The sequence below is a fragment of the Cupriavidus sp. 2TAF22 genome (assembly GCF_052115045.1).
In the GTDB taxonomy this organism is placed as follows: domain Bacteria; phylum Pseudomonadota; class Gammaproteobacteria; order Burkholderiales; family Burkholderiaceae; genus Cupriavidus.
Map to the genome: position 1 here is coordinate 112,953 of NZ_JBFRFX010000011.1, position 56,216 is coordinate 169,168.

At 67.9% G+C, this 56,216-nt stretch carries 49 protein-coding genes and 1 pseudogene (2 of these 50 cut by a window edge); 25 read left to right on the forward strand and 25 right to left on the reverse strand.

From position 1 onward, the window contains the following. Both AB4Z48_RS15210 and AB4Z48_RS15215 read right to left on the reverse strand, forming a co-directional pair. Positions 1 to 2,161 carry the 5' portion of a maltotransferase domain-containing protein gene (locus AB4Z48_RS15210; RefSeq protein ID WP_441615274.1) on the reverse strand. 1,145 nt of this gene lie to the left of the window's left edge, so 2,161 of the gene's 3,306 nt are visible here — the first part of the coding sequence; it begins with the start codon at positions 2,159 to 2,161; its stop codon lies beyond the left edge, outside the window. Between the two features lie 709 nt (positions 2,162 to 2,870). Then, positions 2,871 to 3,908 (reverse strand): sigma-54 interaction domain-containing protein, encoded by a 1,038-nt coding sequence (locus tag AB4Z48_RS15215; protein WP_441615275.1) that lies wholly within the window; start codon positions 3,906 to 3,908, stop codon positions 2,871 to 2,873. Positions 3,909 to 4,226: 318 nt separating this feature from the next. Here AB4Z48_RS15215 and AB4Z48_RS15220 point away from each other — a divergent pair, with 318 nt between their 5' ends. Beyond that, positions 4,227 to 5,660, forward strand: a complete 1,434-nt coding sequence (locus AB4Z48_RS15220) for a sigma-54-dependent transcriptional regulator (protein WP_441615277.1) — start codon at positions 4,227 to 4,229, stop codon at positions 5,658 to 5,660. Positions 5,661 to 5,688: 28 nt separating this feature from the next. Here AB4Z48_RS15220 and AB4Z48_RS15225 read toward each other — a convergent pair whose 3' ends face one another. After that, positions 5,689 to 8,181: a glycogen/starch/alpha-glucan phosphorylase gene (locus AB4Z48_RS15225; protein WP_441615432.1), complete on the reverse strand. Its 2,493-nt coding sequence runs from the start codon at positions 8,179 to 8,181 to the stop codon at positions 5,689 to 5,691. Positions 8,182 to 8,569: 388 nt separating this feature from the next. On the opposite strand from AB4Z48_RS15225, the gene AB4Z48_RS15230 reads away from it, so the two are divergent. The 3 genes from AB4Z48_RS15230 (at position 8,570) to AB4Z48_RS15240 (ending at position 10,507) form a co-directional block, all read left to right on the forward strand. Beyond that, a complete protein-coding gene (locus tag AB4Z48_RS15230; RefSeq protein ID WP_441615279.1) occupies positions 8,570 to 9,397 on the forward strand; it encodes a sensor histidine kinase in 828 nt (275 codons plus the stop codon). 272 nt (positions 9,398 to 9,669) lie between these two features. Then, a complete protein-coding gene (locus AB4Z48_RS15235; RefSeq protein WP_441615281.1) occupies positions 9,670 to 9,978 on the forward strand; it encodes a hypothetical protein in 309 nt (102 codons plus the stop codon). Positions 9,979 to 10,042: 64 nt separating this feature from the next. Then, positions 10,043 to 10,507 (forward strand): PRC-barrel domain-containing protein, encoded by a 465-nt coding sequence (locus AB4Z48_RS15240; RefSeq protein ID WP_441615282.1) that lies wholly within the window; start codon positions 10,043 to 10,045, stop codon positions 10,505 to 10,507. 395 nt (positions 10,508 to 10,902) lie between these two features. On the opposite strand, the gene AB4Z48_RS15245 is transcribed toward AB4Z48_RS15240, so the two are convergent. The 7 genes from AB4Z48_RS15245 to AB4Z48_RS15275 all read right to left on the reverse strand — a co-directional run bounded on the left by AB4Z48_RS15245 (position 10,903) and on the right by AB4Z48_RS15275 (position 17,919). Further along, on the reverse strand, positions 10,903 to 12,846 hold the full coding sequence (locus AB4Z48_RS15245; RefSeq protein ID WP_441615284.1) for a hybrid sensor histidine kinase/response regulator: 1,944 nt from the start codon (positions 12,844 to 12,846) through the stop codon (positions 10,903 to 10,905). A gap of 7 nt (positions 12,847 to 12,853) precedes the next feature. Then, the gene (locus AB4Z48_RS15250) at positions 12,854 to 14,251 is read right to left on the reverse strand and encodes a sensor histidine kinase (RefSeq protein WP_441615286.1); all 1,398 of its coding nucleotides are present in this window, start codon (positions 14,249 to 14,251) and stop codon (positions 12,854 to 12,856) included. Next, the gene (locus AB4Z48_RS15255) at positions 14,248 to 15,369 is read right to left on the reverse strand and encodes an ATP-binding protein (protein WP_441615288.1); all 1,122 of its coding nucleotides are present in this window, start codon (positions 15,367 to 15,369) and stop codon (positions 14,248 to 14,250) included. The genes AB4Z48_RS15250 and AB4Z48_RS15255 overlap by 4 nt, the downstream gene beginning before the upstream one ends. A gap of 12 nt (positions 15,370 to 15,381) precedes the next feature. Beyond that, positions 15,382 to 15,855 (reverse strand): anti-sigma regulatory factor, encoded by a 474-nt coding sequence (locus tag AB4Z48_RS15260; protein WP_441615290.1) that lies wholly within the window; start codon positions 15,853 to 15,855, stop codon positions 15,382 to 15,384. Further along, a complete protein-coding gene (locus AB4Z48_RS15265) occupies positions 15,852 to 16,205 on the reverse strand; it encodes an STAS domain-containing protein (RefSeq protein ID WP_441615292.1) in 354 nt (117 codons plus the stop codon). The genes AB4Z48_RS15260 and AB4Z48_RS15265 overlap by 4 nt, the downstream gene beginning before the upstream one ends. A gap of 30 nt (positions 16,206 to 16,235) precedes the next feature. Further along, positions 16,236 to 17,105 carry an STAS domain-containing protein gene (locus tag AB4Z48_RS15270; protein ID WP_441615434.1) on the reverse strand — a complete coding sequence of 290 codons (870 nt, stop codon included), beginning with the start codon at positions 17,103 to 17,105 and terminating at the stop codon, positions 16,236 to 16,238. 178 nt (positions 17,106 to 17,283) lie between these two features. Beyond that, on the reverse strand, positions 17,284 to 17,919 hold the full coding sequence (locus AB4Z48_RS15275; RefSeq protein WP_441615294.1) for a type 1 glutamine amidotransferase domain-containing protein: 636 nt from the start codon (positions 17,917 to 17,919) through the stop codon (positions 17,284 to 17,286). A 464-nt stretch (positions 17,920 to 18,383) separates the two neighbouring features. Here AB4Z48_RS15275 and nthA point away from each other — a divergent pair, with 464 nt between their 5' ends. The 5 genes from nthA (at position 18,384) to AB4Z48_RS15300 (ending at position 22,430) form a co-directional block, all read left to right on the forward strand. Beyond that, positions 18,384 to 19,097, forward strand: coding sequence for a nitrile hydratase subunit alpha (gene nthA, locus AB4Z48_RS15280; protein ID WP_441615296.1), 714 nt, complete (start codon positions 18,384 to 18,386; stop codon positions 19,095 to 19,097). Next, a complete protein-coding gene (gene nthB / locus AB4Z48_RS15285; protein ID WP_441615298.1) occupies positions 19,094 to 19,765 on the forward strand; it encodes a nitrile hydratase subunit beta in 672 nt (223 codons plus the stop codon). Before nthA ends, nthB begins: the two co-directional genes overlap by 4 nt. Positions 19,766 to 19,805: 40 nt before the next feature. Then, a complete protein-coding gene (locus AB4Z48_RS15290) occupies positions 19,806 to 20,171 on the forward strand; it encodes a nitrile hydratase accessory protein (protein WP_441615436.1) in 366 nt (121 codons plus the stop codon). Positions 20,172 to 20,344: 173 nt separating this feature from the next. Next, positions 20,345 to 20,941, forward strand: coding sequence for a GTP cyclohydrolase II (ribA, locus tag AB4Z48_RS15295; protein ID WP_441615300.1), 597 nt, complete (start codon positions 20,345 to 20,347; stop codon positions 20,939 to 20,941). Between the two features lie 139 nt (positions 20,942 to 21,080). Continuing rightward, a complete protein-coding gene (locus AB4Z48_RS15300) occupies positions 21,081 to 22,430 on the forward strand; it encodes a sensor histidine kinase (RefSeq protein ID WP_441615302.1) in 1,350 nt (449 codons plus the stop codon). Positions 22,431 to 22,479: 49 nt separating this feature from the next. On the opposite strand, the gene cqsA is transcribed toward AB4Z48_RS15300, so the two are convergent. Then, entirely contained in the window at positions 22,480 to 23,820 is a 1,341-nt protein-coding gene (cqsA, locus tag AB4Z48_RS15305) for an alpha-hydroxyketone-type quorum-sensing autoinducer synthase (RefSeq protein ID WP_441615304.1), read from the reverse strand. Positions 23,821 to 24,378: 558 nt separating this feature from the next. On the opposite strand from cqsA, the gene AB4Z48_RS15310 reads away from it, so the two are divergent. The 3 genes from AB4Z48_RS15310 to AB4Z48_RS15320 all read left to right on the forward strand — a co-directional run bounded on the left by AB4Z48_RS15310 (position 24,379) and on the right by AB4Z48_RS15320 (position 25,986). Further along, complete coding sequence (locus AB4Z48_RS15310) at positions 24,379 to 24,828, forward strand: PA2169 family four-helix-bundle protein (RefSeq protein ID WP_441615306.1); 450 nt, start codon at positions 24,379 to 24,381, stop codon at positions 24,826 to 24,828. Positions 24,829 to 24,976: 148 nt separating this feature from the next. Beyond that, entirely contained in the window at positions 24,977 to 25,642 is a 666-nt protein-coding gene (locus AB4Z48_RS15315; protein WP_441615308.1) for a class I SAM-dependent methyltransferase, read from the forward strand. Positions 25,643 to 25,803: 161 nt separating this feature from the next. Then, positions 25,804 to 25,986: a hypothetical protein gene (locus tag AB4Z48_RS15320; RefSeq protein WP_441615310.1), complete on the forward strand. Its 183-nt coding sequence runs from the start codon at positions 25,804 to 25,806 to the stop codon at positions 25,984 to 25,986. Between the two features lie 24 nt (positions 25,987 to 26,010). Here AB4Z48_RS15320 and AB4Z48_RS15325 read toward each other — a convergent pair whose 3' ends face one another. From AB4Z48_RS15325 to AB4Z48_RS15340, 4 genes are all read right to left on the reverse strand, one after another. Further along, entirely contained in the window at positions 26,011 to 26,430 is a 420-nt protein-coding gene (locus AB4Z48_RS15325) for a hypothetical protein (protein WP_441615311.1), read from the reverse strand. A gap of 169 nt (positions 26,431 to 26,599) precedes the next feature. Beyond that, complete coding sequence (locus AB4Z48_RS15330) at positions 26,600 to 27,277, reverse strand: sensor domain-containing diguanylate cyclase (protein WP_441615313.1); 678 nt, start codon at positions 27,275 to 27,277, stop codon at positions 26,600 to 26,602. Positions 27,278 to 27,321: 44 nt separating this feature from the next. After that, positions 27,322 to 27,738, reverse strand: a complete 417-nt coding sequence (locus AB4Z48_RS15335) for a hypothetical protein (protein WP_441615315.1) — start codon at positions 27,736 to 27,738, stop codon at positions 27,322 to 27,324. Positions 27,739 to 27,907: 169 nt separating this feature from the next. After that, positions 27,908 to 28,879, reverse strand: a complete 972-nt coding sequence (locus AB4Z48_RS15340) for a site-specific integrase (protein ID WP_441615317.1) — start codon at positions 28,877 to 28,879, stop codon at positions 27,908 to 27,910. Positions 28,880 to 29,219: 340 nt separating this feature from the next. Between AB4Z48_RS15340 and AB4Z48_RS15345 the strand changes: the two genes are divergently transcribed. From AB4Z48_RS15345 to AB4Z48_RS15355, 3 genes and pseudogenes are all read left to right on the forward strand, one after another. Next, a complete protein-coding gene (locus AB4Z48_RS15345) occupies positions 29,220 to 30,191 on the forward strand; it encodes a DNA-binding protein (RefSeq protein ID WP_441615319.1) in 972 nt (323 codons plus the stop codon). 858 nt (positions 30,192 to 31,049) lie between these two features. Then, entirely contained in the window at positions 31,050 to 31,658 is a 609-nt protein-coding gene (locus AB4Z48_RS15350) for an NUDIX hydrolase (protein WP_441615320.1), read from the forward strand. A gap of 42 nt (positions 31,659 to 31,700) precedes the next feature. Then, a pseudogene (locus AB4Z48_RS15355) lies at positions 31,701 to 31,808 on the forward strand (IS5/IS1182 family transposase); the annotation flags it as partial. A gap of 151 nt (positions 31,809 to 31,959) precedes the next feature. On the opposite strand, the gene AB4Z48_RS15360 reads toward AB4Z48_RS15355, so the two are convergent. Next, a complete protein-coding gene (locus AB4Z48_RS15360; RefSeq protein WP_441615322.1) occupies positions 31,960 to 33,543 on the reverse strand; it encodes a fatty acid--CoA ligase in 1,584 nt (527 codons plus the stop codon). Between the two features lie 269 nt (positions 33,544 to 33,812). Here AB4Z48_RS15360 and AB4Z48_RS15365 point away from each other — a divergent pair, with 269 nt between their 5' ends. The 7 genes from AB4Z48_RS15365 to AB4Z48_RS15395 all read left to right on the forward strand — a co-directional run bounded on the left by AB4Z48_RS15365 (position 33,813) and on the right by AB4Z48_RS15395 (position 42,973). Next, positions 33,813 to 34,625: a TIGR03084 family metal-binding protein gene (locus AB4Z48_RS15365; RefSeq protein ID WP_441615323.1), complete on the forward strand. Its 813-nt coding sequence runs from the start codon at positions 33,813 to 33,815 to the stop codon at positions 34,623 to 34,625. After that, a complete protein-coding gene (locus AB4Z48_RS15370) occupies positions 34,622 to 35,524 on the forward strand; it encodes a phosphatidylglycerol lysyltransferase domain-containing protein (protein WP_441615325.1) in 903 nt (300 codons plus the stop codon). The genes AB4Z48_RS15365 and AB4Z48_RS15370 overlap by 4 nt, the downstream gene beginning before the upstream one ends. Positions 35,525 to 35,641: 117 nt before the next feature. Continuing rightward, positions 35,642 to 37,258, forward strand: coding sequence for an acyl-CoA carboxylase subunit beta (locus tag AB4Z48_RS15375; RefSeq protein ID WP_441615327.1), 1,617 nt, complete (start codon positions 35,642 to 35,644; stop codon positions 37,256 to 37,258). 53 nt (positions 37,259 to 37,311) lie between these two features. Beyond that, a complete protein-coding gene (locus AB4Z48_RS15380) occupies positions 37,312 to 38,466 on the forward strand; it encodes an acyl-CoA dehydrogenase family protein (RefSeq protein ID WP_441615329.1) in 1,155 nt (384 codons plus the stop codon). A 47-nt stretch (positions 38,467 to 38,513) separates the two neighbouring features. Beyond that, positions 38,514 to 40,505, forward strand: coding sequence for an acetyl/propionyl/methylcrotonyl-CoA carboxylase subunit alpha (locus tag AB4Z48_RS15385; RefSeq protein WP_441615330.1), 1,992 nt, complete (start codon positions 38,514 to 38,516; stop codon positions 40,503 to 40,505). Positions 40,506 to 40,531: 26 nt separating this feature from the next. Next, entirely contained in the window at positions 40,532 to 41,317 is a 786-nt protein-coding gene (locus tag AB4Z48_RS15390) for an enoyl-CoA hydratase/isomerase family protein (protein WP_441615332.1), read from the forward strand. A gap of 45 nt (positions 41,318 to 41,362) precedes the next feature. Next, entirely contained in the window at positions 41,363 to 42,973 is a 1,611-nt protein-coding gene (locus AB4Z48_RS15395; RefSeq protein ID WP_441615334.1) for an acyl-CoA synthetase, read from the forward strand. Positions 42,974 to 43,116: 143 nt separating this feature from the next. Here the strand turns inward: AB4Z48_RS15395 and AB4Z48_RS15400 are convergent, their stop codons facing one another. The 5 genes from AB4Z48_RS15400 to AB4Z48_RS15420 form a co-directional block, all read right to left on the reverse strand. Beyond that, positions 43,117 to 44,685, reverse strand: coding sequence for a UxaA family hydrolase (locus AB4Z48_RS15400; protein WP_441615336.1), 1,569 nt, complete (start codon positions 44,683 to 44,685; stop codon positions 43,117 to 43,119). A 59-nt stretch (positions 44,686 to 44,744) separates the two neighbouring features. Continuing rightward, on the reverse strand, positions 44,745 to 45,542 hold the full coding sequence (locus tag AB4Z48_RS15405) for a transporter substrate-binding domain-containing protein (RefSeq protein WP_441615338.1): 798 nt from the start codon (positions 45,540 to 45,542) through the stop codon (positions 44,745 to 44,747). Positions 45,543 to 45,595: 53 nt separating this feature from the next. Further along, on the reverse strand, positions 45,596 to 46,324 hold the full coding sequence (locus AB4Z48_RS15410) for an amino acid ABC transporter ATP-binding protein (RefSeq protein WP_441615340.1): 729 nt from the start codon (positions 46,322 to 46,324) through the stop codon (positions 45,596 to 45,598). Positions 46,325 to 46,358: 34 nt separating this feature from the next. After that, complete coding sequence (locus tag AB4Z48_RS15415; protein ID WP_441615341.1) at positions 46,359 to 47,003, reverse strand: amino acid ABC transporter permease; 645 nt, start codon at positions 47,001 to 47,003, stop codon at positions 46,359 to 46,361. A 63-nt stretch (positions 47,004 to 47,066) separates the two neighbouring features. Next, entirely contained in the window at positions 47,067 to 47,750 is a 684-nt protein-coding gene (locus tag AB4Z48_RS15420) for an amino acid ABC transporter permease (protein ID WP_441615343.1), read from the reverse strand. A gap of 315 nt (positions 47,751 to 48,065) precedes the next feature. Between AB4Z48_RS15420 and AB4Z48_RS15425 the strand changes: the two genes are divergently transcribed. After that, positions 48,066 to 49,112 (forward strand): GntR family transcriptional regulator, encoded by a 1,047-nt coding sequence (locus AB4Z48_RS15425; RefSeq protein WP_441615344.1) that lies wholly within the window; start codon positions 48,066 to 48,068, stop codon positions 49,110 to 49,112. A gap of 49 nt (positions 49,113 to 49,161) precedes the next feature. Here AB4Z48_RS15425 and AB4Z48_RS15430 read toward each other — a convergent pair whose 3' ends face one another. From AB4Z48_RS15430 to AB4Z48_RS15445, 4 genes are all read right to left on the reverse strand, one after another. Beyond that, a complete protein-coding gene (locus AB4Z48_RS15430; RefSeq protein ID WP_441615346.1) occupies positions 49,162 to 50,337 on the reverse strand; it encodes an L-rhamnonate dehydratase in 1,176 nt (391 codons plus the stop codon). A gap of 215 nt (positions 50,338 to 50,552) precedes the next feature. Beyond that, the gene (locus AB4Z48_RS15435) at positions 50,553 to 51,575 is read right to left on the reverse strand and encodes a 4-hydroxythreonine-4-phosphate dehydrogenase PdxA (RefSeq protein ID WP_441615348.1); all 1,023 of its coding nucleotides are present in this window, start codon (positions 51,573 to 51,575) and stop codon (positions 50,553 to 50,555) included. A gap of 31 nt (positions 51,576 to 51,606) precedes the next feature. Further along, complete coding sequence (locus AB4Z48_RS15440) at positions 51,607 to 52,575, reverse strand: Bug family tripartite tricarboxylate transporter substrate binding protein (RefSeq protein WP_441615350.1); 969 nt, start codon at positions 52,573 to 52,575, stop codon at positions 51,607 to 51,609. 97 nt (positions 52,576 to 52,672) lie between these two features. Then, positions 52,673 to 53,647 (reverse strand): LysR family transcriptional regulator, encoded by a 975-nt coding sequence (locus tag AB4Z48_RS15445; protein WP_441615352.1) that lies wholly within the window; start codon positions 53,645 to 53,647, stop codon positions 52,673 to 52,675. A 215-nt stretch (positions 53,648 to 53,862) separates the two neighbouring features. On the opposite strand from AB4Z48_RS15445, the gene AB4Z48_RS15450 reads away from it, so the two are divergent. Next, positions 53,863 to 54,786, forward strand: a complete 924-nt coding sequence (locus tag AB4Z48_RS15450) for a dihydrodipicolinate synthase family protein (RefSeq protein WP_441615354.1) — start codon at positions 53,863 to 53,865, stop codon at positions 54,784 to 54,786. A 79-nt stretch (positions 54,787 to 54,865) separates the two neighbouring features. Continuing rightward, positions 54,866 to 56,216 carry the 5' portion of an aldehyde dehydrogenase (NADP(+)) gene (locus AB4Z48_RS15455; RefSeq protein WP_441615356.1) on the forward strand. The gene runs 236 nt beyond the window's last position, so the window shows 1,351 of its 1,587 coding nt (coding positions 1–1,351); its start codon is at positions 54,866 to 54,868; its stop codon lies beyond the right edge, outside the window.

The window sequence follows — 56,216 nt, forward strand, 5'->3', positions numbered from 1 at the left end:
CGTCGCGCAGGCGGCGGAAGTCATCGAAGGTGCCCAGTTCGGGGTGGATGGCGTCATGCCCGCCTTCCTCCGCGCCGATCGCATATGGGCTGCCCGGGTCGCTGGGCGCGGCGCGCAGGCTGTTGTTGCGGCCCTTGCGGTGGGTGCGGCCGATCGGGTGGATGGGCGGGAAGTAGAGCACGTCGAAGCCCATCGCGCGGATCGCGGGCAGCCGCGCGATCACGTCGTCGAAGGTGCCGTGGCGCTGCATGTCGCCGCTCTGCGAACGCGGGAACAGCTCGTACCAGCTGGCGAAGCGCGCCGCCAGGCGGTCCGCCTCCACCGGCAGCGCCACCGGGTGGCGCGTGGCGAACGGGCGCGGGTCGGCGGCCTGCATGGCCGCGCGCGTGCTTGGTGAGAGCAGGAGTTCGAGGCGGTGCATGTCGCGCGCGGGATCGGGGAGGGCATCGCTGCGGGCATCGCTATCGGCGTGGCCGGCGCCTTGCTGCAGTTCGCTTGCGATGGCGTGCACCGCGGCCTGGGTGTCCCTGGTGGCGCCGGCGGTGGCGGCCACCAGGCGCGCGCCTTCCTCGATTTCCAGCGTCACGTCGACGCCGGCCTGCTTTTTCTTGGTGACCTCGTCGCACCAGCTGCCGAAGGCGTCGCGCCATGCTTCCACGGTGAATTCATGGCGGCCCATGCCGCGCAGCGGAAAGCTGCCGTGCCAGCGGTCGTTGACGCCCGCCAGCAGCGGCGCTTCGTGCCAGTCCTGCTCGCCGGGGCCGCGCCAGAGCAGGACGGCGGCGAGCTTGTCGTGGCCGTCCATCCAGATATCCGCTTCCACCTCGACGCGCTCGCCGGCCACGCGCCGCACCGCGAAGCGGCCCGCGTCGCAGGCCGGCGTCACGTTCTCGATGGCGATGCGCGGCGCTTGCAAGGCAGCGGCAACGCTCCTCTCCAGCGTGGCGCGCACGGCGGCGGCAACCCGCTTGCCGTTGCGGCGCACCGGGGCCGCCTGCGCCGGGCCGGGCACGCTGTGATAGAGCTGGATGCCGGCGGGCGCGAGGGCGATGGTGGCCATGGCGTCCAGCAAGAATCCCCCGCTGCCCGCCGCCGCATCCGCACCGCCCGGACCGCCCTCGGCAGGCAGCAGCGTGCCGGCGCCTTGCGGCAGCGCGGCCACGATGCGCTCGACGCCGAGGGAAGCCGCCTGCAGCGTGTCCGGGTTGATGACGATGGCCAGCGTGGCGGCGTTATCGCCGGCAGTCCCGTCCGTGCGCGCGAGCACGGTCAGCGCCGCGTCGCCGCCGCTGACCTGGCGCAGCGAGCGGGCCGGGGCCGCGCCGCGCGCGGCCAGCCAGGCGTTGGCGTGGATCAGCTCATGCGAGAGATCGTAGGGCGGCGCGCTTGCGCCGTCGCCGCCGGCCTCGAAGCCCGCCGGCACCAGCAGGCCGTCGCCGATGGCCGCGGCGGCCCACAAGGCACGGCGCGCAGCGAGTGCGTCGGTGCCGCCCGCTTCCAGTGCCGGTGCGGCCAGCACGCGCCCGAAAGGGCGCAGCCGGGCGATCTCCTCGCTCAGCCAGAGGCTGCGGAAATCCCACCACGGCAGCGAGCAGAAGGCGCCGTCGAAGCCGCCCCGGGCAAGGTCGTCGAGCTGCCCGGGAGCCAGCCCCGGCGTCCATGCAAGGAACGACACATGGCGCCCCGGTGCCGCACGCCGGGCACCGGCGCTCAACTGTGCCCAGTGCCGCCCGGCCACGCGCGCCGGCGCGCGGCAGACGAAGCCGGCCACGCCGGCTGCCACCGGGGTGCGCAGCTGCTCGCCCCACCAGGGCACCAGCGCGGCAGCCACCTGCGGGTCATGCCAGCGCAGGCGGGCACCGGGCAGGTGGTTGTCGGTGTCGCGCGGGTCGGCTGCGAAGCCGGTGGGCTCGCGCCAGGCCGGCTCCAGCCCGGCGCTGCCGTCGGGATACCGGTCCAGCGCCAGCTCCAGCAGGCATGAGAGCCCATGCGCCTGGCATGCGGCCACCACCTGCGACAGCGCCGCGCCCCGGGCCTGCAGGACCGGCCAGCCGGCCAGCAGGACATGGTCGAAACCGAGCGCCGCGGCGCGCGCCAGCGTGTCGGCACCAGGCGCGTCGCCGGGGCGGGAGGAGGACAGTCCGATCAGACAGATCCGCACGTTCTATCCTCGCCGCTTGCCTGCAGGCCGGGGTGGCGAGCCCGGCGTGGCGGCGGACAAACCGCCCCCGGCAGCGCAGGACAGGCACGTGCGATGCAGAGCCGCGCCGCATGGGTCCGGCTGGCCGCGGGCCGCTTTACCTTTGCCTTTACCTGGCCCCGGCCCCGGTCCTGCGGTCCGAGCCTGCGGGATCGTTTCTGCGGCCAGGAATTGCATGCTTGGTTTCAATGGTGAAACTCCTTCTGCATCCACCGGCGGGTGCTGGTGGTCGGGTGGTACGCGAGCGACTGAACGAGATGGCGTGACGGCGGGGTGCTGTGACAAGGCTTGGCCCACACGGCACCCGAGAGCGCCGCATGGGTGCGCCGGTCCCGCCGCTTGTTGCTGAGCGGCGGAGCCAGGTGCGCCAGTGGTGCTATGCGAAGCGCGTGCCAGGCCCGGCCAGACATGGCACCTGACACCCGCGGCGCTGGCTGCACCAAGGCCCCACGCACGGTTGCGGCGGGTGCGCAGGGCGAGACTTCGGCGCCGGATGGCGCGTACGGGATGTAAAAACTACAGGGCGCCCGGGCAGATACGGCGGAAAAGGGCGGCAGGCGGGAAGGGGGCGGCCACGCAGCAGGTGACCGGGGAGAGACAAGGCCAGGCTGCGCGCCAGCCGACCTGGCGGTCGGCGCGGCGCCGGTCGTGCTGCCACGCGGGCAGCACGTCAGCCGGCGCGATAGCTGTCCAGGCGGTTGTAGAGGGTTTTCAGGCTGATACCCAGGGAATGGGCGGCCTGGCGCTTGTCGCCGTCATAGCGCGCCAGCGTGGCCAGGATGATCTCGCGCTGTGCATCGGCCAGCGAGGTACCTATGCGTACGTTGACGAAGCCGTCGAGTGTCGCGGGGCGTGGCGGCTGCGTGGCGATGTTCGGATTGGCGATATCGATCACGCGGTCGGCCAGGATAAAGGCGCGGTAGATGGTGTTCTTGAGTTCGCGCACATTGCCGGGCCAGCCGTAGTGGCGCAAGCGCTCCAGCACGGTGGACGAGAACGTCTTCTCGGTGCCTTCCATGGCGTTGAACTCGGCCAGGAAATGCCTGGCCAGTAGCGCGATGTCCTCGCCACGCTCGCGTAGCGGGGGGACATGCAGCGGGAATACGGCCAGGCGATAGAGCAGGTCCTCGCGCAACTGCCCCTCGCGCACGGCTTCGACCGGGTCGCGGTTGGTGGCGGCGAGGATGCGTACGTCGCACACGATCTGCGTATCGCCGCCGACACGGTGGAAGGTGAGGGTCTCGAGCACACGCAGCAGCTTGATCTGCATGTCGGGCGCCATTTCCGTGATTTCGTCGAGAAACAGCGTGCCCCCGCGTGCCTGTTCGAAATAGCCGGCCTTCTGCTGGAAGGCGCCGGTGAAGCCGCCCTTTTCGTGACCGAACAGCTCGGACTCGATCAGCGTGGCCGGAATCGCCCCGCAATTCACCGCCACGAACGGCCCGGCGCGGCGCGCGCTGCGATCGTGCACCGCGCGCGCCACCAGTTCCTTGCCGGTCCCGCTTTCACCCACGGCCAGCATGGTGATCTCGGTGCAGGCCACGCGTTCGACCTGGGCGAGCAGATGCCGCATCACCGGCGAAGTGCTCTGCCACAGCAACGCCACCGCGCCCTGCCCGGCGCCGCGGCGCGGCAGGGCACCCCCTGCCTGCGCGGATCGCGCGGTGGCGGGCGGGGAGGTGGCGACGGTGGGCTGGCTGCTTGTCATCGGCAGTGTCGTGGGGCGCGGGAGCGGCGGGTGATCCGCTGGTGCCCGCGGCAAGGCAGTGGTTGAGCTAATGCTATCGCTTGCGGCGGCGCGAAGCCACTCTTTTGCGTACAAAGCTCAATGTCGGCTTCTCGTGCGTCGTGTTGTCAGACAGACACCGGTATCGCTGTCGCCCATGCCCGCATAAACTATGACTTACCCCGGACTGACCCTCGGCTCCCTGACAGATGTCCAGGCTTGCTGCTGCCGTACCCGCGGGGATCTCCCGCGCCCGCTTGTCGCATCATGCCTTTGGCCGATGGCGCTTCTACGGAATATATGCCTCACATCCTGATCGTCGACGACGATGAAAATACCTGTGCTGCGCTGTCGGAGATCGTGGCGGCCGAAGGCTTTACCTCAGCCACCGCGGGCGACCTGCGCGAGGCTTGCCTGCAGATGGGCTGGCAGATGCCGGACGCCGTGCTGGCCGACCTCAAGCTGCCCGACGGCAGCGGCATGGACCTGTTCAACGAGGTGGGCACGGCCGGCGTGGAAGTGATCCTGATGACCGGCTACGCCAGCGTGGAGTCGGCGGTGGACGCCCTGCGCCTGGGCGCCACGGACTACCTCGTCAAGCCCATCAATGTGACCCGCCTGCGCACCATCCTCAAGCGCATCGCCACCACCGGGGACCTCAAGGCGGAAGTCCACTCCCTGCGCGGCGAGTTGCGCCGCTACGGCCGCTTTGGCCGCTTGCTGGGCAGCTCTGAAGCCATGCAGGTGGTCTACGACCAGCTCGGCAAGGTCGCCCCCACCGAGGCCACCGTACTGCTGGTGGGCGAGAGCGGCACCGGCAAGGAACTGGCCGCCCAGAGCCTGCACGAACTGTCGGCGCGCCGCCGGCAGCCTTTCCTGGCAGTGAACTGCGGTGCGATCTCGCCCACGCTGATCGAGTCCGAGATGTTCGGCCATGAGCGCGGCAGCTTTACCGGCGCCGAGCGCCAGCACAAGGGCTACTTCGAGCGGGCCAACGGCGGCACCTTGTTTCTCGATGAAATCACCGAGATGCCGGTGGAGCTGCAGGTCAAGCTGCTGCGCGTGCTGGAATCAGGCGCCTTCATGCGGGTCGGCACCAATCGCGAACTGCATGCCGATGTGCGCGTGGTGGCCGCGACCAACCGCAATCCGGAGGACGCAGTGGCCGAAGGCAAACTGCGCGCCGATCTCTATCACCGCCTCAATGTGTTCCCGATCGAGCTGCCGCCCTTGCGCGCGCGCGGCGACGATGTGGTGCAGATCGCCAATACGCTGCTCGAACAGTTGAACGGCGAGCAAGGTACCCGGCGTCGCTTCGCGCCGGAACTGCTCGACAGCCTGCTGTTGCATGCCTGGCCAGGCAATGTGCGCGAGCTGCGCAACTTCGTGCAGCGTGCCTACATCATGGCCGACCAGGACCTGATCGCGGACGCTCACGTGCCGCTGCAGGTGGCGGCCACCACCTCGGCAGCCACGGCGATGGTGTCGGTGCCGGTGGGCATCTCGCTGGCGGACGCGGATCGCCAGCTGATCTTCGCCACGCTCGAGCAATGCTCGGGCGTCAAGAAGCACGCCGCCGAGATCCTCGGCATCAGCCTCAAGACGCTTTACAACCGGCTCGAAGAATATGCCTCGCGCGGCGAGCTGCCCGAATCGCTGCGTGCCAACGGCACCAGCCCCGGCGGCGCGGCAGGGATGGGTCCGGCACAGGGTGGCAGCTCGGCGCCAGGCTAGCGTGGGTGCCACCCGGGCCGGCACCGGTTCAGGCATCGGCCAGCTGGCGCCGCCGGCGCTGTGCGGCAAGACCGTCGCCGGCCTGCTGCAGCAGCGGCACCGGCACGGGGCGCACATGCCAGATGCGCGAGCAGTATTCCTGGATGGCACGATCGGACGAAAAATGGCCAGAGCGCGCCGACGACAGCACCGACATGCGCTGCCAGCGCTCGCGGTCCGCGTAGGCGGCGCTCACATCCTGCTGGCAATGCAGGTAGGAGGCGAAATCCGCCAGCAGCAGGTAGGGATCGTGCTGCAGCAGCCCGTCGAACAGCGGCTGGAACACCGCCGCGTCCCCCTTGGCGAAGAAGCCCTGGCGCGCCAGCCCGATCACCGCGCGCAGCTCGGCATTGCCATCGTAAAAGCTGGCCGGCCGGTAGCCCGCTGCCTTCAGCGCATAGACCTCCGCCGCCGTCAGCCCGAAGGGGAAGAAATTGTCGGCGCCGATATGGTCGCGCAGTTCGATATTGGCGCCATCCATGGTGCCAATGGTGATGGCGCCATTCATGGCGAACTTCATATTGCCGGTGCCGGAGGCTTCCTTGCCCGCCAGCGAGATCTGCTCGGAGAGGTCGGCGGCCGGGTAGATGCGCTGGCCATGGGTCACGTTGAAGTTGGGCAGGAACACCACCTTGAGCCGGTCGCGTACCTGCGGGTCGCGGTTGATCACCTCGCCCACCGCGGTGATGAAGCGGATCATCAGCTTGGCGTAGTGATAGCCGGGCGCGGCCTTGCCCGCGAACAGGAAGGTGCGCGGCGCGATCTCCGCATGCGGATCGGACTTGATGCGGTGGTACAGCGCGACGATATGCAGCACCGCCAGGTGCTGGCGCTTGTATTCGTGGATGCGCTTGACCATCACGTCGAACATCGAATCGGGATCGACCACCACGCCGGTGCAATCACGGATCACCGCGGCCAGGTCAATCTTGTTGGCGCGCCGCACCGCATGCCACTGCTCGCGAAAGGCCGGGTCGTCGGCAAGGGGCTCGAGCGCGCGCAGCCCGGACAGGTCGCGTATCCAGCCGTCGCCGATGGCATCGCACGCCAGCCTGGTCAGGCGCGGGTTGGCCAGCGCGATCCAGCGCCGCGGCGTGACGCCGTTGGTGACGCTGGTGAATTTCTCGGGCCACATCTCGTGGAAATCCTTGAGCACATCCTGCTGCATCAGGCGCGAATGCAGCTCCGCCACGCCATTGATGGCATGGCTGCCGACGCACGCCAGGTGGGCCATGCGCACATAGCGCGGCGGGTGCTCGTCGATCAGCGACAGGCGTGCCAGGCGCGAGTCGTCGCCGTAGAAGCGGATGCGTACCTCGTCGAGGAAGCGCGCATTGATCTCGTAGATGATTTCCAGGTGGCGCGGCAGGATGCGGCCGAACAACGGCAGCGGCCAGCGCTCCAGCGCCTCCGGCAGCAGCGTGTGGTTGGTGTAGGCAAAGGCCTGCCGCGTGATCTGCCACGCGTGGTCCCACGGCAGGTCGTGATCGTCCACCAGCAGGCGCATCAGCTCGGCGATGCCGATCGACGGGTGCGTGTCGTTGAGCTGCACCGCGAACTTCTCGTGAAAGCGCGTGAGCGGGATGTCGTGCGCATCGAGCAGGCGCAGCATGTCCTGCAGCGAACACGAGACGAAGAAATACTGCTGCTCCAGGCGCAGCTCCTTGCCTTGCTGGGTTTCGTCGTTGGGGTAGAGCACCTTGGTCAGGTTTTCCGAGGTCACCTTCTTGCTGACCGCGCCGAGGTAGTCGCCGCGGTTGAAGACGTTGAAGTCGAAGGCCTCGGTGGCCTCCGCGCGCCACAGGCGCAGCGTGTTGACGGTATTGACGCGGTAGCCCAGGATCGGCGAGTCGAACGGCACGCCCACCACCGTCTTGTCCGGCACCCAGCGCACGCGGTAGTGCCCGCGGTCGTCGGTGTAGCGCTCGGTATGCCCGCCGAGCTTGACCTGCACGGCCCATTCGGAGCGCTGGATTTCCCACGGATTGCCGTTGCGCAGCCAGGTATCGGTGCTCTCCACCTGCATGCCGTCGACGATGGACTGGTGGAAGATGCCGTACTCATAGCGGATGCCATAGCCCAGCGCCGGCATTTCCAGCGTGGCAAGCGAATCGATGAAGCAGGCCGCCAGCCGGCCCAGGCCACCGTTGCCCAGGCCCGGCTCTTCCTCTTGCGCGAGGATGTCGTCCAGGTTCAGCCCCAGTTCCGTCATGGCCTCGCGCACTTCGTCGAGGATGCCAAGGTTGACGAGGTTGTTGCCCAGGTGCGGGCCCATCAGGAACTCCGCGGAGAGATACGCCACGGTGCGCGATGGCTGGCCCAGGTAGGCTTCGGCCGTGCTGATCCAGCGCTGCACCAGCCGGTCGCGCACGGTGTGGGCGAGAGCCTGGTAAAGATCGTTGCCGCTGGCCAGCCCCGGCAGCTTGGCCTGCGTATAGAACAAGTGGTCGAGGAAGGCGCGCCGGATCGTGGTGCTGGACATCGCGGTGCGCGTGTCGTGGGCAGGATGAGGGGCGGGCGCTGCGGGGTGCGGGGCCCTGGTAGCCCTGGCGCTGCCGAGATCGTTCGGGACGTGCGGGACAAGCGGGTCGTTCGGCTCGGTATCTGCCGTCATCGGGATCCTCCTGTGGGACATGTTCGCGATCACGGGCGGGCATGCCGCGCGCAAGCGCTGGCGCGCAGCGCACTGCGCGGTGCCAGATGCGGCGCAGGGTGTGGCGCAGCCGCGCCTGTTCCCCTTGATCGTAGACAAGATTTGGCCGGGCAGGTGCCCGGATTGCGGTCCCGGCCCGCGCGCAGGCAGGGGTGCCGCGCACGCGGTATGCTTATTGCATGGCAACTGGGCAAGCAGGCCGCCCGCAAAGGTTTCGATGTCGCAGCAACATTCCCCCTCCGAGAACACGCACGGCAGTGGCGACGCAGGCCAGTCCGGTGACAGCTGCGCGCCCGGCGAGGTCAGCAGTAGCGCGGAAGTCGCCAGCCTGATAGCCCAGGTGGCGCATGACCTGCGCTCCGCGCTCAACGGGGTGCAGAGCTGGGCTTACGTGCTCGATCACACGCTGGAAACACCCCCGACCGCGGCGCAGCGCGCGCTGGCCGGGATCCGCACCGGCATGCTGCAGCAGATAGCGCTCATCGAACACATGGAAGAGGCCGTGGCCTTGCTGGCCGATGAAAGTGCGCCGCAATGGGAGCAGGTGGACCTGCGCGCGGCGCTGGATACCGCCATGGACGCGACGCGGCCCGTTGCCGAGGGGCGCAGCGTGCTGCTTCGCGCCGGCGGCGCGGACGCACCACTGGGAGCCGCGCCGCTGGTGATCGACGCCGATCCGCGCCGCCTGCTGCCATTGCTGCGGCACCTGCTGGTGCATTGCATCCGCCAGGCACGTACCGGCGATGCGGTGGAGGCGCGGCTCGAACGCGAGGCTGACCAGGTCAAGCTGCGCATCACCGAGAGTCGCACGCCCAGCGAGGCGCGCAAGAATGAGCGCATTTCCGTGCTTTCGGATTTCTTCCACCGGCGCCGGCCGGTGCAGGGTGGGGCAGGCGCGCCGCGCCAGGGTACAGCCCTGATGGTGACCCGGCGCCTGGTGGAAACCCACTGCGCCAGCATCGAGGCCGTAGGGCAGGGCTGTTCGACGGACGGCGAGTCGGTGTGCATCGCGGTGAGCTTCCCGCTGCATATTCCCCGCGCCTGAAGCACAGCATCCAGTCCGCGCCCGTGCCGTAGTTTTTACCGGTTACGGCATAAAGTGCACGGCGGCTGTGCTTGCAGGCGGGTGCGCCCAGCCGGCGCCCCGGCATGCAGCGACGCCGCGCACTTCGCTCGCTCCTTTGCTTTTGCGCCGCGTTTCCCCTTCGATTCCAGCACATTCCCGGGTGTGTCCCGACCGTCGTCCCGGTTGTCCTCCCGCTTGGCCCGCCGCTTGCATGAAGACATGCATTTCCGAATCCTGATCGAGGAGCGACCATGCACAAGGCCAGCCACAAGGAACACGCCAAGCCCGGCAAGCGCCACGGCCATGCCCGCGGCGCGAGCGCTGCCGGCAAGGACGAGGAGAACAAGCAGCCGGCCACCTACCAGCAAGCGGTGGACGAATCGCTGGACATGACCTTTCCCGCCAGCGATCCCATTTCGCCCAGCGCGGCCATGCACGCCGAGAAGCAGACAAGCACGCCGCGTGACGACAAGGACTGGCACCTCACGCCCGGCAGCGAACACCAGCCTGCCGGCGCCAAGCCTGCGGCGCATCGCAAGGGCAAGACGGATAAGCATTGACCCGATACGCATTGACGCCAGCCATGCCGGCAGGACGCACTTGATGATCCAGGAGAACTGACCGATGAATCCCATCGAAACCAACCGTTCCGGCACGCCCGTCCCGGGCGCCGCCATCGTCGGCGAACTACCGGCCGACCGCACCGGCCCCGGCCCCTTCGTCATGGCCGCCGACACGCTGGAGGGCAACAATGTGATCGGCCCCGCCGGGGATGATCTCGGCACCATCGACCACATCATGATCGACGTGCGTGGCGGGCGCGTGGCCTACGCGGTGCTGTCGTTCGGCGGCTTCCTCGGCATCGGCGGGAAACTGTTCGCGCTGCCCTGGTCCGCGCTCACGCTGGACACCCGGCGCAAATGCTTCGTGCTCGGCGTAGACAAGGAAAAGCTCAAGGCCGCGCCAGGCTTCGACAAGGAACACTGGCCGACCATGGCGGATTCGCAATGGGCCACCAGCATCCATGAGTACTACGGGGCCTCGCCGTACTGGGAAGCCGACCATTACGATCCCTGGGTGGGGCGGTAGCGATTGCGTGAGGAGGCCGGAAGACGGCCGGAACATGGCCGGAACACGGCCGGGAGATGGCCGAGAGATGGGGAGCGATAGCTCCCCGTTTTCTTGTCGCGATGGCCCGCGGACAGGGCGCGCCTGCCCCGGCCCCGCGCCATTCCATGGGCGAAGGGAGCAACCCTTCGCCCGGACGGATTGCCGCTGCCAGCCAGCTACCCGCCGGCCCGGGCCCGCTGCGGGGGCGGCGGTGGCAGGTCGCCCGGCGGCGGGTCGTTGACCGGCGTGGGCGGGTCGGGATCCGGGACTGCCGGCGGCTGGATATCAGGCCGCGGCGGCGCCTGGTCGGGTTCGGGGGTAGTGTGAAGCCGTATTTCCATCATTGTCTCCAGGTTCGCGCCGGGCAGCGGCCGTCAGGCCGTCTCGCCCAGCTCGTCGAGAATCTTCGATAGCGCATCCAGGTCGACCGGCTTGACCAGGTGGCGGTCGAAGCCGGCTTCGCTGGTCCGCTGGCGGTCGGCGGGCTGGCTGTAGCCGGTCAGCGCCACCAGGCGCACGTGCTGCAGCTCCGGAATGGCGCGCAGGCGCTGGGCGATCTCGAAACCGTCCATGGCCGGCATGCCGAGGTCCAGCAAGATGACATCGGGTTGCGCCTTGACCGCGCGCACGATGGCGGCGGGGCCGTCGATCGCGGTGATCACGGTATGCCCCATGGCTTCGAGCGTCAGGGCAATGGCTTCCAGTGCGTCAATGTTGTCGTCCACCACCATCACCGTGCGTGGCACGCCGGGTGCCGGCCTCGACGTACCCGTGGCCGGCTTCCAGCTTTGCCAGGGCTGGGCCGGCAGAGTGACCACGAAGGCGCAGCCCAGCGCGGGGCCGGCGCTTTCGGCATGCACGCTGCCGCCGTGCAGCTTCACCAGTTTCTGTACCAGCGACAGGCCGATGCCCATGCCTTCCTGGCCGCCGGGGCCGGTCTTGTCGCCGTGGTGCGCGGTGGCGGGGTCGAAGACGGCCTGCAGGGCCTGGGGCGAGAGGCCCGGACCGTTGTCCAGCACCTTGACGGTCAGCAGCTTGCCGTCGTTGGTGACTTCGACCGCGAGCTGGCCGCCGGGCTGGGTGTAGCGCGCGGCGTTGTGCAGCAGGTTGCTGAAGATCTGGGTCAGCCGCACCAGGTCGCCGCGCACCGGCATGGGCCCTTCCGGCACGCTCAGGCGCAGCGTGTGGCTGCGCGATTCGATCAGCGGACGCACGGCTTCCACTGCGGTGCTGAGCGCGGTGCGCAGCTCCACCAGGTCGTCGCGCAGCACGATGCGGCCCTGCGTGAAGCGGGCGATGTCGAGCAGGTCGTCCACCAGCCGCGTCAGGTGGTGGAGCTGGCGGGCGATGATGTCGCGCGCCTTGAAGCTGTCTTCGCGCGAGGGAGCGCAGTGCATCAGCAGGTCGGCGGCGCTGCGCATCGGCGCGAGCGGATTGCGCAGTTCATGCGCCAGCATGGCGAGGAACTCGTCCTTGCGGCGATCTTCCTCCAGCAGCATGCGTTCGGCGCGCTTCTGGCGGGTGATGTCCTGGTAGATGCCCGCCACGCGGTAGAAGTTGCCGCCCGTGTCGGAGACGGGAAAGGCGCGCGCGCGGACCTCGCGTATTTCGCCGTCGCCGCGGATCACCTGGAACTCGGCATCCATGTGGCCGTTCTTCATCATGGCGTCGAAGGCTTGCGCCACGCGCGTGCGTTCGCCGGGGTCCACCCAGTCGAGCCAGCGAAGCGGGCTGCGCCTGAGCTCATCCACCGGCCGGTCCCACAGTTGCGCGAAGGACGGGCTGATGAAGAGGAACTCGGGTTCGGCCGGGTCGAGGATCCACAGCACGTCGGACAGGTTATCGGCGAGCTGGCGCAGCAGTTCCTCGCTCTCGCGCAATGCGCGCGACGTCTGCCGGGCTTCCTCCTCGGCCTTGCGCATGCGCAGCAGGGCGTTGATGCTCGACACCAGCTCTTCGGCTTCCACCGGCTCGATCAGGAAGCTGTCGGCACCGCCATCGAGCGCCTGCACGCGGTGGCGCGATTCGGTCAGCGCGGCCGATGTCTGCAGCACCAGCGTCGCGGCCGTCTCGGGATCGCTCTTGATCAGCCGGCACACTTCGAGCCCGTCGATATCGGGCAGCTTCACATCCAGCAGCACCAGGTCCGGCGCGTGCTGGCGCACCAGGGAGAGCGCGGCCTGGCCGCTGGCCGCATCCAGTACGGAGAAGCCGGCACGCCGCAGGATGCGGCCCTTCACGTAGCGGGGTCCGTCGCYGTCGTCGACGTTGAGGATCAGGGGTCGCGCGGGGGCGTCTTGGCGTAGTGGGATGTTCATGGCGAACTCAACGATGTTGGGCGTCGGACGCAGCGGCCGGGCGCGCTCGGGCGGGACAATGGGCGGGGATCATCAGCGTGAAGATGGATCCCTTGCCCACCTCGCTCTGGACATGGATCTTCCCGTGCAGAAGGTCGGCAAGCTGGCGGCACAGCGGCAGGCCGAGGCCTGTGCCCTTGACGCGGTGCTGCAGGGGGTTGGCGATCTGCGTGAATTCCTCGAACACCACCGGCAGGTGCCCGGGCGCGATGCCGATGCCGGTATCGGCCACCGTCACCACCAGCTGGTCGGTGGCGGGCAGGTACTGCGCGCCGACGCGGACCTCGCCGTGCTCGGTGTACTTGAGCGCGTTGGAGACGAAGTTGCGCAGGATCTGCGCGAGCTTGCCTTCGTCGGTATGCAGCGGCGGGATATGGTCGACGGCACTGATCATCAGCTCGACCTCGGCGCTGTGCTGGAGCGGGCGCATCATGCCGCGCAGCGCGCTGAAGGTATTGTCCAGCGTGAAATCCGACAGGCTCAGCTCGGTCTTGCCCGAAGCGATCTTGGCCAGGTCGAGCAGGTCGTCCACCAGTTGGGCCAGCGATTCCGCGGCGTGCCGCACCATGGTCACCTGGTGCACCTGCTCGGCGTTGAGCGGTCCGTCGGTCTGGTCGAGCAGCAGGCCGGACAGCGCACGGATGGAGCTCAGCGGCGTGCGCAGCTCGTGGCTGACGTTGGACAAGAAGCGGCTCTTGGTTTCGTCCGCCACGCGCAGGCGGTCCGCGCGGTCATCGAGTTCGGCATACAGCGCCACCACGCCGCGGTTGGTATCGGCCAGTTCGTTGGCAAGCAGCTCCAGCTCGCGCTGGCGCGCCGCGAGTTCGTGCAGGGTGCCGGCCAGCTCACGGTTCTGCTCGCGCAGCTCGCTCAAGATCAGGTCGGGGGCGCGGTCCAGGCAGCGCTCGGACAGCGCGGCCAGCGCCGCCGGCGCCGATTCCGGCGCGCTCGCCGGCAGGCGCCGGTGGATCGCCAGGCGTTCCCGGGCCGTGCCTTCCTCTTCCAGCGACCAGCTGTCGGCCAGGGCGACCGCATGGAGCAGCGCCTGCGCCGAGGGGTCGCCGGGAGCGACTTCGCCGCGCAGCATGCGCGCCAGCGTGGCGATCGCGGCGGGCGCGGCGTCGACGGTGATGGCCAGTTCGCGCTCGGCGTGCTCCCTGCCTTCGCCGCGGATCAAGCGCGCGCACAGGGTGCGTGGCCCGTCCATGGAAAGCAGCAGGCGCGCCAGTTCGGATACGGTGGTGGCGATCGCGGTCTGCTCGATGGCCGAGAAGCCCAGTGTGGCCGCGGCGCTGCGCGCGGCCTGGCGCGCCAGCACCACATCGGTATCGGCGCGCAGGACCAGCTGGAAGAGGGGCAGTCTCATGACCGGGCTCCCTCGCCAGCGTCAGGCACCGCTCGGGCGCCATCCCCGGCGGCGTCCTGCACGCGCGGGGCATACGACTGGCATTCGCTGCTGCGCTTGCACACGATCACGGTGACATCGTCATGCCCGCGCGCGAAATCGCGGTACAGCACCGCCGCCACGACGGCAGGGTGGCGCGCATGCAGGCCCGGGTAATTATCCAGGTCCCAGTGCGAGCCCAGGCCGTCGCTATGGAGGACGAGCAAGGTCTCGGCCGGCCACGGCGCCTCCACCTCGGTGACCTTGCGCATGATATAGCCGACGATGCCATTGTGGGAGATCAGCTGCCGCCGGTTGCCGGAGCCGCCGAGCGCGCCGGGCGAATACACGCAGGCGGAAATATTGCCGATGCCGGCAAAACGCACGCTGCCGGGGTCGGAATCGATGCGGGCTACCGCCACGGCCGCACCGCGCGTGGCGCGCAGCGCGGCATGCGCGTGCCCGATCAGCACGGCGGGTGCCACGAAGGCGTGCGCCGCGGCAACCCGCTTGGCGGCCTCGGCCGCGCGCGCGGCGTCGGGTCCGTGGCCCAGGCCGTCGGCCACCACCAGGCTCGACAAGGCGCGCGCCGAACTGGCATGCCAGCCGTCGCCGCATTCCGTTTCGCCGGTCATCGGCACGCAAACCGCGCCCACCGACACCGCCGGCAGTGCAGGCTCGACCGGCCGGTCCGACGGCGCGAGCGTCATGCGCAGGACGGTGCCTTTGCCGGGTGCGCTGTAGATGTCGAATGCCGTGGCAAGCCGGCCCATCGCACCCAGCCCGTTGCCTGCCGTGCCGGTGGTCGAGAAGCCGTCGCGCAGGCTGGCGCCGAGGTCGGCCATGCCGGGTCCGCGGTCGATGGCGATGACTTCGACCTGCGGGGCGGCCGGTCCCGTCGCCTCTTCCTGCAAGGCGCGGATGAGCAGTTCGCCCTCCGTGCCGTACTTCAGGATATTGGTGGCGGCCTCGGACACCGCGATGGCCAGGCGGCCGGTGGCCACCTCGCCGAAGCCGCAGCGGATGGCGAGCTCCGTCACCGTGCGACGCGCTTCGGCGACATGGCTCGCTTCCTGGATCAAGGCTCGGATCTGCATCATTTCGTTCCAGCGTCAGAACGCGCCATAGCGGGCGATCGTCACGGTTGTTCCCTGGCCGGGCGCGGTCACGATATCGAAGGCGTCGGACAGCCTGCGCGCGCCGCCCAGGCCGAGGCCCATGCCGTTGCCGGTGGTAAAGCCGTCGCGCAGCGCCTCCTGCACGTCGGCGATGCCCGGCCCCTGGTCGACGAAGCGCAACTGCACGCCGCGCCGTCCGCTGGCAGCCACGGTGGCGATTTCCGCGTGCCCGCCGCCACCGTGGATCACGGTGTTGCGCGCCAGCTCGCTCGCCGCCGTGACCAGCTTGGTCTGGTCCACCAGGCTCATGCCCTGCGCCACGGCCAGGTCGCGCACCAGCTTGCGCAGGCGCACCACGTCCTCGCTCGACTGCAGCGCAACCTGCTGCGGCGCGACGCCTCCGGTGTCCGGCGCGGCGTGGTGCAGCCACGAGGACTGCGCAGCGATGGCGCCGTCATAGCGGTTCATGCGTCCGCCTGCAGCAGGGTCATGCCGCGCTCGACGTTCAGCGCCGTGCGCACCCCGTCCAGCGTGACCCCCAGTTCGACCAGGGTGATCGCCACCGCGGGCTGCATGCCGACCACGACGGTCTCGGCATCCAGCACCCGCGCGATGGCGGCGGTATTGCCAATCATGCGGCCGATGAAGGAATCGACCAGGTCCAGCGCGGAGATGTCGATCAGCACGCCCTTGGCGCGCTCCTTGACAATGCGCTCGGACAGGTCTTCCTGCAGGGTCAGGGCCAGCCTGTCGTGCATGTCCACCTGGATCGTCACCAGCAGCAGGCGTCCCATGCGGAGGATTGGAATGCGCTCCATATCGCGTGTCGGTCCTTGTGCGTGCGTTGGCTAGTGCGACCCGGCGCTGCCGATCGAGCCGCCGGTCCGCTTGAGGGCCACCTGGAATGCATCTGCCAGGGTTGCCTTGGTGGTCACGTTGGCGAGGTCCACGCCCAGGTGGACGATGGTCTGCGCGATCTGCGGGCGGATGCCGCTGATGATGCAGTCCGCACCCATCAGGCGCGCTGCGGCCACGGTCTTGAGCAGATGCTGCGCGACCAGGGTGTCCACGGTCGGCACGCCGGTGATGTCGATGATGGCAATCGATGCGCCGGACTCCACGATCTTCTGCAGCAGGCTTTCCATCACGGTCTGCGTGCGCGCGCTGTCCAGCGTGCCGATCAGCGGCAGGGCCAGGATGTCATCCCACAGCTGGACCACAGGGGTGGAGAGTTCCATCAGCTCGCGTTGCTGGCGCGCGATGACCTCCTCGCGGCTGTTCTGGTAGAGCGTGGTGGTGTAAAGCCCGAGCTTGTCGAGCAGGGCGCTGACCGCCCAGGTCTGATCCGCCAGTTGCGCGGGGCTGTTCGCCAGCGCCTTGCGCAGCCGCACGAACACCGGCTGCTTGAGCGAGAACACGAAGGTAGCGGTATCCGCTGCCGAAAAGCCTTCGCGCGCGCGGCGGCGCGAGATGTCGGCCAGCACGCCGCGCACGCGCTCCCACGCCGGCGTCTCCAGGTCGGGTGCGGCGCCGGCCCGCAGCGCTTCGCGCAAGCCGTGCAGGAAGCGCTGGGCCTGGTCCCGCAGATCGGCTGCGGACAGGCGCTGCCCACCGGGCTCTGCCAGTTGCAGTCCGACCCATTCATCCAGCAACTGGTCCATCTCGTTTGTAAAAACTACAAGAAAGTCCGGGCTCGGATCGGTAGATTCTGCATGCAGCGTGTGCGCCACGATTTTCCCCTGGGATGCGGTTGACGATGGTTGGTCCTTGTCAGCAACGGGCTGCGGGTGGCGGGTGGAGTCCCCGCCGCCCGGCGCCGCTCCGTGTGGCAGCCGTATCGCGCAAAAGCCGTGCCCGCTTGTAGGACGGTGCCGTCAGCGCGCTGCCGGCGCTGTCCTACATGGCCTGCCGGCGCCGCGGGGCGCCATTGTCCTGGCCAGCGCCCGCGCCCGCGCCGGCACTGAACAGCGCTACCATTTCGCGGTTGAAGGCAGGAATGTCGTCGGGCTTGCGGCTGCTGACCCAGTTGCCGTCGCGTACGACTTCGCGGTCCACCCATTCGCCGCCGGCATTGCGGATGTCGTCGGCCAGCGAAGGCCAGCTGGTCAGGGTGCGCCCCCTGACCATGCCCGCCGATACCAGCAGCCACGCGCCGTGGCAGATCACTGCCACCGGCTTGCCGTCGTCCTGGATTCGCCTGACGAAGCGTTGTGCCTCGGCGTTGGTGCGCAGCGTGTCGGCGTTCATGACCCCGCCGGGCAGCATGACGGCGTCGAATTCCTCGGGGCGGGCGTCGGACAGGACGGCCTGCACGTCGAAGCGGTCGGCCTTGCTGTCGTGATGGGCGCCCTGGACCTGGCCGGCCTGCGGGGCCACGATCACCGTGGTGGCGCCCGCCTGCTGCAGCGCCTGGCGCGGGCCGGTGAGCTCGACCTGCTCGAACATGTCGGTGACCAGCAGCGCGACGCGCTTGCCGGCCAGTTCGGTGGGGCTATGGTCGGTGTGAGGCATGTGGGGACGATCCTGATTCATGTGCAACTCCTGGCTTCGGCCGGCCGGAGAGGCCGGCACTACGGGGAAAAGGGAAAAACGGGACGGAAAGAATCCGCGCGGCAGGGGCAGGGCGGCAGCATGGTCCGCCGCCTGGCCACCGTGTAGCTTTGGCGTGCGCGTGTAAAACCGGCATGTGCGGCCTGCCCGCAGCCAGGCGCCGGCTGACTTGCGCGCGGCTTTGCCCCAGTGCGCCTGCGCGCCTGGCTTGACTCCTGACAACACGGGCAGCGCGCGCCCGGCATGCCTTGGGGAGTGGCAATAACCATGCCCCGCCGGCGCTTGGCAAGCGGCGCACGGCGGTGTCTGGCCGACCGGCCATGCGCTTGCCGGACCGTGCCGGAGCGCGGCTGGCAGACGCTGGCGGCCAATTGCCAAGCGACGCCGGCGTGGCCATACTGAGCACTTGCGACGCTTGTCGCCACGCCAGCCCACCCCCGACGCCGATGCCTTCCGATCCTTCCGGCCCGTCCGGCAATCCCCCGCGGCACGACCCGCACGATCACGGCCATGGGCACGATCATCATGGCCACGACCATGGCGGCAGCACGCTTTCGGACATGGACCTGCGCGTGCGCGCGCTGGAATCGCTGCTGGTCGAAAAAGGCTACGTCGACCCGGCCGCGCTGGACCTGCTGATCGAGACCTACGAGCAGCGCATCGGCCCCCGCAACGGCGCGCGCGTGGTGGCCAGGGCGTGGGCCGATCCCGCTTACAAGGCATGGCTGCTGGCGGATGCCACCGCCGCCATCGCATCGCTCGGTTTCAGCGGCCGCCAGGGCGAGCACATGCTGGTGCTGGAGAACACGCCCGCCGTCCACAATATGGTGGTCTGCACCCTGTGTTCCTGCTATCCCTGGCCGGTACTCGGGCTGCCGCCTGTCTGGTACAAGTCCGCGCCATACCGCGCGCGCGCCGTGATCGACCCGCGCGGCGTACTGCGCGACTTCGGCTTTACGCTGCCGGACGCGGTGAAGATCCAGGTGTGGGATTCCACCGCAGAGCTGCGCTACCTGGTGCTGCCGATGCGCCCGGCCGGCACCGATGGCTGGAGCGAGCAGGCGCTGGCGGACCTGGTCACGCGCGACGCCATGATCGGCACTGGCCTGCTGCCCGACGTGGGCGTCCCGGCCACGGCCGGCGCGGAGGTATCGCAATGAATGGCGCGCAAGATCTGGGCGGCATGCAGGGTTTCGGCCCGGTCCGCCCCGAAGCCGGCGAGCCGCCCTTCCACGCCGAGTGGGAGCGCCGCGTGCTGGCGCTGACGCTGGCGATGGGCGCGACCGGCCAGTGGAATATCGACACGTCCCGCGCGGCCCGCGAGAGCCTGCCGCCCGCGCAGTACCTCGGCAGCAGCTATTACCAGATCTGGTTCGAAGGGCTCAAGGCCCTGCTCCTGAAGACGGGCCTGGCCAGCGCGGAGGAAATCGCCAGCGGCCATTGCGCCACGCCACCGGTGGCGCTGGCGCGCGTGCTGGCAGCGGATCAGGTAAGCGGCGCGCTCGCGCGCGGTTCACCGAGCGCGCGGCCGGCCTGCGGCGAGGCGCGCTTCCGGCCCGGCCAGCGCGTGCGCGCCCGCATGATGCATCCGCCCGGCCACACCCGCCTGCCGCGCTATTGCCGCGGGCGCCAGGGCGAGATCGTGGCGGTCCATGGTGCCCATGTCTTTCCCGACGCCAGCGCCACGGGCGCCGGCGAGCAGCCGCAATGGCTCTACACCGTGCGCTTCGACGCCGCCGAACTCTGGGGCCCGGATACGACCGCATCCTCGGTCAGCGTGGATTGCTGGGAGCCCTATCTCGAAGCGGTGGAGGTGGCTCATGGCTGAGGCTGTCGCCGCCGGTTTCACGCCCGACAGGCTGCAGGCCATGCGCGCCGCGCTGCCGGCCCTGCCTTGCGACAGCACCGGCCCGGTCTTCCGCGAGCCCTGGGAGGCACAGGCCTTTGCCATGGCGCTTGCCCTGCACGAGCGCGGCGCCTTTACCTGGCCTGAATGGGCCGCCATCCTGTCGCAGGTGATCCGCGAAGCGCAGGCCGCGGGCGACCCGGACAACGGCGAGCACTACTACCGTTTCTGGCTGACTGCGCTTGAACGCCTCAGCACGGCCAAGGGCCTGGTGGGGACCGATGCGCTGCTGGACCGGCGCGCGGCATGGGCGGCGGCGGCACGCCGTACGCCGCATGGGCAGCCGATCGAGCTGGATGGAAAGGACGGCGGCCAGGCCGACAGTTAAGTGTCTCATGATAAACTTTTGAGTCATTGGAAGCCTGCCGGAAACCCTGCTCGCCCCGTGCCCGCGCCAGCGTCCCTGCGATCCGGCCCCGCTCGTGCTACCTTAGCGGGCTAGACGCTGCCAAAGCGCGCCCCGTTGCCCTGCCGGCAAGGGTGGCGCCACTACCGACTGACATGAATGACACAGAAATCGAGCTGATCGGCTCGGCCCGCCTGCCGACCCGCTTCGGCAAATTCACCGCCCATGCATTCAAGGGCGCCGTTTCGGGCATCGAACACCTGGCGCTGAGCGTCGGCGATATCACCGGCGAGGGCGTGCTGACCCGCCTGCACTCGGAGTGCCTGACCGGCGACGTGTTCGGCTCCTGCCGCTGCGACTGCGGCGAGCAGCTCGAACTCGCGATGGAGAAGATCGCCGAGGAGGGCCGCGGCATCCTGCTGTACCTGCGCGGCCAGGAAGGGCGCGGCATCGGCCTGGGCCACAAGATCCGCGCCTATGCGCTGCAGGACGAAGGCCTGGATACCGTTGACGCCAACCTGGCCCTGGGCCAGGAAATCGACGCCCGCAACTACGCTTTTGCGGCCGATCTGCTGCACCAGTGGGGCGTGAAGTCGATCCGGCTGATGAGCAACAACCCGAAGAAGAAACTGGCGCTCGAAGCCGCCGGCATCACGGTGGTAGAGCAGATGCGCCACATCATCCCGTCGAATGCCGAGAACGAGAAGTACCTGGCCACCAAGCGCGTGCGGATGGGGCATCTGCTGGACTGAGCCCTGAGACCGTGGTGCGGCGGGACCGGCTGGCCCGCCCATCGCAACGCCAAGCTGCGAAAAGAGCACAAAATCAGCCGGCCTCCCGGCGTATCCGGATACACTGGCGTATCGACGCCACCACCAGCCGGTTTGGAACATGCTTGCCCAGATTCAACGCAGTTGCGGTGAAGGTGCGGTGCGCCTTCGCCGGGTGCTTGCCCGGGAAGTTCATCTCGATATCCGCCAGCCGGCCCAGATCAAGCGCATCCGGCTGCTGGGATGGCTGGCGTTCATCGGCTTTCCCGTGTTCTACCTGGTCTGGACGTTCTGGTTCCCGCAGCCGTACGAGAGCCTGACCCTGCGCCTGGTGGCCATGCTGATGTGCCTGCCACTGATCGTGACGCGGGACCTGCGCGACAGGAAATGGCTTCCTGCCTATTTCCTCGTCACGCTGACCTATTGCCTGTCGTTTGTCTTCGTTTATCTGTACCTGATGAACCACGGCAACCTGGTCTGGTCGCAGTCGCTCGTGATCGCGGTGATCATCCTGTTCAACTTCAGCGGCTGGGTGGGGGGTGCCGCCTCGCTGGGCGTGGGCACGGCGGCCGCCTGGCTGGTCTACAACTACGTGACGCCGCCGCCGGCGGGGCTGCTGGCGGTGAACTGGCCGGTGGAGCTGCCCATCATCGGGTTCACCATCTGCACCATCGCCGTCCTCAAGATCGACCAGCGCATCCTGATCCAGGAAAAGCTCGACGGCATGGCGATCGCGCTGGGCACCGTGGCGCATGAACTGCGCACGCCGATCCGCAGCATCGGATCGACCGCGCTGGGCATGGGGCGATACCTGCCCGGCCTGATCCGCTTCTATGAAGAAAACGAGACGCCGGAAAACTCGCTGAACCTGCCGCGCGCGCATTTCGGCCTGCTCAAGGATGCCTTGCCGCGAATCCAGCTCGAGGTCGAGCGCATGAACCATGGCATCGACGTGCTGCTCATCAACGCGCGCGGCGGCGCGGACCGGGAGCCCGGAGATCCGTTCCCGATGGCCCTGGCCGTGCGCGAGGCGCTCAGCCGCTACCCGTTCGAGGCGGGGCAGCGCGAACTCGTGCTGGCGGACCTGGACGACGATTTCCTCGTGCGCGCGGAGCAGAAGCTGCTGGTCATGGTGCTGTTCAACCTGATCAAGAATGCCTTGCACGCGCTGGCGCGAGCCGGTCATGGCGAGATCCGGCTGCGCCTTGAGCAGGGTGCACGGCGCAACCGCCTGGTCTTTCGCGATACCGGCACCGGAATCCCGGAGCGGGAGCTGTCGTCCATCTTCAAGCGCTTCCATACGTATCCGCGCAACGAAGGCACCGGCATCGGCCTGGCGTTCTGCAAGGAAACGCTGGAGGCCTGGGGCGGCCGTATCCACTGCAACTCGATCGAGCACGCCCACACCGAGTTCGTGCTGGAGTTTCCGCTGATCGCGCCCCAGCCTGAAGGCGCCGGCGCGCCGGGCTGACATATTGCCTGGCCGCGCACCCGTGGCAGCGGGTGAACGGCCGCGCCGCTCAGGCCTCGCTACCCGCCATTTCCAGCGCTGCGCGGGCCACGGCATGCTTCGGCGCCGCCGGCCTTGCCAGCGGCGTGCGCTGGCGGCGCTGGCTCGATCGCCAGCCAGCCAGGTTCACTTCGTCGCGGATCTCGGCGCAGACCTGGATCAGCCTTTCGGTTTCCACCGCGGTCAGGCACGCATTCATGGTCAGCCGCATCAGTGCGCGATCTCGTGCCGTGGCCGGCGCGCAGAAGACGGCGCCGAAGATCCCGCGCGACTGCAAGGCGTCGCGCAGCACCAGGGTCTGCTCCTCGGTGCCCGACTCCAGCGCGATGATCTGCTCCGAGCCGGCCGAGACGTTGTAACCCAACTCGGCAAGCGCGCCGCGCACCTGGGCGGAGATGGCATGCAGGCGGGCGCGGCGGTCGTCGGCGGTGACGATGAAATCCGCGGCGGCGTCGAACCAGGCCAGCTCATGGTGCAGCAGCCCCGAGCTGAAGATCGCGGGCCGCGATTCCGCGGCGAAGTAGCCCTTGAACGAAGCGGGGCAGGTAACCAGGCCGGCGCGGCCGCCGAAGGCCTTGGCCAGGCTGGCGGTCTGGAAGTGAACCCGCTGCGACAGGCCGAGCTGCGCCACCAGGCCGGCTCCGCCGGGGCCGTGCGTTCCCAGCGAATGGGATTCGTCGACCACCAGCACGCTGCCGGTGCGCTCGGCCACTTCGACGAAATCGGTCAGCGGGCACAAGCTGCCGTTGGTGCTGTACACCGAGTCCACCACGATGACGCCGGGCCCTTCCTTGCGGATCTGCCGTTCCGCGTGCTCGGCATCGTTGTGCATGAAGGGCACGGCACGCGCGCGCGCCGCGTGGGCGCCTTCCCACAAGGACATATGGGCCAGCATGTCGAGGTAGACGGGCGTGCGCTCGTTGGCGATGCTTTGCAGCAGGCCCACATTGGCGGCCCAGCCGGACTGGCAGAGGATACTGGCCTCGGCACCGGAGAATGCCGCCAGCTTGCGCTCCAGGCGGCTGGTCGGATTGTCGCCGTACTGGAAGACCGCGGACATCAGCAGCTCGCTTTCCGGCCCGCGCATCGCGGTAACCTGGGCCATGACCAGTTCCTGCTCGCCAAGCAGGCTGAGATAGTCGTTGCTGGAAAAGTGCACCGCGTCGGGACCGGGCTGCCTGCCGTGCAACAGATGGCTGCCGCCCCAGCGTTTCTGTACCCGCTCCACTTCGTGCCCCGCGACGCGCGAGGTGATGAAGTCCGGCCATGCCGCGGCAGGCGCCGCAGGCGAGGTTGCGGCTTGACCCGCGTTGCGATCCAGTTCCAGGCAGTTCGTATCCGTTTTGATCATTACATTCCCCAAGGAAGCACTCCGACGAAAAAACCGGCCGCAAAACGGCCGGCGAGAGTCGTTGCAACGCAGGCGCGCTGTCCGTACCCATTGTTCGCAATGTTGGTCTGGAGTGAATCAGGGTGCCTGTGGCAAATTGCGTGTTGCGCCGACAAGGCTATTCTGCCGTGTGGCGGGGAATTCGCCTGTCCGCTTGCGGTCAGTTGTGACGGGATAAGCGCAAAAAGTGTTTGAGACGCCACAAAAACAACGCCGCGCGTGACGGCCGGGGCCGTGCCGCAGGACCCGGCTGACTCGCAGCGGACATCGCGGGCCACAGCAGGTCTCGTCCCGCATGTGCGCGGGAACGTCGTTGCGGCGCAGCGCTGTAGGCGTGCGCCGACAACGTTTCCGGGGGGCGCCCTACAGCCGCCGTCGCGCGGTGTCCTTTATCTTGAAGGGGTGCTGGGCAAGGGGCATCGCCGCCCCGCAGCCGAGCCAGCGTTATCCACAGGTAGCCGTATGACGTCCCCGCGGCGTCATGCTTCTGTCGAACACGAATCCCTCCGAGGAGCTGACATGGCTGAAAAGAACATTTCCGTACTCAACGACCTGATCGAGGTGTCGCGCGATGGCGAGCAAGGGTTCCGCAAGGCAGCGGAAGACGCGCAGAACCCCGAACTGAAGTCGCTGTTCTCCGGGCGCGCGAGCGAGATCGCCGGCGCGGTGGCCGAACTGCAGGCCCAGGTGGCGGCACTGGGCGGCAAGCCCGAGGATCACGGCAGCGTGGCGGGCGCGCTGCATCGCGGCTGGGTCAGCCTGCGCACGGCCGTAGCGGACCGCAGCGACCTCGCCATCCTCGAGGAAACCGAGAAGGGCGAAGATGTGGCCAAGAAGAAATACGCGGATGCGCTGCAGGAAAGCGAACTGGGCTTCGATATCCGTGCGCTGGTGGAGCGCCAGTATCAGGGCGTGCTGCGCAACCACGACCTGATCCGCGACCTGCGCAACCGCTATCGCGCGGCCTGAAGCACGGGCTTCCCGCAGGCCGGCGCGAAGCCGGAACCTGCGGGCCTGGACCTTTGCGCCGAACCCTCGGGCTGACCGTGGCCACGCCTGCTTACCTTCGTGCCGACGCCGGGGATCGGGAGACCGGCTTGCGCGATGGTGCCGCATCATGAAGCCGCCTCTTGTTGTCATCGACAGCGAATCCCCGGGCGAAGCCCCGGATCCCGTAGCCGCGCCGCAGGACATGGGCACATACTTCGATGCGCTCTATGCCAGCAGCGACGATCCCTGGTCTTACCGCACGAGCTGGTACGAGGCGCGCAAGCGTGGCCTGATGCTGGCCATGCTGGACCGGAAGCGCTACCGCTGCGCCTTCGAGCCCGGTTGCGGCAATGGCGAACTGTGCGCGGCGCTGGCGCGCCGCTGCGACAGCCTGCTGGCGGCCGACATGCATCCGCGCGCCGTGGAGGCCGCGCGCCAGCGACTAGCCGGCATTCCCAATGTGCGCGTGATGCAGCTCACCGTGCCCGAGGCGTGGCCGCGCGCCAGCTTCGAGCTGATCGTGATCAGCGAGCTGGCTTACTACCTGCCGGAAGATCAGGTAGCCAAGCTGGGCCGGCGTGTACGGCGCTCGCTGGTACACGGCGGCCTGCTGCTGGCGTGTCACTGGCGTCATCCCTTCGCCGGGCGCCGGGTGCCGCCCGAGCGTGCCCATGCGCTGCTGGAGAAACACACGGGCCTGCCCTGCATTGCCACCCATGCGGAGGCGGATTTCCTCATGCAAGCCTGGTTGCGCGGCAGCGGCTCGGTGGCCTCGCGGGAGGGCATCGCATGATCGGCATGATCGTCCGCTTGTACTGTGGTACGGCGGTACGGCGCATCGAGGCCGCAGTGGCCGCAGTGGCGTGGCCGTGGAGGCCGCGGGGCGCCGCGATTGGCATCTCGCTGCAAAGCCTTCTAAGATCAAGGCTCATCTCCCTTGCCCAGGATCAGGCCATGACCAAGCCCGTCTCGCCGAAACAGCCGGCGCCACCCAAGCCCGCCAAGCAGGCGCCTGTGCCTGGCAAGGGCACCCCGGAGCCAGGCGCGGACCATCAGGAAGATGAACTGGACGAAGCCCTGCGCGAGACCTTCCCGGCCAGCGACCCGATTTCCGTCGACACCGCGCACGGCAAGTAGAAGCGGGGGCCGTGCCCGGCCCCCTCAGGCCAGCGTGCGCAGCTGGCCGATGACCTTCATCAGTTGCCCGTGGGCAACGATCACGCCGGATTCGTCCTGCAGGGCCTGCTGGTAGCGGTCGCGAAAGACGGGCTCGCCTTGCGCGCCAAACAGTTTTTCGGTGGCGGCGGCCACGGCGCGGCAGGTTTCGTCGTGATGCTCGGGCGCATCCAGTTCCTCGTCGATCTCGATGATCAGGCGCGAGAGCGGATCGAGCCAGCGAAAATACGTCTCCTCGGTCACAACCTGCACGAACAGGCCGGCAGGGATCGGGCCGTGCAGGCGCTCGTACTCCACGCGGCCCAGCGCAATCACCTCCTTGTGCACCTTGAGCAGCGCGGCGCGCAATGCGCGTAGCCCGCTGCGGCGGTCTTCCTGCTTGGCGAGGAATTGTTCGTTCGGCATATCCCTTCTCCGTTGCTAGCGGCCGTGCGGCCCGCATGCCAGTATAGGCAGGGCTGCCTGCCCGGCGGGAGGGGCATGAAGAGAGCGAGGCAGTCCCGACACAGTGATGCAGCCGAGGCATCCAGCACGGCGCGCACTGTGGTAGGACCTGGCGCCCGCGGGCCGGCGGTCAGCGCCGTGCGGCCTTGCGCAGCGCCTTGTTCGCATACATCGCTGTGTCGGCCTCGCCCAGCAGCGCGGCGATGCCGTTGTGCCGGCCCGCATCGAAGACGATGGAGCCCACGCTGAACTCGATGTCATAGCCGCGCGCGGCCTGCAGGTTCTGCGCGGCCACGCCCGCCCGCAGCCGGCTCAGCGTGGCCTCGCAGGCGGCCGCGTCGGTGCTGGTCAGCAGCGCCACGAATTCGTCGCCGCCCAGGCGGCCGATCACGTCGGAGTCGCGCAGGCAATGGCGCAGTTCGGCGGCGAAAGCATTGAGCGCGCGGTCGCCCTCGGCATGGCCGAAGCGGTCGTTGATGGCCTTGAAGCCGTCCATGTCGAAGAACAGCAGCGTGGCGGGCTTTTCCAGGCGCGTGCAGACGTTGAGCGCGTGCTGGGCCAGCGCGGAGAAGCCGCGGCGGTTGGACAGCAGCGTGAGTTCGTCCATGGTGGCGAGCTGCAGGGCGGCGAGTTCCTGCTCGGCCATGCGCGCCAGGTCGCGCAGCAGGGCGCGGTCATCTTCGCCAAACTCGCGCGGCTGCACGTCGATCAGGCACAAGGTGCCCAGCTTGCTGCCGTTGGCCACCGCCAGCGGGCAGCCGGCATAGAAGCGGATGATATCGGCCTGGCAGCCGCAGATTGTAATCAATCACCGCCTTCAAATGGACATCCGGCACCGCACGCGCGGGCTGCTCAGCAGCGCAGCCGCGCCATCTGGTCACGCAGGTAGCGGTTGCGCGCCCGATAGTTCTCCACCTCGGGCAGCCGTGCACGCTGGCGCGCGGCGTAGTCGGATTCCAGCTGGCGCATCTGGCTGGCCAGCATATAGCACTGGTTGATCTCGGAGCGTGCCAGGTCGTTCTGCTCGCGTACCAGGCGCGCCTGGTACTCGCGCTCCTCGGCCTCGCGCTTGCGCAGGAACTGTTGGTTGGCCGCGTCCGTCTCCGGCTCGGGACTGATGCGCGACAGGTTGCCGCCCAGCGCGGCGGCCCGCCAGCCCGGCGGGCAGGCCGTATCCGAATAGAGCGTCTTGTCGCCGTTGACGCATTTGCCGGCATGTGCGAGCCCGGTGCAAACGCCCAGGACAAGCAGAATGAGCCAGTGCCGCATGCAGATCTCCTGTGGATGGCGCCCGGGCGGGCACTGTCGGTGGGTCGGGTGGCCAAGGCATCGGCGCTGCGCCGGATTCCCGCGTGTGGCCAAGTCGGCATTCTTGTGCGGCCGGCGCGGCTTGTCCAGTCCCGAGGTGACCGGGCAGGCGCACCGCGCCGTGGAGGCCCTAAGCCTCGCCGTCCCCGACGTTGCCGATCAGGTCCGCTGCCGCCGAGCGCCGCGCATCCGCCGCGCGGAAGTAGCGCACCAGCGTGGCGACGCTGGTATGGCCCGTCATGGCCATGGTTTCCGCCAGCGGCACCTGGCGCGCCGCCGCCTCGGTCACGAAGCCCGAGCGCAGCGAGTGCGCCGAAAAATCTCCCTCCACTCCTGCCTGCTCGCAGCGCTGCTTGACGATCTTGCGCACGGCGGCCGCGGACAGCCCTTCGCCCACATGCCCGCCGCGGCGCACGCGCCGGAAGATCGCGCCTTCGCTCAGCGCGGCCGCATGCAGCCACGCTTCGAGCGCGGCGCCGGCCGCGCCGATCACCGGCTTGGCGTTATCCGGCAGGTCGGCCCCGGACTGGTTGGTCTTCGACCACCCCAGTTCATAGACGAATTCGCCCGGCGCCAGCCGTGTGAGGTTGGCCAGGGTGGCCCCGGCCACTTCCGAACGCCGCCGGCCACCGCTGGACCAGGCGAACAGCAGCAGCGCGCGATCGCGCAGGCCGATCAGCGAGTCGTCACAGGTTGCCAGCAGGCGGGCCAGCGGCTCGCGCGTCAGTGCCGCCTTGCGTGCCGGGCGCTCGCCGCGCCTGGCATAGGCGCGCCGCGTGCGCGACAGCAGCTCGCGCACGGCCGGATCCGCGCAGGGGTTGGCGGCACCCTCCAGATGGTGCGCCTTGGCGATCACCGCCAGCCGGTGCGTCAAGGTGGCCAGCGCGGGTGGCCCGGTGCGGGCCTTGAGCCCGCGCGCGACCAGTGCGGCATCGATGGCCGCCGGCAGTTCACTCACGGGACCTTGCGGCGTACTGCGCGTGGCGTGGTCTACCAGGAACTGGATGACGACCGCCGGCTGCAAGGGAAGAGCGATCGGCTGACCGTAGCGCAGGGCGAACCAGCCCGCCCAGTACCGTAGGGCGGAACGATAGCTGGCCACCGTGTTGACGGATTCGCCTTCCCGGTACAGCGCTTCTGCGGCCTGGCGGCCGGGCGGATCGAGTTCTGACGGGCGGAGCGGCGCGGGGAAATCGGCATGGGCAGGGCTGAAAGAAGGGTCGACGCGGCCCCGCCCACCGTCGGGCAGGTTTTCAGGGGCGATATCTGGCGGGTTTTCAGGGGTTCCGCCAAGGCGAGGCGGCGTTTCTCGATGTATCATAATAAATATGATGTCTGCTGTATTAAATTATACATGAAGACAAGATAAGGCGCGATAACTATTCCTTATCGAGCCTTATTTGATGTGTGTTGCCAAAGCCGTTAATCCGATTGCCCGAACCATGCAAAACGCCGATTTCCCCGCTTCCTCCCGTTCCCGGGCCATTACCCGCGAAGACGTCTGGCAGGCCGCCGATGCCTTGCTACTGGCGGGGCAGCGCCCGACCATCGAACGCATCCGGCTGCATCTGGGCCGCGGTTCGCCCAATACGGTCAGCCCGCACCTGGATGCGTGGTTCGCGGGACTCGGCGCACGGCTGCAGGACCCGCAGGCATTCGCGGCGCCGGCCAGCCTGCCGGACCCGGTGAACCAGGCCGCGCGCTATCTGTGGGAAGCGGCGCAGGCCGAAGCGCGGGCCGCCGCCGCCGCCGGCTTCGCGGAACGCGAAGCCGCGCTGCGGGCCGCACAGGAAGCGTTGGGGGAGAAACAGGAGGAATTGGCGCAGGAACGCGCGGTGCTCGAAGCCCGGCTCGACGCCGCGGACAGCGCGCTCGCCGAACTGGCCCGCGCCCGCGACGAAGCCACTGAGCGGGCGGCACGCGCCGAAGCGCAACTAGTGGCGCAGCAAGCGGACAACGACACGCTGCGCGGCCGCCTGCTGCAAGCCCAGCAGCAGAAAGACGCCTTGCTGGCCGAAGCCGCCGGCCAGCGCGCCGCCTGGGACAAGGAGCGCGAGACCATGGCCGAACGCGCCAGCGCCAACGAGCGCCGCATGGCGCTGGAACTGGACGCTGCGCGCGTGGCGCTCAAGGAAGGGCAGCGGCAGCAGGAGAACGAGCGCCGCGCGGCGCAGCAGAAACTGGCCGAAGCGGCGGAAGCAGCCGCGCGTCAGGCCGGGGAGGCTACGCGGCTGGGCAATGCGATGGCAGTGCTGGAGGAGCGCCTGCGGCAGCAGGAGGGGATGCTGGCCGAATACCGGCAGCGGCTGGAAAGTCGCGCCGCAGGGGAGACGGAGACGTTGCGGTCGGCGCGGCCCGGGCCGGCGAGAGGCCGTCAGTTGCGGGCGGCGAGGCCGCCGCGGTTCAAGGTCTGACAATCGGACACCTACCGTACCCCGGCAAGCAAACGAAGGCAAAGCACGATGGCTCAATGCCAAGCGGAGCCATTCGGTCGGCAGTGCTCGCCGCAGCGTCACTAGCTCTGTAGCCTCACCTGTAGAACGTCGTTGCAACACTTAGCTCTTGTGGATTAAGGAGTCTGCTCAGATCTTGTTCGATGCGTACCTTCGATTGGATGTGATTGGCTGCGCCGTCTGGTCGGGGACTACGGGCAGCATTTTGACGTGGCCGATGCGTTCCGCCAGCCCGGTGTAGCACTGCGAAGCCGATCTGATCTCGTGACGTCGCCCCACTTGCACGACGAGGTCGAGTGTCGCGGCTGTCCGCTAACGTGCGGCAGTCGGACGGGCCATCTGCAAACAGATCCCAATCCCGGTCAACGCGTCGCCAGGGCATTGGCTCCAACCGCCACTCCTGTGGGTGATGTTTGCAGACGTCAAGTTCGCCATCAGCAGGCGCTCATCCATATCCACAGAAACATAGCGCTCATCATATTTTGCCTGATCGAGGCCGTGTCATCTAGTAATCGGTGAAATATCGCTACCAATGTTAGGAAATTTCCGCTTGAGTAGCCACGTACGTGCCTCTACGGTTGATATTTAAGTACATCCCGTTTTGAAAATGCACGTCGACAATTATTAAGTTTTTATCTCCATATTAAAAATAAATATACAAAAAGCAGTAGAAAAATTACGGGTTGAGAAATTCGTAATTCAAAAAACCAGATCGATGGGTGGGTTAAAAATATTGTAACGCCAGAATTTACGGAATTAAATTTGCTGGAATGATGGGGCTTTATGGCGATTTAATTAATAACTTAATCGGAGGTAAGGATGATAAATAAGTGGCGCATTCTTGAAAAAAAAGAGTTGGTTAGAGATCAGTGGTTGCATCTATCGCAACATCGATGTCAGCGTCATGATGGATCGATAATTGACCCGTACTATGTAATAAGTGGCGCAGACTGGGTAAATATTATGCCACTCACAAAGAAAGGGCGAGTATTGCTCATTCGTGAATATCGACACGGGTATGGGGATGTCTTGATCGGACTTCCAGGTGGACTAATTGACAAGGGCGAAACCCCGGATGCCGCGGCAGTCCGGGAGTTACGAGAGGAGACTGGCCTCTTTCCCTTGGCGCCACCACTTTCAACCGGAAAAATGATCGTTAATCCGTCCACTCACACTAATGTGGGATATAGCTTCGTTGCAATTGTCGATGACGCCATGGCAACATCCGCCTCAATTTTTGAGCCGGACATAGAACTGTTTGAAATGGACCTTATTGATTTATTCCGAGCGGTATTGGACGGGTCTTTGATGTTGTCCGGTTACGATGTAGCCTCGATTCTGAGGGGCATTTTTTTTGTTCAAAAAAATGAAGAATCAAATGTGTATTTTTCAGGTATATCAATGGGTAATGCACTAAATATTTTTTAATTTAAATATTCTTAATTTTTTGCGCACGAACTTCTGGAGGGGAAGAGATTGAGGGTGCGCTCCGAGCGCCTCGCCACCATTCACGAAGCCTTCCTGAAAATCGCCTGTTGTATCATTTGTTGGCGTCACCTCAGGAAGTCATTTTGTTAGGCCTTCTTATCGCAAGCGCCAAAAACGATCGATAAATCGGGTCTCCCTTTCCGATTTTCGCTAGGCGATGAGTTTGTGGCCGACAGCAGTCGTGGTTTGGTTTCTGTCGGATCCTGTCATGGAAACAGTTTCCGTGGTGTCGTCGCGCCTGTCATTGTGACGCCGACCTCTCTTTGCGCAACAAGTGCTTCTGAATCTTGCCGCTCGTCGTCTTGGGCAGCGCCTCCACCAGGTAGTAGCGGCGCGGACGCTTGTAGGCGGCCAGGCGGTCGCCGTGCACCAGGAAGTCGTCAAGCACGCCGGCGCTGAGTTCGGCGCCCGGCTTGGCCACCACGTGGGCCGTGACAATGTGGCCCCAGGTCTCGTCGGGCTCGCCGATCACGGCGACTTCCAGCACGGCGGGGTGCTCGATCAGCGCATCCTCGACTTCGCGCGGATACACGTTCTCGGCGCCCGAGTTGATCATGTAGTCGATCCGGTCGCGCACCCACAGGTAGCCGTCTTCGTCCAGGCTGCCCAGGTCGCCGGTGTGGTACCAGCCGTGGGCGAGGGCGCGCGCGTTGGCGTCGGGGCGGTTCAGGTAGCCGGCCATCATGCAGGGGCCGCGCACCAGGATCTCGCCGACTTCGCCGGGTGCGCACGGCTGGGACGGATCGGTGGGCGCGCCGTCGTCGCGCAGGGCCGCCACCACCAGGTCGTGGTTGAGCGACGGCAGGCCGGCCGAGCCGGCGTGGCTGAGCTGTTCATGCGGGTAGAGCACCGACATGCACGGCCCCATCTCGGTGGTGCCGTAGACCTGCACCAGCCCGGCGCCCACAGTGCGGTCCCATTCGCGGATCAGGTGGGGCGCCATCGATGCGCCGCCGTACTCGACCAGCCGCAGCGAGGACACATCGCGGGTGCCGATGTCGGGGTGGTGCAGCATCATGGTGATCATGGTCGGCGCGGCGAAGAAGTGCGTGACCTTTTCCCGCTCCACCAGCTCCCACGCTTCGCCGGCGTCGAAGCGCCGCAGCAGCACCTGCGTGGCGCCCAGGTGCAGGCGCGGCAGGAAGCTGGTGTGCAGCTCGGCCGTGTGGTTGAGCGGCGCGACCGACAAGCCTACGTCCTCGCGTGAGAGCGTCATCACCTGGTGCATCATCGCGTTGTGCGCCAGCTTGCTGCGGTGGGTGTGCAGCACGCCCTTGGGGCGGCCCGTGGTGCCGCTGGTGTACATCAGGATGCAGGGATCGTTCTCGTCCACCGCGATGCCCGGCGCATGGGCCGGCTGCGCGGCGGCCAGCGAGTCCAGCCGGTGCGTGGCGAAGGCCGGCGCGGCATCGGGGTCCGCATAGATCCAGTGCGCGGTGCCCGGCGTCAGTTCGGCCGCCTTCTGCGCCACGGCCGCGCCTTCGGCCTCGAACAGCAGGGCACGCGCCTTGCCATCTTCCAGGATGAAGGCCAGTTCCTGCGCCGCCAGCCGGTAGTTGACGGGATTGAAGATCGCGCCCACCCGGGCCGCCGCCAGCATGGTGAAGACGAAGGCCGGCGTGTTGTAGAGGAAGGCCGCCACCACGTCGCCGTGGCCGATGCCGATGGACAGCAGCGCGTGGGCGTGGCGGTTGACCTCGGCGTCCAGTTCCGCATAGGTCCAGGCGCGGCGGCTGTCGCCCGTGCCGGCGATCAGCGCGGTCTTGCGCGGCAGGTAGCGCGCGGGCCAGGAAAGGGTGTCGCCCAGCGTAAGGACGTGACTCAAGGCAATGCTCCGACGGCGAAGATGGGAGAGGCCGCGGCGGCTCGGCGCCGGCCGGCGAAAACCTTCGAATATAAGTGCGGGGCTGTATTTTGGGAAATAATGAATTAGCTTGTGCATATATGCGGCGGGCGGGGTAAAGCGCCACCGCCGCCGCGACCACTTAGCGCAAGACTGCCGGCGCGCCGGGGGCACAGAATCGAAGCGATTGCCGCCTCCGCGCAGCCTGCGCAGCCCACACGCGACCGACCCCAACCAGACCAGACCTGCCCATGAAAGACACCTGCGAGGACCTGCTCGCCGAATACCGCGAGCTGCATGCCCTGGCCGCCACCCTGACCCCGGCGCAGTGGCGCCAGCCCGGCGCCTTCTACGGCTGGAGCGCCTGGGACGAGATCGCCCACCTGTGCTATTTCGACCAGACCGCGCTGCAGTCCGCCACCGACCCAGCAGCCTTCCTGCGCGGCGCCGAAGTGCTCAATGCCCTGATGGCCGCCGGTGGCCATATCAGCGCGGTGGCGCGCGAGCAGTACGGTCACCTGGACGGCCCGGCGCTGCTGGCGTATTGGCAACCGGTCTACGAACAGCTGGTCGGCACGCTGGCCGCCCTCGACCCCAAGGCGCGCCTGCCCTGGTACGGCCCGCCGATGAGCGCGCGCAGCTTCGCCACGGCGCGGCTGATGGAAACCTGGGCCCACGGACAGGATGTGTGGGATACCGTGGGCCGCATACGCCAGCCCAGCGGGCGGTTGCGCCATATCGCGCATATCGGCGCCACCACCTACGGCTGGACCTTCGTCAACCGTGGCGAGCCGGTGCCGGGGCCGGCGCCTTACGTCGCGCTGACCTCGCCGGACGGCGCCACCTGGACCTGGAACGAGCCGCAGCCGGACAACTTCGTGCGCGGCAGCGCCGAGGATTTCTGCCTGCTGGTCACGCAGCGGCGCCACCTGGACGACACCACGCTGGCCTACAGCCCCGGCCCGGCGCAGATGTGGCTGGCCCAGGCCCAGTGCTTCGCCGGCCCGCCGGCCAACGGCCCGGCCGCCGGCACGCGCGTGGTGCGCGCGGCGCAGGCCGGGTGAACGGCCCCGCCGTAGCGCTGGCCACGCCGGCCGGGGCGCCGCTGGCCATCGGGCAGGGCGCCGGCATCGACGCGGCCCTGCGCGCGCTCAGCGTCGATCCCGGCGAGACCTGCCTGTCCGAGCATGCCTTCGCCAATCTCTACCTGTTCCGGCAGGCGCACGACTACCGCTTCGTGGCGGGCGACTACCCGCATATCAGCGGCGTGACCTATGACGGCGTGCGTCATGTCCTGCCGCTGTTTGCGCTCGAAGGCACACCGCACGCCGTGCTGCGCGCGCTGCTGCGCGGGCACGATTGCTTCTATCCGCTATCCACGGCGCAGGTGGCACGGCTCGATCCGGCCGTGTTCCGCTGGACGGACGAGCGCGCCGACGCCGACTATCTCTACCCGGCAGCGAATTTCACCGCCTACCGCGGCACCACGCTGGCCAAGAAGCGCAACCTGATGAAGCAGTTGCTGGCCGCGCACGCGGTCACCGCGCGCCCGTATCACGCGGGGCTGGCCGAGCAGGCCATGTCCGTCCACCGGCGCTGGATGCAGGCCAGGCACAAGGCCGAAGGCGAGGCCGACGACACGCCATGCCTGGAAGCCCTGCGCCATGCCGGCGTRCTCGGGCTGGAAGGTTTCCTCTACGAAGTGGATGGCCTGCCGGTCGGCTTCGTGCTGGCGCAGGAAATCCGTCCGGCCGTGTTCGCCATGCGCTTCGCCAAGGGGCTCGGTGCTTACAAGGGCATCTACCAGTACATGTTCCACCACTTCTGCGCGGCCTTCGCGCGGCCGGTGGCGTGGCTGAACTTCGAGCAGGACATGGGGCTGGACAACTTCCGCCAGACCAAGCTGTCCTACGCGCCCGGCGCCTTGCTGCCCAAGTGCCGGGTCACATTGCGGGCGGACTGAGCACGCGCCCGCGGCGCGCTCAGCACAGCCAGTTCTCGCAAGACCCCGGCCAGCGCCGCCCCTACCATGGTTTCAAGCCGGCGCGCACCAGCCCCGGACAGTCAATTTCACAAGTCCATGGCCCATATCGAATCCAGAATTTCAGGCGGCAGCGAAGCATTCCAGGCCAACCGCAGCGGCATGCTGGCGCTGCTGGAACGCATCCGTGCCTTCGAGCGCCGTGCCGCCGACACCTCCGCCGCTTCGCGCGAGCGCTTCGAGAAGCGCGGCCAGCTGCTGCCGCGCGAGCGGCTGGCGCTGCTGCTCGACCCGGGCGCGCCGTTCATCGAACTATGCTCGCTGGCCGGTCTCGGCCTGGATAATCCGGACCTCGACAAGAGCGTGCCGGGCGGCGGGCTGATCGCCGGCATCGGCTTTGTCTCGGGCATCCGCTGCGTGATCAGCGCTTCGGACTCGGGCATCAACGCCGGCGCCTTGCAGCCCAAGGGGCTGGACAAGCAACTGCGCGTGCAGGAAATCGCGCTGGAAAACAAGCTGCCCTACGTGCAACTGGTGGAAAGCGCCGGTGCCAACCTGATGACCTACAAGGTCGAAGACTTCATCCGCGGCGGCAACCTGTTCCGCAACCTGGCGCGCCTGTCCGCGGCCGGGCTGCCGGTGGTCACTGTGACGCACGGCTCGTCCACGGCGGGCGGCGCCTACCAGACCGGCCTGTCGGACTACATCATCATGGTGCGCGGCCGCTCGCGCGCCTTCCTGGCCGGCCCGCCGTTGCTGATGGCGGCCACCGGCGAGGTGGCCACCGAGGAAGAACTGGGCGGCGCGGTCATGCACACCACCGTGTCCGGCCTGGGCGACTACCTGGCCGAGGACGACCGCGACGCGCTGCGCATCGCCCGCGAGATCCTCGGCAAGATCGACTGGCAGCACGGACAGAGCGCCGCGCGCGCCTTCAAGCCGCCGCGCTACGACGCCGAGGAACTGCTGGGCCTGATGCCGATGGACCACAAGCGGCCCGTGGACATGAAAGAGGTCATCGCGCGCATTGCCGATGACTCCGACTTCCTCGAGTTCGGCGAGAACTATGGTGGCGCCACCGTGTGCGGCCACGTGCGGATCGAGGGCTGGCCGCTCGGCATCATCACCAACAACGGCCCCATCGACCCGGCCGGCGCCACCAAGGCGACCCACTTCATCCAGGCCTGCTGCCAGTCGCGCACGCCCATCCTCTACCTGAACAACACCACCGGCTTCATTGTGGGCCGCAGCTACGAGGAAGACGGCATCATCAAGCACGGCTCCAAGATGATCCAGGCGGTCAGCAACGCCACCGTGCCGCAGATCACCATCTACTGCGGTGCGTCCTTCGGCGCCGGCAACTACGGCATGTGCGGGCGCGGCTTCCACCCGCGCTTCTGTTTCTCCTGGCCCAACGCCAAGACCGCCGTGATGGGCGGCGAGCAAGCCGCGCGCACCATGGCCATCGTCACCGAGGCCGCCATGAAGCGCAAAGGCGGGGAGATAGACACAGCACAGCTCGAAGCGCTGCAAAAAGGCATCGTCGAACGCTTCGACCGCCAGATGAGCGTGTTCGTCACCAGCGCCCACGTGCTGGACGACGGCGTGATCGACCCACGCAATACGCGCGCCGTGCTGGCCAACGTGCTGGCCATCTGCCGCGAGGGCGACGCCCGCACGCCGCAGCCGATGCAGTTTGCCGTGGCGCGCCCCTGAGCCGCGCGCCAGCAGATCAATCCGGAACAACCGACACCAGCGAGACCAGCGATATGCAACTGACTCCCGAACACGAGGCGCTGCGCGCCACCATCAAGCGCTTTATCGCCGAGCAGGTCAACCCGCACGTGGACGCCTGGGAAGAGGCCGAGACTTTCCCTGCGCATGAAGTCTTCCGCAAGATGGGCGCGCTGGGCCTGCTCGGCTTGTCCAAGCCGGAAGCCGACGGCGGTGCCGGCCTGGACTATTCCTACAGCGCCGTGCTGGCCGAGACCCTGGCCGACATCAACTGCGGCGGCGTGCCGATGGCCATCGGCGTGCAGACCGACATGGCCACCCCCGCGCTGGCCCACCACGGCAACGAGGAACTGCGGCGCGAATTCCTCGCGCCCGCCATCAGCGGCGAGTACGTGGCCTGCCTGGGCGTGTCCGAGGTCGGCAGCGGCTCCGACGTGGCCTCCATCAAGACCACCGCCCGCCGCGACGGCGGCGACTACATCATCAACGGCGGCAAGATGTGGACCACCAACGGCACCCAGGCAGACTTCTGCTGCGTGCTGGCCAACACCTCGGAAGGCGCGCCCCACCGCAACAAGACCCTCATCGTGGTGCCCATGAAGACGCGCGGCGTGTCGGTGGCCAAGAAGATCCGCAAGATCGGCATGGACTCCTCCGACACCGCGCAGCTCTACTTCGACGACGTGCGCGTGCCGCAGCGCTGGCGCATCGGCGAGGAAGGCATGGGCTTCACCTACCAGATGGAGCAGTTCCAGGTGGAGCGCCTTTGGGGCGCGCTGAACACCTGCGGCGTGTGCCAGAAGGCCATCAACCTCACCATCGAATACACCCGCGAGCGCAAGGCCTTCGGCCGCTCGATCCTCGACAACCAGTGGGTGCACTACACGCTGGCCGAGCTGCAGACCGAGGTGGAAGCATTGCACGCGCTGTGCTGGCGCGCCGTGGCAATGATGGTGCGCGGCGAGGATGCCACGCGCCTGGCCACCATGGCCAAGCTCAAGGCCGGCCGTCTGGTGCGCGAGGTATCCGACCGCAGCCTGCAGTTCTGGGGCGGCATGGGCTATGTGCTGGAAAGCCCGGTCTCGCGGATTTTCCGGGACGGGCGGCTGACCTCCATCGGCGGCGGCGCGGACGAAGTCATGCTGCAGATCCTGTGCAAGTTCATGGGCACCTTCCCGCAAGGGAAGTGATCGCTGGCAGGGCAGACCGAACAGAACAACCTCCACACCGGGGCAACATGAAGCAGTCCACGCCATTCCACAAGATCCTGATCGCCAACCGCGGCGAGATCGCCTTGCGCGTGATGCGCAGCGCGGCCGCGCTCGGCTACCGCACGGTGGCGGTCTACTCCAGCGCCGACGCCGGCGCCCGCCACGTGGCCGAGGCCGACCAGGCCGTGCACATCGGCGAGGCCGCGCCGGCGCAATCCTACCTGCGCATCGAAGCCATCATCGACGCCGCGCGACGCACCGGCGCCGACGCCGTGCACCCCGGCTACGGCTTCCTGGCCGAGAACGCCGCCTTCGCGCGCGCCTGCCGCGAGGCCGGGCTGGTCTTTATCGGCCCGTCGGCCGAATCCATCGTGGCCATGGGAAACAAGGCCGGCGCCAAGCGGCTGATGATGGCGGCGGACGTGCCATGCATTCCCGGCTACCAGGGCGAAGACCAGGACGAGGCGCGGCTGTGCGCCGAAGCCGGGCGCATCGGCTTCCCCGTCATGATCAAGGCCACCGCCGGCGGCGGCGGGCGGGGCATGCGGCTGGTGCCGGATGCCAGGTCCTTCCCCGAGCTGCTGCGCAGCGCCCGCTCGGAAGCGCAAGGCGCCTTCGGCGACCCCGAGGTCATCCTCGAGCGCGCCGTGATCGAACCGCGCCATATCGAGATCCAGGTCCTGGCCGACCGCTACGGCAACGCCATCCACCTGGGCGAGCGCGATTGCTCCGTGCAGCGCCGCCACCAGAAACTGATCGAAGAGGCCCCGTCGCCCGCCGTGAGCCCGGAGCTGCGCGCGCGCATGGGCGCCACCGCCGTGGCCGCCGTCAAGGCCATCGGCTACGAAGGCGCCGGCACGCTGGAATTCCTGCTCGACCGCGATGGCAACTACTACTTCATGGAGATGAACACGCGGCTGCAGGTGGAGCATCCGGTCACGGAAGCCATCACCGGGCTGGACCTGGTGGCGCTGCAACTGCGCATCGCCGCCGGCGAGCCGCTGCCGCTGGCGCAGCAAGACGTGCGTTTCACCGGCCACGCCATCGAGGTACGGCTGTGTGCCGAAGACGCGCAGCAGGGCTTCATGCCCCAGAGCGGCACCGTGGCGCTGTGGCAGCCCCCGCCCGCGCTGCGCGTGGAGCATGCGCTGTGCGGCGGCGCGGCCATTCCACCGTACTACGACTCCATGATCGCCAAGCTGGTCAGCCACGGCGCGGACCGCGAAGAAGCCCGCCGCCGGCTGGCGCGCGGGCTGGAAGACCTGGTGGCGCTGGGCGTCACCACCAACCAGGCCTTCCTGGGCCGCTGCCTGGCGCATCCGGCGTTTGCCGCCGGCCAGGCCACCACCGCCTTTATCGGCCAGCACCAGGATGCGCTGCTGCGCCCCGATGCCGCGCAGAACGAGCGGGCAGCCGCGCTGGCGGCGCTGCTGCTGTACGAGACCGCGCCCGGCCGCGCAAGCGGTGTGCCGTCGGCCAGCCTGGCCCCGGCGCTGCCCATCGGCCTGCGCTACCGCGTGGCAGGCACGGAGTACCAGGCCAGCCTGGCGTTCCGGGGCGGCAACCGCTTCGAAGTCGCCTTGGGCCAAGCCCGCTTTGCCTTCGAAACCATCGCCCTCGGCGAGCACACCGTGCGTTTCAGTTGCGACGGCCTGGTAGAAAGCGCGGTCTGCCACCGCGACGGCAACACCTTGCTGCTGCAGTACCAGGGCCAGCCGCTGCGGGTGGAAGACCACACCCGCGCCGCGGCCGAACGTGCCGGCGATGCCGCCGGCGACGGCAAGCTGCGTGCTTCCATGAACGGCCGCGTGGTCAATGTCATGGTGGCCACCGGCGACCGCGTCGAAGCCGGCCAGCCCATGGTCACGCTGGAAGCCATGAAGATGGAGCACATCCACGTCGCCCCGGCCGCCGGCCGCGTCGGCGCCGTGCACGTGCAGATAGGCGACCAGGCCGCCGCCATGCGCGTGATTGCCGAAATCGAGTTCGAGGCCCAGGTCCAGGCCCGGGCCGCCTGAACGCCGCCATCACCAGGAACCCTTACATGAGCGAAGCAGACAACCCGGCCGTCGTCCACGAGAAACGCGGCGCCGCCTTCTGGATCACCATCAACCGCCCCGACAAGCGCAACGCCCTCAACAAGGACGTGATCGCCGGCATCCGCGCCGGCTACCGCGCCGCGCATGCCGACCCGTCGGTGCGCGCCATCGTGCTGACCGGCGCCGGCGACAAGGCCTTCTGCGCCGGCGCCGACCTGCAGCCCGGCAAGGGCTTTGCATTCGACCTGTCGCAACCCAACCTGGACTACGCCGACATGTTGCGCGAAGCCCAGCAAGCCACGCTGCCCAGCATCGCCCGCATCAATGGCACCTGCATGGCCGGCGGCATCGGCCTGCTGTGCATGACCGACATGGCGGTGGCGGCCGACAACGCGCTGTTCGGCCTGCCCGAAGTCAAGGTCGGCGTGTTTCCCATGCAGGTGCTCAGCCTGCTCCAGGCACTGGCGCCGCCGCGCCTGGTGCGCGAATGGTGTATCAGCGGCGAGCCGTTCACCGCCGCCGAGGCCAAGGCTGCCGGCCTGGTCAACCATCTCGCCGCGTCCGCCGAGCTGGACGCCCGCACCGACTGGCTGGTGGCGCGCGTGGCAGACAAGTCGCCCACCGCCATCCGGCGCGGCAAGTACGCCATGCAGGCCATGGCGTCGATGAGCTTTAGCGAAGGCATTGCCTACACCGAAAGCCAGATCGCGCTGCTGGCGATGACCGAAGACGCGCGCGAGGGGCTGGCTGCCTTCAACGAGAAGCGCAAGCCGGTCTGGACGGGCAAATGATGACACCGGCGCCAGCCGGCAACTTGTGAGACAGGGGAATCGCGTATGGGAAACGCCGTAGCGGGACAAGCCATGTCGGTAAAACCATCCTCGGCGGCCGGCGACAGCGCCGGCCTGCTGGCCCTGGGCATGGCCCAATGGCTGTGCCGCCGCGCCGCCCGCGGGCCGCAGCGGCCCGCGCTCACCGGCGCCGGCCAGACCTGGAGCTATGGCGAGCTGGTGATCAAGGCCGGGCAGATGGCCGCCGTACTGGCCGCCGGCGGCGTGCGCCCGGGCCAGCGCGTGGGCTACCTGGGGCTGAACGATCCGCTGTTCCTGGTCACGCAGTTCGCCTGCGGCTGGCTCGGCGCCATCTTCGTGCCGCTCAATTTCCGGCTCACCGGGCCGGAACTGGCCTTCATCCTCAACGATGCCGGTGTCCACACCCTGTTCGCCGACGAAGATTATGCCGGCCTGATCGACGAAATCCGCCCCAGGCTGGAATGCCAGCGCTACCTGCGGCGCGGCCCGGCACCCGGCTGGGAAGGGCTGGACGCCCTCATGGCGCGGGCCGCCGCGGCGCCCCCGCTGGCCGCCACCCACCCGGACGACGTGGCCGCCATCATGTACACATCCGGCACCACCGGCCACCCCAAGGGCGCCATGCTCACGCACGGCAACTTCTGGTCCAACAACCTCAACGTCATGATGATGAGCGACATCGCCAGCACCGATGTCGCGCTCAACTTCGCCCCGTTGTTCCATGTCGGCGGCATGTGCTGCGTGACCTTGCCGATCCTGATGGCCGGCGGCCACCTGGTCCTGCAACGCAGCTTCGACCCCGGCAGCGTGATGCAGGCCGTGGCCGAGCACCGCGTGACGCTCAGCTTCGCGGTGCCTGCCATGCTGCTGTTCGTCAGCCAGCACCCGGACTTCGAGCGGGCCGATCTCTCCAGCCTGCGCAGTATTTCGGTAGGCGGCGCCCCCATGCCCGAGCCCCTGCTGCGCCTGTTCTCCGCGCGCGGCATCCCCGTCAACCAGGGCTACGGCCTGACCGAGACCGCTGCCGCCACCACCTTTCTCGCGCCCGAGCGCGCGCGCGACAAGCTGGGCTCGTGCGGCACCCCGGCCATCCTCACCGAAGTCTGCATCCGCGACTTCGACGGCAGGTCCGTCACGCAGCCTCACCAGCGCGGCGAAGTCTGCGCGCGCGGCGGCAACATCATGAAAGGCTACTGGAACCGCCCCGACGCCACCGCCGGCGCCTTCTACGACGGCGGCTGGTTCCGCACCGGCGACATCGGCTACGCAGATGAGGAAGGCTTCTACTACATCTGCGACCGCCTCAAGGACATGGTCATCAGCGGCGGCGAGAATGTCTACCCGGCCGAAGTGGAAAGCGTGCTGTACGAACACCCGGCCATCGCCGAAGTCGCTGTGATCGGCGCGCCCGACCCGCGCTGGGGCGAGCATGTGGTGGCCGTGGTGGCGCTCAAGCCCGGGCTCAGCCTGACGCTCGAAGCGCTACAAGACTTTGCCGAACCCCGGCTGGCGCGGTACAAGCTGCCGCGTGAACTGCGCGTGGTGGGGGCGTTGCCGCGCAATCCAACCGGCAAGGTGCTCAAGATGCGGCTGCGGGAGCAGGGCGCCGGCCAGGACTCAGGGCAGACTGCCTAGCCAGAACAAGGCGCCGTTCGGCGCCGTGGAAGCATCCCGGCGGGGCGTTCGAGGTGGCGCTGGTGCTGGAGTGGCGCCGAGCCGGGGGTCGGTGCCCGGTGGCGCGCTGGCCCGGCTCAGGTGATCGCCCCGGGGGTCGCCCCTCAGGTAATCGCACCCAGCTGCCAGGGTACGAACTCGTTCTGCCCGTACCCATGCAGCTCGCTGCGCGAGCGTTTGCCCGAAGCGGTATCCAGCATCAGCCGGAACAGCTCCGCGCCCAGCCCGGCAATGGTGGCGCTGCCGTCCAGTACCGCGCCGCAGTTGAGGTCCATGTCGTCGGACTGGCGTTGCCACAGGGCGGTGTTGGTGGCGAGCTTCACCGACGGCGAGGGCGCGCAGCCGTAGGCCGAGCCGCGGCCGGTGGTGAAGCAGATCAGGTTGGCGCCGCCGGCCACCTGCCCGGTGGCGGAGATGGGGTCGTAGCCGGGCGTGTCCATGAAGACCAGCCCGCGTGCCCGCACCGGTTGCGCGTACTCGTACACTTCGGCGAGATTGGTGGAGCCGCCCTTGGCGATGCCGCCCAGCGACTTTTCCAGCACGGTGGTCAGGCCGCCCGCCTTGTTGCCGGCGGAAGGGTTGTTGTCCATGCTGGCGCCGTGGCGCTCGCAATAGGCTTCCCACCAGCGGATGCGCGCCACCAGCTTCTGGCCGATCTCCGGCGTTTGCGCGCGCCGCGTCAACAGGTGCTCGGCGCCATAGATCTCCGGCGTCTCCGACAGGATGGCGGTGCCGCCGTGACGCACCAGCAGGTCCACCGCCGCGCCCAGCACCGGATTGGCCGAGATGCCGGAGTAGCCATCCGAGCCGCCGCACTGCAGCCCCACCACCAGATGGCTCGCGGGTACCGGCTGGCGTTCCACGGCATTGGCCGCGGGCAGCATCGCCTTGATCAGTTCGATCCCGTGGGCAATGGTCTTGGTGGTGCCGCCGGTGTCCTGGATGGTGAAGGTCTGCAGGCGCGCGCTGTGGGTGAGTCCCTGCGTGGCCAGCAGCGCGGAGATCTGGTTGGTCTCGCAGCCCAGGCCGATCACCAGTACGCTGGCAAAGTTCGGGTGGCAGGCATAGCCGCCGAGCGTGCGCTGCAATACCGCCAGCCCTTCGCCCTGCGGATCCACGGCGCAGCCCACGCCATGCGTGAGCGCGACCACGCCATCCACATTGGGATAGTCCGCCAGCGCCTCCGCATGGATATCGCGCCGGAAGCGATCCGCGATGGCGCGTGCCACGGTGGCCGAGCAATTCACCGAGGTCAGGATGCCGATGTAGTTGCGCGTGGCCACGCTGCCGTCGGCGCGCACGATGCCGTCGAAGGTGGCGGGAACCGCTTCGGCCTGCACCGTGCGGGCCTCGGCGCTGTAGGCATAGTCCCGCGTGAAATCGCCCATCGCCAGGTTATGCGTGTGCACGTGCTGGCCGGCGCGGATGTCCTGGCTCGCAAAGCCGATGATCTGGCCGTAGCGGCGCACGGCCTCGCCGCTCGCGATGGCGCGCGTGGCGATCTTGTGGCCGGGCGGGATCAGGCCGATCACGGTCACGCCTTCTTCCGCGACCGTGGTGCCGGCGACCATCTGGTCACGCGCGATGACGACATCGTCATCGGCATGCAGCCGGATGGTGCGCGACGTGCGCGGAACTTCGGCGGGGGCTGCTGCAAGGGTGTCTGTGCTCATGGAATGGCTACTCGCGGTTGGATTGCGCGCCAGGGTGACCTGCGCCGTGGTTGCGTCTCTTACTTGAGCATCTCTTCAGGCAGCGCGATGCCGAAATACTGCTTGTAGATCGTGTTGATCTTGCCGTTCTTCAGGTTGGTCTTGACCCAGGTGTCGAGCCAGCCCTTGAGCGCGGTGTCGCCCTTGCGCACGCCGATGGCATACGGATAGGCCTTCATCACGAACTTGATTTCCAGGTCGCGCGTGGGGTTGCTCTTCTTGACCACCGGAATCACGCTGATGGCCGCGGCAAGGTAGTCCTGCTGGCCGGTGGATACCGCGGTGTTGGTGGTGGCGTCGTCTTCGTAGCGCACGATGTTCACGCCGCTGATTTCCTTGGCGCCGCGGGTCAGTTCCTGGTCGGCCGTGGTGCCGCGCGTGACCGCGATGGTCTTGCCGGACAGCTCGGGGAACGATTTCAGCTTGGCTTGCGCCGGGCCGCCCACCACCACCGGCACCACGCCGTAGGGTTCGGAGAAGTCGATGACCTTCTTGCGCTCGTCCGTTACCGAGAACGAGGCCAGCACCACGTCGGCCTTCTTGGTCAGCAGGTAGGGCACGCGGTTGGGGCCGGTCACGGGCACGATCTCCAGTTCCACGCCGAGGTCCTTGGCCAGCAGGCGGGCCGTGTCCACGTCCGAGCCGCTTTGCTTGGCCTGGCTGTCGAGCATGCCGTAGGGCGGGGCGCCGATATCCACGGCAACCAGGATCTTCTTGCGTTGCTTGATGGTGTCGAGCGTATCGGACCAGGCGCTGGCCGATGCGCCCGCGAGCAGCAGGGCGGCGAACGAGCCGAGAAGGCGGCGGTTGATGTGCATGGGGTGTCTCCGTGTGGTTTTCGTTGAAAGGCTCGGGCTCTGCGAAGCGGGAATCAGAGGCCGTTGCCGACAAACTGCTTGAGTTCCGGCGTGGCGGGCTGGTCCAGCAGCTTGCCGCTGCCGCCTTCCCAGACGATGCCCTGGTGCATGAACATGATCTGGTCTGCCACCGACCGTGCGAAGGCCATCTCGTGCGTGACCAGCACCATGGTCATGCCGTCTTGCGCCAGGCGCTCGATCACCTTGAGCACCTCGCCGGTGAGTTCAGGGTCCAGCGCCGAGGTGACTTCGTCGAACAGCATCAGGCGCGGCTGCATCGCCAGCGAACGGGCAATCGCCACGCGCTGCTGCTGTCCGCCGGACAGTTGCTCCGGGTAGTAGCTGGCGCGCTCTTCCATGCCCACTTGCTTGAGCACGTGCATGGCCAGTTCGCGCGCTTCTTTCTTGCCCACGCCCTTGACCTTGCGCGGCGCCAGCATGACGTTCTCTTCCACGGTGAGATGCGGGAACAGGTTGTAGCTCTGGAAGACGATGCCGACTTCCTTGCGCAGCTCGCCCAGCGGCACATCGCCGTCGTGCATGGCGTGCCCGCATACATGCAGCGCGCCACCGCTCACGCGCTCCAGCCCGTTGATGCAGCGCAGGGCAGTGCTCTTGCCCGAACCGCTGCGGCCGATCAGCGCCACCACCTCCCCGGCGCGCACCGAGAAACTTACGCCCTTGAGGATCTCCACCTGCCCGAAGGATTTGCTCACCTTGTCGAAGCGGACGATATCTTCCATGCTTGTCTCCATGATTTCTTTGGTCCTCGCAGGCTCACACCCGCTTGAAGCGGCGCTCCAGCCGGTACGACAGCGACGACAGCGGATAGCAGATGGCGAAGTAGAGGGCGGCCGCGATCGAGAACACCACGAAGGGCTCGAAGGTGGAGTTGTTCACCACCCGTGCCGAGTAGGTCAGGTCGAAGAAGCCGATCACCACCGCGTACGAAGAGTTCTTCACGATCTGCACCAGGAAGCCCACCGTCGGTGCCACCGCGATGCGCGCGGCCTGCGGCAGGATCACGTACACCACGCGTTGCAGCGGCGTGAGCGCCAGGCACTCGGCGGCTTCCCACTGGGTGCGTGGCACGGCCTGGATGCAGCCCTTCCAGATCTCGGCCAGGTAGGCGCTGGAATATGCCGTCATGGCGATGCCGGCGGCCACCAGCGCGGGCAGGTCAAAGCCGCCCACGCTGATGCCGAAGTACACCACGAACATGATCACCGGCAGCGGCACGCCCTGCACGAGCTGCACGAAGGCACCCGTCACGGTGCGCAGCACGCGCCCGCCGCGGCTGCGCGCGAGAGCCAGCGGCAGGCCGACCAGCGCGCCACCGAAAAAGCCCATGGCGGACAGCAGCAAGGTCCAGCCCGCGCCGCGCAGGATGAACAAGACTTGATCCAGGGAAAGGCTGGACATGATGCTTGGCTCCGCGTCGAAAGTAGAAGGGGAAGAAGGAAGAGGGAAGGGGGAAGGGGAGGATCAGAGCGGTGTCTTCAGGCGCCGGCGGCGCGTGAAGGCCACGGCGCCCACGCCGGCCATCGACAGCCGCAGCAGCCACGACAGCGCCAGGTACACCACCGCGATGACGATGTAGATCTCGAAGCCGCGGAAGGTCTCCGACTGGATGCGATAGCCCGCCGCGGTGAGCTCTTCGGCCGAGATCTGCGACATGATCGAGGTAGCCAGCATCATCAGCACGAACTGGCTGATCAGCGCCGGGTACATGCGCTCCACCGCCTGCGGCAGTACCACCAGGCGCATCATCTGCCAGCGCGATAGCCCCAGGCACGAGGCCGCCTCCAGCTGCCCGCGCGGTACCGACTCGATCCCCGCGCGCACGATCTCCGTGGTGTAGGCCGACACATTGACCACCAGCGCCAGGACCGCCGCCACCATGGCCGGCACGCGCACATGCACCGCCGCCAGCCCGAAGAACAGCCAGAAGGCCTGGATCACCAGCGGCGTATTGCGAATCACATCCACATAGGCCGTCACGCAGCGGCGCGCCCAGGCCGGGCCCTCGGTGCGCACCACCGCCAGCGCCGTCCCCAGCACAAAGCCGAACACGATGGTGGCGACCGACATGCGCAAGGTCAGCCAGACCCCGTCGAGCAGGTCGCGCCAGTTGGCGGACAGGAAGCTGAAATCGAACTGGTAGTCCATCGGGGATGCGCTCTTTTGTTGGTGACGCCGGTTTGCCCGGCGCCCTGTCTCTCGTTCTTTGCGGGTTCGGATCCGCGTTGGCGATCCGGCATGGGTCCCAATATATGACGATTGCCGGCAATGGTCAATATTCGGGCTTACCCGTGTATCATCTCTCCGTGTGCAGCCTGATACTGGGCGCCAGCCAGATAGCCGATACTTATGCCTGGCGCACAGGCAGTGCTCATGCAGGTGTTCTTGCAGGTGCTCATGCAGGTGTTCTTGCGGACATGAGCGCGCCGAACCATCCATACCAGCTACAGAACCGGAGACAACGTGCCGAGTCCATCGACGGCAACGCGCCAAGACAAACGCGCCGCCCCCTTCGCGCCCACGCAGGACACCGAGGACGGGTTTAGGCATGCGCCGATCTATGCCGTCATGGTCGAACTGCTGCGCAAGGCCATCGTGGAGGGGACGCTGGCGCAAGGCACCGTGTTGCTCGAAGGACACCTCGCGGAGATACTGCGCTCCACGCGCTCGCCGGTGCGCCAGGCGCTGCGCGAGCTGGAGGCCGACGGGCTGGTCAGTCGTTTCGAAGGCCGCGGCTTCGTGGCCGGGCCCGCCGGCACGGCACCCCGGCGCATCGCCCTGGACCCGGCGATGCTGGGCGTGGAGAGCGCGCCCGATGTCGCGCGCAAGACGCTGGGCTGGGAACTGATCTACGACGAGGTGGAGCGCGACCTGGTGCACCTCTCGGTGTTTGGCCGCTACCGCGTCAACGAAGTGGAGCTGGCCCGCCATTTCAACGTCGGCCGGACCGTGGTGCGCGACGTGCTGCTGCGCCTGGAAAGCCTGGGCATCCTGGAAAAGGACGAACGCCTGCGCTGGGTCATCACCCCGCTGGACGCGCAGCGCATCCACGATCTCTACGAACTGCGCTCGCTGGTGGAGCCCGCCGCGCTGCGCGGGGCCATCGGGCATGCCGACAATGCCGAGATCCAGGCCATGATCGCGGAGCTGAACAAGGTGCAGCGCGTCTACCCGCAGGTCAACCGCACCGCCATGGACAAGCTCGAGCACGACCTGCACGTGCAGCTACTGTCCCAGTGCCCCAACAAGGAACTGCTGAGCAGCCTACAGCGCACGCGCTGCATTCTCACGCTGAGCAAGCACGTGCTGGGCGTAGCCATGCCGATGCCGGACGCCGACCCGTTCATGTCCGAGCACATCGCCGTGCTGCAGGCCGCTGCCGACGGCGCGCCGCAGAAAGCGGCCGATCTGTTGCGCGAGCACCTGGAACTGTCCTGCGACAAGGTGACCCGGCGCGCGGCACTGGTACGGGAGACCTTCCCGCTGCCCAAGGTCTCGTATATCGCGTGAGGCAGCAAGCGGCCGTGCCTCACGCTATCTGCTGAGTGGCGGCGGAGCCTTACCCGATGATCTCGAACTCGCCGAAGCCGGCCTCGTTGAGCGTCAGCCCCAGGCCCGGCAGGTTGTCGTCGAGCTGCAGGTAGCCCCTGTCGGGAGCGGGTTCGCCCTTGAAGATGTAGTAGAACAGCTCGTTGCCGACTTCCACGTCGTGCACCGGGAAGAATTCCGCCATCGGCGAAGCGGTCGAGGCCATGGTCAGGTGGTAGTTGTGCATCTGCCCGGCATGCGGGATGACCGGCACCGACCACGCCTCGGCCATGGCGTTGATTTTCTGTGCCGCCGTGATGCCGCCCACGCGGTTGGTGTCGTACTGGATCACGTCCACCGCGCGGCGTTCCAGCAGGTCCTTGAAGCCGTACGAGGTGAACTCGTGCTCGCCGCCGGAGATGGGGAAGGGGCTCATTTTCTTCAGCTCGGCGTAGCCTTCGATGTCGTCGGCGATGACCGGCTCCTCCAGCCAGCGCGGGTTGAACTCGGCCAGGCGCGGCAGCATGCGGCGCGCGTACTCGAGCGTCCAGCCCATGTAGCACTCCAGCATGATGTCAACCTTGTCGCCCACCAGTTCGCGCAGCAGGCGCACTTGCTCCAGGTTCTTCTGCATGCCGGCGGCGCCATCCTTGGGGCCGTAGCCGAAGCGCATCTTCATGGCCGTGAAGCCCTGGTCCAGGTAGCGCTGCGCCTCGCCGAGGAAGGCGTCGCGGTCATCGTTGTTGTAGAGCTTGGAGGCGTAGCACCAGATGGCTTCCTTGGTGCGCCCGCCCAGCAGCTTGAACACAGGCTTGCCGACCGCCTTGCCCATCAGGTCCCACAGCGCGATGTCCACCGCCGAGATCGCCGCCATGCCGATACCCTTGCGGCCCCACGCGTGCGTGCGCCGGTACATCTTCTGCCACAGGTATTCGTTGTCGAACGGATCCTGGCCAATCACGATGGGCGCCAGGTACTGGTCCACGATCTGCTTGGCCACGCGCGGCGCGAGTGCGCAGTTGCCGATGCCAACCAGTCCGGTATCGGTCTCCACCTCCACCACCAGCCAGCCGTGGAAGCGGAACGAGCCCATCGCATCGCCGCGCTCGAACAGGATGTCGGTGGCATTGGTGCAGAAGTGCGCCTGCGGCGGCACGGTCTTGCCCTTCCATTCGAAGACGCGGGCGCGGACATTGGTGATCTTCATGATGTGGCTCCTTCTTTGGTGCTGATGGGTTCGGGTTCAGGTTCAGGTTCAGGCTTCAGGTTCAGGCTCCGGCCGCGGATCCGGATGCGCGGGGTCCGCTCCTGACAGGTACACGCGCACGCATCCCCGGCCGGATCGAGGGCCGTCTTTGTCATGTCTTGCGTCGATGCGGCGCCGGCGCGGCGCCCGCCCGCTAAGGAGCGTGCCCGCCGCGCCTAGCCAGCGGCACGGCGCTGCGCCCCCATCTGGCAGGCCAGGTGGAATGCCTGCAGCGTGGCGCCCAGGTTCGCGCGGCCCTGCTGCGTGATATCGAAGGCGGTGCCGTGGGCCGGCGTGGTGATCGGCACCGGCAGGCCGCCCTGCACGGTGACGCCGCGCGAGAAGCCCATCAGCTTGATGCCGATCTGGCCCTGGTCGTGATACATGGTGACGATGGCGTCGAACTGCCGCTCGGCCGCGCCGCCTTGCACCTTGAGGAAGATGGTGTCGGCCGGGAAGGGGCCGTCCACCGCCATGCCGCTGGCCTGCGCGGCGGCGATGGCCGGGGCGATGAAATCGATCTCCTCGCGGCCAAAGGCGCCGTTGTCGCCGTTATGCGGATTGAGGCCGCAGACGCCGATGCGCGGCCGCGCAATGCCGGCGTCGCGCAAGGCCTTGTCGATCAGGCCGATGGCGGCGCCCACGCTGTCGCGGGTGATCATCGCGGGCACATCCTTGAGGGCCACGTGCGATGTCACGCGCGATGTCCACAGCCCGTCGAGCACATTGAACTCGCAGAAGGCGCCGTGGTAGCCGAGCTTCTCCGCGAACCAGTGCAATTCATCGTTGTGGCCCATGCCCGCGGCATGCAGCGAGCTCTTGTTGAGCGGCCCGAACAGGATCGCGTCGGCCTGGCCGGACTGCGCCAGTGCCAGCGCGATAGCCAGCGTGCCGAGGCTGTAGCGGCCGCCCTCGGCGCTGGCGGCGCCACGCGGGTAGGCCGGCTTGCCTTCGGGCTGCCAGTGGTAAAGGCGCGGGGCGCCGTCGGCATCGTTGCCAGCAAAGGCGGGCGCATCGGTTTCGCGCACATCGGGATTGATGCCGGCTACCTGCATGCCGTGGCGCCATTCATCGCGGTCGGCAATCAACAGGATGTCGGCCTGCCTGGCGGCGGGGTCGGCAAGCAGCTTCGCGATCAGCTCGGGGCCGATGCCGGCGGGGTCGCCGAGCACCATGGCGATTCTTGGGCGTGGAGTCATGTCGTATGGATGCAGGAAGATGCAAGAGGGTTTAGTCGAGCTTGACACCGAGTTCGGAAATCAGCTTGCCGTAGCGCGCGTACTCGGCACGCGAGAATGCATCGAACTGCGCCGCATCCAGCGTGCCGGGCTGGGCCCCGACATCGTTGAGGCGCCGGACGGTGTCGGGATCCTTGAGTATGGTGGCCAGTGCCGCGCCCAGCTTCTGCAAGGTGGCGGGCGGGGTGCCGGCCGGCGCATAGATGCCGTACCAGGCATTCATCTGGATGTTCGGCACACCGGCTTCGGCCAGCGTGGGCACGCCCGGCAACAGCGCCGAGCGCTGCTCGGCCGTCACCGCCAGGGCGCGCAGCTTGCCGGCCTTGATGTGGTTGATGACGGAGGGCATGGTCTCGAAACTCATGTCGACCTGGCCGCCCATCAGGTCCACCAGCGCGCTGCTGCTGCTCTTGTACGGCACGTGCAGCAACTTGCCGTTGATCTGCCGCGCGAAGGCGGCGCCGGCGAGGTGCTGGGTACTGCCGACGCCGGAGGAGCTGTAGCGGTACTTGTCCGGGCTGGCCTGGATCGCCGCCACCAGCGACCTGACGTCGCGCGCCGGCACCTGGTTGTTGACCACCAGCACATTGGGCACGGACGACACCATGGCCACCGGCACCAGATCCTTGAGCGGATTGAACTGCAGCTTGAGCAGGTGCGGCGCGATAGCCTGCGAGGTCACCACGCCCATCAGCAGCGTGTTGCCGTCGGGCGCGGCCTTGGCGGTGATGTCCGCGGCGATGGTGTTGGAGGCGCCGGGCCGGTTGTCGACCACCACGGGCTGCCTGATGATGGCGGCCAGTTTTTCGGAGACGATGCGGGCCATGACGTCGGTGCCGCCGCCCGGCGCCGCGCCGACCATCAGCCGCACGGGCCGGGAGTCCTGTGCATAGGCGCCGGCCGCTGTCGCGGCGGCAAGCGTCGCCAGGCCGGCAAAGGTGCCGGCGATCCATTTGTTCATGCTTGTCTCCGTCCTGTTGTCTGCCGGTCTCGGTGCCGGTGAGGCCACTATAGGGCCGTCAGTGATTCGCCACTACTGATGTTTTATTAATGGGCGATTACCTGGAGGAATACGTCGGCTCACCTTGGCCCGGCCCGGCCGCCCCGGGCTTGCCGGCGCGCAGCGCCACGATCAACCGCCTGGCAGCCGCCGAGAGCGTGCCGCCGCGCCGCGTGACGATGCCGAAGGTTTCGTGCCGGGACTGCATCTTCACCGGCAGGATCCGCAGCATCTTCTGGCGCGCATATGGCTGCGCCACGCTGGTCGGGAGCAGCGACACCAGCCTGGCGCTGCCCTGGAGCAAGGCCACGGTGACCAGCGTGGAGGCGGTGGTGATGGCATTGGGCGGCATGCCAATGCCGGCAAGGTCCAGCTCGCGCAGGAGCAGGGCATGCATCGGCATCTGGGACGGATAGACAATCCAGCGGTAGGCGGCCAGATCCGCAAAGGCGAGTTCGCTGGCGCGCGGGGCCGCATGGGCATGGCCGACCACCACCGACATCGGCTCGTCGTCCAGCGGCTCGTAGTGATACCGGGCGGGCTGGTCGCTCACCAGCGCGCGGCCGATGACCAGGTCCAGCCGGCCATCGTCCAGCAGGCTCAGCATGCGCAGGCTGGTGTCCTCCACGATTTCGATCGACAGGTTGGGCTGGTCTGCCTGCAAGGTCGCCAGCGCCGGCACCAGGACGCCGGTCACCGCGCCCATGATGACCCCGACGGCAAGCCGCCCCGCCGTGCCGGAACGGATTTCCGCCATGTCCTGGCAGAGCGCGGTCAGGTCGGTGGCAAGCAGCCGCGCATAGCGGATCACGCAATAGCCGAACGGGTTGGGCTGCATGCCGGTGTGGGTCCGCTCGAAAAGCGGTGCATCCAGCATGTTTTCCAGCTCCTGCAGGGCCTTGCTGGCGGCCGACTGCGTCATGGCCATGGCCGATGCGGCCTGGTGCAGCGATTTATGGTCGTCCAGCGCGATCAGCAGTTGCAGCTGTTTCATGCGCAGGCGCGACATCAGTACGTCGAGGGTGGCTCTCATGGGTGTGCGCAGGCGGGCGCAAACGGGGCCTCCTCAAGGAAGACGCCCCGCCTGGGCCCGGGTCGGGTTCGGTCTGGCCGGCGGGGTGAGTCGTAAAAGCGATCACCAGATGGAAAGGTTTCAATATACATGGTGTGCCGGACGCTCTTATATTGCGTGCAGCGACCGGCCGGCATTCCCCCCGCCGGCGACCCCCGCACAACAAGGAGACAGACATGATCAAGCCCGCCATCTACCGCGGCGTATTCCCGGTAGCGCCGACCATCTTCGACGAGCAGGGCGGCCTTGACCTGGACGGCCAGCGCCGTTGCATCGATTTCATGATCGATGCCGGCTCCAACGGCATCTGCATCCTGGCCAACTTCTCGGAGCAGTTCGTGCTGACCGACGACGAGCGCAACACGCTGATGACGGCGGTGCTCGACCACGTGGAGGGCCGCGTGCCGGTGATCGTCACCACCACGCACTTCAGCTCGCGCATCTGCGCCGAACGCAGCCGTGCCGCGCAGGATGCGGGCGCCGCCATGGTGATGGTGATGCCGCCGTATCACGGCGCCACCATCCGCATGCCCGAACGCGCCATCTACGAGTTCTTCGCCACGGTGTCCGACGCCATCGAGATCCCGATCATGATCCAGGACGCTCCGGTCAGCGGCACCACGCTGTCCGCGCCCTTCCTCGCGCGCATGGCCAGGGAACTCGCCAATGTGTCGTATTTCAAGATCGAAGTGCCGCAGGCCGCGGCCAAGCTGCGCGAGCTGATCGAACTGGGCGGCGCTGCCATCGTCGGCCCGTGGGACGGCGAGGAAGCCATCACGCTGATGGCCGATCTCGACGCCGGCGCCACCGGCGCGATGACGGGCGCGGGCTTCCCCGATGGCATCCGCCTGATCGTCGATGCCTACCAGGCCGGCGACACCGAGGGCGCCGCGCGCCACTACCAGCAATGGCTGCCACTCATCAATTACGAGAACCGCCAGGGCTGGCTGGCAACCAGCAAGGTGCTGATGAAAGAGGGCGGGGTGATCGCCTCGGACGCGGTGCGCCATCCGCTCCAGCCGATGCACCCGGCGACCCGCGCGGGCCTGCTGCAGATTGCGCGCCGGCTGGATCCGATGGTGCTGCGCTGGGGCCGTTGAGCGCCAGCGGCGCACCAGGCCGGACCGGAACGGAACCACTGGCCCCGGCGGGGCCAGACCTCAGTCAACAGGAATAGACATGCAAATCCAAGGCGAACTATTGATCGGCAGCCAGTCGGTGCGCGGCACCGACGGCGAAATCGTTGCGATCGACGCGGCCTCCGGCGCCAAGCTGGCGCCGGCCTTCGGCGGCGCCAGCGCTGCCCAGCTGGCCCAGGCCTGCGCGCTGGCCGAGCAGGCCTTCGACGCCTACCGCGAAACCAGTCTCGACAAGCGCGCGGCCTTTCTCGAAGCGATCGCTGCCAACATCCTTGAGCTGGGCGATGCGCTGGTCGACCGCTGCGCGAGCGAAAGCGGCCTGCCGCGCGCGCGCATCGAAGGCGAACGCGGGCGCACCGTGGGCCAGCTGCGGCTGTTCGCGGACCTGGTGCGGCAAGGAGACTTCCTCGGCGTGCGCGTGGACCCGGCCCTGCCCGAACGCAAGCCACTGCCGCGCGCGGACCTGCGCATGCGCCAGGTCGCGCTGGGGCCGGTGGCGGTGTTTGGCGCCAGCAATTTCCCGCTGGCGTTTTCCGTGGCGGGTGGCGACACCGCCTCGGCACTGGCGGCCGGTTGCCCGGTGATCGCCAAGGCCCACCCCGCGCATCCCGGCACCTCGGAGCTGGTCGGCCGCGCCATCCAGAAAGCCGTGCGCGACCTGGGGCTGCCCGAAGGCACCTTCTCGCTGCTGTTCGATAGCGGCCTGCAGGTCGGGCAGGGCCTGGTCAGCGATCACCGCATCAAGGCGGTCGGCTTCACCGGCTCGCGCGCGGGCGGCACGGCGCTGATGGCGCTGGCGGCCGCACGCCCGGAGGTCATTCCCGTCTATGCGGAAATGAGCAGCATCAACCCGGTGCTGCTGTTCCCGCACGCGCTGGCCAACCGCGCCGAGGCCATCGGTACCGCGTTCGCGGCATCGCTCACGCTGGGCGCCGGCCAGTTCTGCACCAATCCCGGCCTGGTGCTGGCTGTCGACGGCCCGGACCTGGGGCGCTTCATCGCTGCGGCGGCGCAGAGCATCGAGCAGACCGCGCCGGCGACCATGCTGACACCAGGCATCCAGCGCGCCTACTGCACCGGCGTGGACAAGCTGGCCGCGCACCCGCAGGTCAGCGCGCAGGCGCGCGGCCGCGCCGGCGACGCACAGCAGGGCTCGGCGGCGCTGTTCTCCACCACCGCCGAGGCGTTCCTTGCCGATGAGGCCTTGCGCGCGGAGATCTTCGGCGCGGCCGGGCTAATCGTGCGCTGCCCCGACCTGGACGCCATGCGCCATGTCGTGGAAGTCATCGAAGGCCAGCTGACCGCCGCGCTGCATATCGACGACGCCGACCACGATGCGGCCCGCGCCATCCTGCCCGCGCTGGAACGCAGGGTGGGGCGCATCCTCGTCA

What these genes read in the sequence shown, in the direction of transcription:
- AB4Z48_RS15235 (WP_441615281.1), top strand. Translation starts at nt 9,670, where the DNA reads ATGCACAAGGCCAGCCACAAGGAACACGCCAAGCCCGGCAAGCGCCAC.
- AB4Z48_RS15215 (WP_441615275.1), bottom strand. Translation starts at nt 3,908, where the DNA reads ATGACAAGCAGCCAGCCCACCGTCGCCACCTCCCCGCCCGCCACCGCG.
- AB4Z48_RS15230 (WP_441615279.1), top strand. Translation starts at nt 8,570, where the DNA reads ATGTCGCAGCAACATTCCCCCTCCGAGAACACGCACGGCAGTGGCGAC.
- AB4Z48_RS15430 (WP_441615346.1), bottom strand. Translation starts at nt 50,337, where the DNA reads ATGAAGATCACCAATGTCCGCGCCCGCGTCTTCGAATGGAAGGGCAAG.
- AB4Z48_RS15375 (WP_441615327.1), top strand. Translation starts at nt 35,642, where the DNA reads ATGGCCCATATCGAATCCAGAATTTCAGGCGGCAGCGAAGCATTCCAG.
- AB4Z48_RS15240 (WP_441615282.1), top strand. Translation starts at nt 10,043, where the DNA reads ATGAATCCCATCGAAACCAACCGTTCCGGCACGCCCGTCCCGGGCGCC.
- ribA (WP_441615300.1), top strand. Translation starts at nt 20,345, where the DNA reads ATGAATGACACAGAAATCGAGCTGATCGGCTCGGCCCGCCTGCCGACC.
- AB4Z48_RS15350 (WP_441615320.1), top strand. Translation starts at nt 31,050, where the DNA reads ATGATAAATAAGTGGCGCATTCTTGAAAAAAAAGAGTTGGTTAGAGAT.
- AB4Z48_RS15275 (WP_441615294.1), bottom strand. Translation starts at nt 17,919, where the DNA reads ATGAATCAGGATCGTCCCCACATGCCTCACACCGACCATAGCCCCACC.
- AB4Z48_RS15420 (WP_441615343.1), bottom strand. Translation starts at nt 47,750, where the DNA reads ATGGACTACCAGTTCGATTTCAGCTTCCTGTCCGCCAACTGGCGCGAC.
- AB4Z48_RS15325 (WP_441615311.1), bottom strand. Translation starts at nt 26,430, where the DNA reads ATGCCGAACGAACAATTCCTCGCCAAGCAGGAAGACCGCCGCAGCGGG.
- AB4Z48_RS15415 (WP_441615341.1), bottom strand. Translation starts at nt 47,003, where the DNA reads ATGTCCAGCCTTTCCCTGGATCAAGTCTTGTTCATCCTGCGCGGCGCG.
- AB4Z48_RS15410 (WP_441615340.1), bottom strand. Translation starts at nt 46,324, where the DNA reads ATGGAAGATATCGTCCGCTTCGACAAGGTGAGCAAATCCTTCGGGCAG.
- cqsA (WP_441615304.1), bottom strand. Translation starts at nt 23,820, where the DNA reads ATGATCAAAACGGATACGAACTGCCTGGAACTGGATCGCAACGCGGGT.
- AB4Z48_RS15345 (WP_441615319.1), top strand. Translation starts at nt 29,220, where the DNA reads ATGCAAAACGCCGATTTCCCCGCTTCCTCCCGTTCCCGGGCCATTACC.
- AB4Z48_RS15450 (WP_441615354.1), top strand. Translation starts at nt 53,863, where the DNA reads ATGATCAAGCCCGCCATCTACCGCGGCGTATTCCCGGTAGCGCCGACC.
- AB4Z48_RS15300 (WP_441615302.1), top strand. Translation starts at nt 21,081, where the DNA reads ATGCTTGCCCAGATTCAACGCAGTTGCGGTGAAGGTGCGGTGCGCCTT.
- AB4Z48_RS15400 (WP_441615336.1), bottom strand. Translation starts at nt 44,685, where the DNA reads ATGAGCACAGACACCCTTGCAGCAGCCCCCGCCGAAGTTCCGCGCACG.
- AB4Z48_RS15440 (WP_441615350.1), bottom strand. Translation starts at nt 52,575, where the DNA reads ATGAACAAATGGATCGCCGGCACCTTTGCCGGCCTGGCGACGCTTGCC.
- AB4Z48_RS15220 (WP_441615277.1), top strand. Translation starts at nt 4,227, where the DNA reads ATGCCTCACATCCTGATCGTCGACGACGATGAAAATACCTGTGCTGCG.
- AB4Z48_RS15385 (WP_441615330.1), top strand. Translation starts at nt 38,514, where the DNA reads ATGAAGCAGTCCACGCCATTCCACAAGATCCTGATCGCCAACCGCGGC.
- nthA (WP_441615296.1), top strand. Translation starts at nt 18,384, where the DNA reads ATGCCTTCCGATCCTTCCGGCCCGTCCGGCAATCCCCCGCGGCACGAC.
- AB4Z48_RS15405 (WP_441615338.1), bottom strand. Translation starts at nt 45,542, where the DNA reads ATGCACATCAACCGCCGCCTTCTCGGCTCGTTCGCCGCCCTGCTGCTC.
- nthB (WP_441615298.1), top strand. Translation starts at nt 19,094, where the DNA reads ATGAATGGCGCGCAAGATCTGGGCGGCATGCAGGGTTTCGGCCCGGTC.
- AB4Z48_RS15315 (WP_441615308.1), top strand. Translation starts at nt 24,977, where the DNA reads ATGAAGCCGCCTCTTGTTGTCATCGACAGCGAATCCCCGGGCGAAGCC.
- AB4Z48_RS15390 (WP_441615332.1), top strand. Translation starts at nt 40,532, where the DNA reads ATGAGCGAAGCAGACAACCCGGCCGTCGTCCACGAGAAACGCGGCGCC.
- AB4Z48_RS15395 (WP_441615334.1), top strand. Translation starts at nt 41,363, where the DNA reads ATGGGAAACGCCGTAGCGGGACAAGCCATGTCGGTAAAACCATCCTCG.
- AB4Z48_RS15225 (WP_441615432.1), bottom strand. Translation starts at nt 8,181, where the DNA reads ATGTCCAGCACCACGATCCGGCGCGCCTTCCTCGACCACTTGTTCTAT.
- AB4Z48_RS15365 (WP_441615323.1), top strand. Translation starts at nt 33,813, where the DNA reads ATGAAAGACACCTGCGAGGACCTGCTCGCCGAATACCGCGAGCTGCAT.
- AB4Z48_RS15260 (WP_441615290.1), bottom strand. Translation starts at nt 15,855, where the DNA reads ATGAACCGCTATGACGGCGCCATCGCTGCGCAGTCCTCGTGGCTGCAC.
- AB4Z48_RS15310 (WP_441615306.1), top strand. Translation starts at nt 24,379, where the DNA reads ATGGCTGAAAAGAACATTTCCGTACTCAACGACCTGATCGAGGTGTCG.
- AB4Z48_RS15445 (WP_441615352.1), bottom strand. Translation starts at nt 53,647, where the DNA reads ATGAGAGCCACCCTCGACGTACTGATGTCGCGCCTGCGCATGAAACAG.
- AB4Z48_RS15335 (WP_441615315.1), bottom strand. Translation starts at nt 27,738, where the DNA reads ATGCGGCACTGGCTCATTCTGCTTGTCCTGGGCGTTTGCACCGGGCTC.
- AB4Z48_RS15320 (WP_441615310.1), top strand. Translation starts at nt 25,804, where the DNA reads ATGACCAAGCCCGTCTCGCCGAAACAGCCGGCGCCACCCAAGCCCGCC.
- AB4Z48_RS15290 (WP_441615436.1), top strand. Translation starts at nt 19,806, where the DNA reads ATGCGCGCCGCGCTGCCGGCCCTGCCTTGCGACAGCACCGGCCCGGTC.
- AB4Z48_RS15435 (WP_441615348.1), bottom strand. Translation starts at nt 51,575, where the DNA reads ATGACTCCACGCCCAAGAATCGCCATGGTGCTCGGCGACCCCGCCGGC.
- AB4Z48_RS15255 (WP_441615288.1), bottom strand. Translation starts at nt 15,369, where the DNA reads ATGATGCAGATCCGAGCCTTGATCCAGGAAGCGAGCCATGTCGCCGAA.
- AB4Z48_RS15250 (WP_441615286.1), bottom strand. Translation starts at nt 14,251, where the DNA reads ATGAGACTGCCCCTCTTCCAGCTGGTCCTGCGCGCCGATACCGATGTG.
- AB4Z48_RS15380 (WP_441615329.1), top strand. Translation starts at nt 37,312, where the DNA reads ATGCAACTGACTCCCGAACACGAGGCGCTGCGCGCCACCATCAAGCGC.
- AB4Z48_RS15265 (WP_441615292.1), bottom strand. Translation starts at nt 16,205, where the DNA reads ATGGAGCGCATTCCAATCCTCCGCATGGGACGCCTGCTGCTGGTGACG.